The sequence below is a fragment of the Rhizobium sp. NZLR8 genome, from assembly GCF_019685025.1.
Taxonomy (GTDB): Bacteria; Pseudomonadota; Alphaproteobacteria; order Rhizobiales; family Rhizobiaceae; genus Rhizobium.
In genome coordinates this window covers 55,439-110,860 of sequence record NZ_JABDVY010000019.1, presented here as the reverse complement: position 1 = coordinate 110,860, position 55,422 = coordinate 55,439, and the positions used below count along the sequence as shown (strand labels likewise).

57 protein-coding genes and 1 pseudogene (2 of these 58 only partly in view) are annotated in these 55,422 nt (G+C 61.4%); 29 read left to right on the top strand and 29 right to left on the bottom strand.

Annotated elements, in window-relative coordinates; all coding sequences use genetic code 11:
• Nucleotides 1-820 carry the 3' portion of a class II fumarate hydratase gene (gene fumC, locus HJB89_RS29570; protein ID WP_221117127.1) on the top strand. It extends 572 nt beyond the left edge of the window, so the window shows 820 of its 1,392 coding nt (coding positions 573-1,392); its start codon lies beyond the left edge, outside the window; it ends in the stop codon at nucleotides 818-820.
• A 60-nt stretch (nucleotides 821-880) separates the two neighbouring features.
• Here the strand turns inward: fumC and HJB89_RS29565 are convergent, their stop codons facing one another.
• Nucleotides 881-1,708, bottom strand: coding sequence for an Ig-like domain-containing protein (locus HJB89_RS29565; protein ID WP_221150882.1), 828 nt, complete (start codon nucleotides 1,706-1,708; stop codon nucleotides 881-883).
• 183 nt (nucleotides 1,709-1,891) lie between these two features.
• Between HJB89_RS29565 and HJB89_RS29560 the strand changes: the two genes are divergently transcribed.
• The gene (locus HJB89_RS29560; protein ID WP_221117129.1) at nucleotides 1,892-3,499 is read left to right on the top strand and encodes a fumarate hydratase; all 1,608 of its coding nucleotides are present in this window, start codon (nucleotides 1,892-1,894) and stop codon (nucleotides 3,497-3,499) included.
• A 393-nt stretch (nucleotides 3,500-3,892) separates the two neighbouring features.
• A complete protein-coding gene (locus HJB89_RS29555; protein WP_007629446.1) occupies nucleotides 3,893-4,960 on the top strand; it encodes a GGDEF domain-containing protein in 1,068 nt (355 codons plus the stop codon).
• Between the two features lie 8 nt (nucleotides 4,961-4,968).
• Here the strand turns inward: HJB89_RS29555 and HJB89_RS29550 are convergent, their stop codons facing one another.
• Nucleotides 4,969-5,580, bottom strand: a complete 612-nt coding sequence (locus HJB89_RS29550) for a pyridoxamine 5'-phosphate oxidase family protein (RefSeq protein WP_221132908.1) — start codon at nucleotides 5,578-5,580, stop codon at nucleotides 4,969-4,971.
• 35 nt (nucleotides 5,581-5,615) lie between these two features.
• Entirely contained in the window at nucleotides 5,616-6,596 is a 981-nt protein-coding gene (locus tag HJB89_RS29545) for an alpha/beta hydrolase (protein WP_207580706.1), read from the bottom strand.
• Nucleotides 6,597-6,643: 47 nt separating this feature from the next.
• On the opposite strand from HJB89_RS29545, the gene HJB89_RS29540 reads away from it, so the two are divergent.
• Entirely contained in the window at nucleotides 6,644-7,111 is a 468-nt protein-coding gene (locus HJB89_RS29540) for a MarR family winged helix-turn-helix transcriptional regulator (protein WP_221117131.1), read from the top strand.
• Between the two features lie 3 nt (nucleotides 7,112-7,114).
• On the opposite strand, the gene HJB89_RS29535 is transcribed toward HJB89_RS29540, so the two are convergent.
• A complete protein-coding gene (locus tag HJB89_RS29535) occupies nucleotides 7,115-8,305 on the bottom strand; it encodes a low temperature requirement protein A (protein ID WP_221132906.1) in 1,191 nt (396 codons plus the stop codon).
• A gap of 22 nt (nucleotides 8,306-8,327) precedes the next feature.
• A complete protein-coding gene (locus HJB89_RS29530) occupies nucleotides 8,328-8,702 on the bottom strand; it encodes a gamma-butyrobetaine hydroxylase-like domain-containing protein (protein ID WP_221142333.1) in 375 nt (124 codons plus the stop codon).
• Between the two features lie 183 nt (nucleotides 8,703-8,885).
• Between HJB89_RS29530 and moaA the strand changes: the two genes are divergently transcribed.
• Nucleotides 8,886-9,932: a GTP 3',8-cyclase MoaA gene (gene moaA / locus HJB89_RS29525; RefSeq protein WP_221132905.1), complete on the top strand. Its 1,047-nt coding sequence runs from the start codon at nucleotides 8,886-8,888 to the stop codon at nucleotides 9,930-9,932.
• Between the two features lie 302 nt (nucleotides 9,933-10,234).
• On the opposite strand, the gene HJB89_RS29520 is transcribed toward moaA, so the two are convergent.
• Nucleotides 10,235-11,011: a class I SAM-dependent methyltransferase gene (locus tag HJB89_RS29520; protein ID WP_221150881.1), complete on the bottom strand. Its 777-nt coding sequence runs from the start codon at nucleotides 11,009-11,011 to the stop codon at nucleotides 10,235-10,237.
• Nucleotides 11,012-11,135: 124 nt separating this feature from the next.
• On the opposite strand from HJB89_RS29520, the gene HJB89_RS29515 reads away from it, so the two are divergent.
• The 3 genes from HJB89_RS29515 to HJB89_RS29505 are packed head-to-tail and all read left to right on the top strand — an operon-like array spanning nucleotide 11,136 to nucleotide 14,095.
• Nucleotides 11,136-12,272, top strand: a complete 1,137-nt coding sequence (locus HJB89_RS29515) for an ABC transporter substrate-binding protein (RefSeq protein WP_207580712.1) — start codon at nucleotides 11,136-11,138, stop codon at nucleotides 12,270-12,272.
• Nucleotides 12,273-12,278: 6 nt separating this feature from the next.
• On the top strand, nucleotides 12,279-13,349 hold the full coding sequence (locus HJB89_RS29510) for an iron ABC transporter permease (RefSeq protein ID WP_207580713.1): 1,071 nt from the start codon (nucleotides 12,279-12,281) through the stop codon (nucleotides 13,347-13,349).
• A complete protein-coding gene (locus HJB89_RS29505; protein ID WP_207580714.1) occupies nucleotides 13,343-14,095 on the top strand; it encodes an ABC transporter ATP-binding protein in 753 nt (250 codons plus the stop codon). The genes HJB89_RS29510 and HJB89_RS29505 overlap by 7 nt, the downstream gene beginning before the upstream one ends.
• A 22-nt stretch (nucleotides 14,096-14,117) precedes the next feature.
• On the opposite strand, the gene HJB89_RS29500 is transcribed toward HJB89_RS29505, so the two are convergent.
• The 4 genes from HJB89_RS29500 to HJB89_RS29485 form a co-directional block, all read right to left on the bottom strand.
• A complete protein-coding gene (locus HJB89_RS29500) occupies nucleotides 14,118-15,068 on the bottom strand; it encodes a sugar-binding transcriptional regulator (RefSeq protein ID WP_221150880.1) in 951 nt (316 codons plus the stop codon).
• Nucleotides 15,069-15,089: 21 nt separating this feature from the next.
• Nucleotides 15,090-16,556, bottom strand: coding sequence for an FGGY family carbohydrate kinase (locus tag HJB89_RS29495; protein ID WP_207580716.1), 1,467 nt, complete (start codon nucleotides 16,554-16,556; stop codon nucleotides 15,090-15,092).
• A gap of 67 nt (nucleotides 16,557-16,623) precedes the next feature.
• Nucleotides 16,624-17,580 (bottom strand): transketolase family protein, encoded by a 957-nt coding sequence (locus HJB89_RS29490; RefSeq protein WP_221150879.1) that lies wholly within the window; start codon nucleotides 17,578-17,580, stop codon nucleotides 16,624-16,626.
• Nucleotides 17,577-18,389, bottom strand: a complete 813-nt coding sequence (locus HJB89_RS29485) for a transketolase (protein ID WP_207580718.1) — start codon at nucleotides 18,387-18,389, stop codon at nucleotides 17,577-17,579. The genes HJB89_RS29490 and HJB89_RS29485 overlap by 4 nt, the downstream gene beginning before the upstream one ends.
• A 205-nt stretch (nucleotides 18,390-18,594) precedes the next feature.
• Between HJB89_RS29485 and HJB89_RS29480 the strand changes: the two genes are divergently transcribed.
• From HJB89_RS29480 to HJB89_RS29460, 5 genes are all read left to right on the top strand, one after another.
• Nucleotides 18,595-19,575 carry an ABC transporter permease gene (locus HJB89_RS29480; protein WP_207580719.1) on the top strand — a complete coding sequence of 327 codons (981 nt, stop codon included), beginning with the start codon at nucleotides 18,595-18,597 and terminating at the stop codon, nucleotides 19,573-19,575.
• A gap of 118 nt (nucleotides 19,576-19,693) precedes the next feature.
• Nucleotides 19,694-20,623 (top strand): sugar ABC transporter substrate-binding protein, encoded by a 930-nt coding sequence (locus HJB89_RS29475; protein ID WP_207580720.1) that lies wholly within the window; start codon nucleotides 19,694-19,696, stop codon nucleotides 20,621-20,623.
• A 28-nt stretch (nucleotides 20,624-20,651) separates the two neighbouring features.
• Nucleotides 20,652-22,130: a sugar ABC transporter ATP-binding protein gene (locus HJB89_RS29470; RefSeq protein ID WP_207580721.1), complete on the top strand. Its 1,479-nt coding sequence runs from the start codon at nucleotides 20,652-20,654 to the stop codon at nucleotides 22,128-22,130.
• Nucleotides 22,131-22,152: 22 nt separating this feature from the next.
• On the top strand, nucleotides 22,153-22,941 hold the full coding sequence (locus HJB89_RS29465) for an SDR family oxidoreductase (RefSeq protein WP_207580722.1): 789 nt from the start codon (nucleotides 22,153-22,155) through the stop codon (nucleotides 22,939-22,941).
• A gap of 293 nt (nucleotides 22,942-23,234) precedes the next feature.
• Complete coding sequence (locus HJB89_RS29460) at nucleotides 23,235-24,017, top strand: glucose 1-dehydrogenase (protein ID WP_207580723.1); 783 nt, start codon at nucleotides 23,235-23,237, stop codon at nucleotides 24,015-24,017.
• 379 nt (nucleotides 24,018-24,396) lie between these two features.
• On the opposite strand, the gene HJB89_RS29455 is transcribed toward HJB89_RS29460, so the two are convergent.
• Entirely contained in the window at nucleotides 24,397-25,164 is a 768-nt protein-coding gene (locus tag HJB89_RS29455; RefSeq protein ID WP_207580724.1) for an SDR family oxidoreductase, read from the bottom strand.
• 337 nt (nucleotides 25,165-25,501) lie between these two features.
• On the opposite strand from HJB89_RS29455, the gene HJB89_RS29450 reads away from it, so the two are divergent.
• The 3 genes from HJB89_RS29450 to mobB are packed head-to-tail and all read left to right on the top strand — an operon-like array spanning nucleotide 25,502 to nucleotide 27,576.
• Nucleotides 25,502-26,410 (top strand): DMT family transporter, encoded by a 909-nt coding sequence (locus tag HJB89_RS29450; RefSeq protein ID WP_221150878.1) that lies wholly within the window; start codon nucleotides 25,502-25,504, stop codon nucleotides 26,408-26,410.
• 21 nt (nucleotides 26,411-26,431) lie between these two features.
• Nucleotides 26,432-27,061, top strand: coding sequence for a molybdenum cofactor guanylyltransferase MobA (gene mobA / locus HJB89_RS29445; RefSeq protein WP_221117145.1), 630 nt, complete (start codon nucleotides 26,432-26,434; stop codon nucleotides 27,059-27,061).
• On the top strand, nucleotides 27,058-27,576 hold the full coding sequence (gene mobB, locus HJB89_RS29440) for a molybdopterin-guanine dinucleotide biosynthesis protein B (protein ID WP_207580727.1): 519 nt from the start codon (nucleotides 27,058-27,060) through the stop codon (nucleotides 27,574-27,576). The genes mobA and mobB overlap by 4 nt, the downstream gene beginning before the upstream one ends.
• Here mobB and HJB89_RS29435 read toward each other — a convergent pair.
• From HJB89_RS29435 to HJB89_RS29425, 3 genes are all read right to left on the bottom strand, one after another.
• Nucleotides 27,511-29,652 (bottom strand): ATP-binding protein, encoded by a 2,142-nt coding sequence (locus tag HJB89_RS29435; RefSeq protein ID WP_281438264.1) that lies wholly within the window; start codon nucleotides 29,650-29,652, stop codon nucleotides 27,511-27,513. The genes mobB and HJB89_RS29435 overlap by 66 nt on opposite strands.
• Nucleotides 29,645-31,156, bottom strand: coding sequence for an ATPase domain-containing protein (locus HJB89_RS29430; RefSeq protein WP_221150877.1), 1,512 nt, complete (start codon nucleotides 31,154-31,156; stop codon nucleotides 29,645-29,647). Before HJB89_RS29430 ends, HJB89_RS29435 begins: the two co-directional genes overlap by 8 nt.
• 161 nt (nucleotides 31,157-31,317) lie before the next feature.
• A complete protein-coding gene (locus HJB89_RS29425) occupies nucleotides 31,318-32,211 on the bottom strand; it encodes a LysR family transcriptional regulator (protein ID WP_221150876.1) in 894 nt (297 codons plus the stop codon).
• 139 nt (nucleotides 32,212-32,350) lie between these two features.
• On the opposite strand from HJB89_RS29425, the gene HJB89_RS29420 reads away from it, so the two are divergent.
• Nucleotides 32,351-32,746, top strand: coding sequence for a cupin domain-containing protein (locus HJB89_RS29420; protein WP_207580730.1), 396 nt, complete (start codon nucleotides 32,351-32,353; stop codon nucleotides 32,744-32,746).
• 14 nt (nucleotides 32,747-32,760) lie between these two features.
• Nucleotides 32,761-33,750 (top strand): aldo/keto reductase, encoded by a 990-nt coding sequence (locus tag HJB89_RS29415; RefSeq protein WP_221142318.1) that lies wholly within the window; start codon nucleotides 32,761-32,763, stop codon nucleotides 33,748-33,750.
• A gap of 207 nt (nucleotides 33,751-33,957) precedes the next feature.
• On the opposite strand, the gene maiA is transcribed toward HJB89_RS29415, so the two are convergent.
• The 6 genes from maiA to HJB89_RS29385 form a co-directional block, all read right to left on the bottom strand.
• Nucleotides 33,958-34,593, bottom strand: a complete 636-nt coding sequence (maiA, locus tag HJB89_RS29410) for a maleylacetoacetate isomerase (protein WP_207580732.1) — start codon at nucleotides 34,591-34,593, stop codon at nucleotides 33,958-33,960.
• A complete protein-coding gene (locus HJB89_RS29405; protein WP_207580733.1) occupies nucleotides 34,590-34,742 on the bottom strand; it encodes a hypothetical protein in 153 nt (50 codons plus the stop codon). Before HJB89_RS29405 ends, maiA begins: the two co-directional genes overlap by 4 nt.
• 99 nt (nucleotides 34,743-34,841) lie before the next feature.
• Complete coding sequence (locus HJB89_RS29400; protein ID WP_207580734.1) at nucleotides 34,842-35,258, bottom strand: organic hydroperoxide resistance protein; 417 nt, start codon at nucleotides 35,256-35,258, stop codon at nucleotides 34,842-34,844.
• 191 nt (nucleotides 35,259-35,449) lie between these two features.
• Nucleotides 35,450-36,772, bottom strand: a complete 1,323-nt coding sequence (locus HJB89_RS29395) for a HAMP domain-containing sensor histidine kinase (RefSeq protein ID WP_221117148.1) — start codon at nucleotides 36,770-36,772, stop codon at nucleotides 35,450-35,452.
• On the bottom strand, nucleotides 36,769-37,509 hold the full coding sequence (locus tag HJB89_RS29390; protein ID WP_207580735.1) for a response regulator: 741 nt from the start codon (nucleotides 37,507-37,509) through the stop codon (nucleotides 36,769-36,771). The genes HJB89_RS29395 and HJB89_RS29390 overlap by 4 nt, the downstream gene beginning before the upstream one ends.
• 115 nt (nucleotides 37,510-37,624) lie before the next feature.
• Nucleotides 37,625-38,668 carry an alpha/beta fold hydrolase gene (locus HJB89_RS29385; RefSeq protein WP_207580736.1) on the bottom strand — a complete coding sequence of 348 codons (1,044 nt, stop codon included), beginning with the start codon at nucleotides 38,666-38,668 and terminating at the stop codon, nucleotides 37,625-37,627.
• 342 nt (nucleotides 38,669-39,010) lie between these two features.
• On the opposite strand from HJB89_RS29385, the gene HJB89_RS29380 reads away from it, so the two are divergent.
• Entirely contained in the window at nucleotides 39,011-40,783 is a 1,773-nt protein-coding gene (locus HJB89_RS29380) for a cytochrome c biogenesis protein DipZ (protein WP_207580737.1), read from the top strand.
• Between the two features lie 35 nt (nucleotides 40,784-40,818).
• Nucleotides 40,819-41,577 (top strand): alpha/beta hydrolase, encoded by a 759-nt coding sequence (locus HJB89_RS29375; RefSeq protein WP_207580738.1) that lies wholly within the window; start codon nucleotides 40,819-40,821, stop codon nucleotides 41,575-41,577.
• A 101-nt stretch (nucleotides 41,578-41,678) separates the two neighbouring features.
• Here the strand turns inward: HJB89_RS29375 and HJB89_RS29370 are convergent, their stop codons facing one another.
• On the bottom strand, nucleotides 41,679-43,895 hold the full coding sequence (locus tag HJB89_RS29370) for an OmpA family protein (RefSeq protein ID WP_221117150.1): 2,217 nt from the start codon (nucleotides 43,893-43,895) through the stop codon (nucleotides 41,679-41,681).
• A 330-nt stretch (nucleotides 43,896-44,225) separates the two neighbouring features.
• Here HJB89_RS29370 and HJB89_RS29365 point away from each other — a divergent pair, with 330 nt between their 5' ends.
• The 4 genes from HJB89_RS29365 to HJB89_RS29350 all read left to right on the top strand — a co-directional run bounded on the left by HJB89_RS29365 (nucleotide 44,226) and on the right by HJB89_RS29350 (nucleotide 47,232).
• Nucleotides 44,226-44,999: a transporter substrate-binding domain-containing protein gene (locus tag HJB89_RS29365; protein WP_207580740.1), complete on the top strand. Its 774-nt coding sequence runs from the start codon at nucleotides 44,226-44,228 to the stop codon at nucleotides 44,997-44,999.
• Nucleotides 45,000-45,112: 113 nt separating this feature from the next.
• Entirely contained in the window at nucleotides 45,113-45,919 is an 807-nt protein-coding gene (locus tag HJB89_RS29360; protein WP_207580741.1) for an ABC transporter permease, read from the top strand.
• Complete coding sequence (locus tag HJB89_RS29355) at nucleotides 45,916-46,746, top strand: ABC transporter permease (protein ID WP_207580742.1); 831 nt, start codon at nucleotides 45,916-45,918, stop codon at nucleotides 46,744-46,746. Before HJB89_RS29360 ends, HJB89_RS29355 begins: the two co-directional genes overlap by 4 nt.
• Nucleotides 46,747-46,965: 219 nt before the next feature.
• Entirely contained in the window at nucleotides 46,966-47,232 is a 267-nt protein-coding gene (locus tag HJB89_RS29350; protein ID WP_164015171.1) for an usg protein, read from the top strand.
• An 18-nt stretch (nucleotides 47,233-47,250) separates the two neighbouring features.
• Here HJB89_RS29350 and HJB89_RS29345 read toward each other — a convergent pair whose 3' ends face one another.
• Complete coding sequence (locus tag HJB89_RS29345) at nucleotides 47,251-47,976, bottom strand: DUF2270 domain-containing protein (protein ID WP_207580743.1); 726 nt, start codon at nucleotides 47,974-47,976, stop codon at nucleotides 47,251-47,253.
• A 114-nt stretch (nucleotides 47,977-48,090) separates the two neighbouring features.
• On the opposite strand from HJB89_RS29345, the gene HJB89_RS29340 reads away from it, so the two are divergent.
• The 4 genes from HJB89_RS29340 to HJB89_RS29325 all read left to right on the top strand — a co-directional run bounded on the left by HJB89_RS29340 (nucleotide 48,091) and on the right by HJB89_RS29325 (nucleotide 50,508).
• Nucleotides 48,091-48,909: a class I SAM-dependent methyltransferase gene (locus tag HJB89_RS29340; protein ID WP_207580744.1), complete on the top strand. Its 819-nt coding sequence runs from the start codon at nucleotides 48,091-48,093 to the stop codon at nucleotides 48,907-48,909.
• A 101-nt stretch (nucleotides 48,910-49,010) separates the two neighbouring features.
• On the top strand, nucleotides 49,011-49,697 hold the full coding sequence (locus HJB89_RS29335; protein ID WP_207580745.1) for a glutathione S-transferase family protein: 687 nt from the start codon (nucleotides 49,011-49,013) through the stop codon (nucleotides 49,695-49,697).
• Nucleotides 49,694-50,035, top strand: a complete 342-nt coding sequence (locus HJB89_RS29330; protein ID WP_007629523.1) for a helix-turn-helix transcriptional regulator — start codon at nucleotides 49,694-49,696, stop codon at nucleotides 50,033-50,035. The genes HJB89_RS29335 and HJB89_RS29330 overlap by 4 nt, the downstream gene beginning before the upstream one ends.
• Entirely contained in the window at nucleotides 50,032-50,508 is a 477-nt protein-coding gene (locus tag HJB89_RS29325; RefSeq protein ID WP_207580746.1) for an SRPBCC family protein, read from the top strand. Before HJB89_RS29330 ends, HJB89_RS29325 begins: the two co-directional genes overlap by 4 nt.
• 110 nt (nucleotides 50,509-50,618) lie before the next feature.
• Here HJB89_RS29325 and HJB89_RS29320 read toward each other — a convergent pair whose 3' ends face one another.
• The 7 genes and pseudogenes from HJB89_RS29320 to HJB89_RS29290 form a co-directional block, all read right to left on the bottom strand.
• On the bottom strand, nucleotides 50,619-51,074 hold the full coding sequence (locus tag HJB89_RS29320; RefSeq protein ID WP_207580747.1) for a DUF1801 domain-containing protein: 456 nt from the start codon (nucleotides 51,072-51,074) through the stop codon (nucleotides 50,619-50,621).
• Nucleotides 51,075-51,108: 34 nt separating this feature from the next.
• Nucleotides 51,109-51,579 (bottom strand): DUF1801 domain-containing protein, encoded by a 471-nt coding sequence (locus tag HJB89_RS29315; RefSeq protein WP_221117153.1) that lies wholly within the window; start codon nucleotides 51,577-51,579, stop codon nucleotides 51,109-51,111.
• A 1-nt stretch (nucleotide 51,580) separates the two neighbouring features.
• A pseudogene (locus HJB89_RS29310) lies at nucleotides 51,581-51,797 on the bottom strand (hypothetical protein); the annotation flags it as partial.
• Nucleotides 51,798-51,840: 43 nt separating this feature from the next.
• Nucleotides 51,841-52,251: an SRPBCC domain-containing protein gene (locus HJB89_RS29305; RefSeq protein ID WP_207580750.1), complete on the bottom strand. Its 411-nt coding sequence runs from the start codon at nucleotides 52,249-52,251 to the stop codon at nucleotides 51,841-51,843.
• Nucleotides 52,248-52,571, bottom strand: coding sequence for a helix-turn-helix transcriptional regulator (locus tag HJB89_RS29300; RefSeq protein WP_207580751.1), 324 nt, complete (start codon nucleotides 52,569-52,571; stop codon nucleotides 52,248-52,250). Before HJB89_RS29300 ends, HJB89_RS29305 begins: the two co-directional genes overlap by 4 nt.
• Before the next feature lie 366 nt (nucleotides 52,572-52,937).
• Entirely contained in the window at nucleotides 52,938-54,113 is a 1,176-nt protein-coding gene (ssuD, locus tag HJB89_RS29295) for an FMNH2-dependent alkanesulfonate monooxygenase (RefSeq protein WP_207580752.1), read from the bottom strand.
• A gap of 351 nt (nucleotides 54,114-54,464) precedes the next feature.
• Nucleotides 54,465-54,836 (bottom strand): hypothetical protein, encoded by a 372-nt coding sequence (locus HJB89_RS29290; protein ID WP_207580753.1) that lies wholly within the window; start codon nucleotides 54,834-54,836, stop codon nucleotides 54,465-54,467.
• 163 nt (nucleotides 54,837-54,999) lie between these two features.
• Here HJB89_RS29290 and HJB89_RS29285 point away from each other — a divergent pair, with 163 nt between their 5' ends.
• Nucleotides 55,000-55,422: the beginning of an NAD(P)-dependent oxidoreductase gene (locus tag HJB89_RS29285; RefSeq protein ID WP_207580754.1), read on the top strand. Its footprint extends 477 nt past the window's final position; only the first 423 of its 900 coding nucleotides appear in the window; the start codon lies at nucleotides 55,000-55,002; its stop codon lies beyond the right edge, outside the window.

Here is a 55,422-nt window from a genome sequence, read left to right as displayed (position 1 = left end):
TGCGACGCCGCTGACGCTCGGCCAGGAATTTTCGGGTTATGCCGCCCAGGTCGGCTCCGCCATCAAGCGTATCGAAATGACACTGCCCGGCCTCTGCGAACTCGCCCAGGGTGGGACGGCCGTCGGTACCGGCCTCAATGCGCCGGTGGGCTTCGCCGAAAAGGTCGCCGAAGAGATCGCCGCCATAACAGCCATGCCCTTCGTCACCGCGCCGAACAAGTTCGAGGCGCTCGCCTCGCATGACGGCATGGTCTTTTCCCATGGCGCCATCAATGCGGCCGCTGCCGCCCTCTTCAAGATCGCCAACGATATCCGCCTGCTCGGCTCCGGCCCGCGCGCCGGTCTCGGCGAACTGGCGCTGCCGGAAAACGAGCCAGGCTCCTCGATCATGCCCGGCAAGGTCAACCCGACCCAGTGCGAGGCGCTGACGCAGGTCTGCATCCACATCTTCGGCAATCACGCCGCGCTGACCTTTGCCGACAGCCAGGGTCATTTCGAGCTCAATGTCTACAATCCGATGATGGCCTATAACTTCCTGCAATCGGCGCAGCTGCTGGCGGATGCCGCCATCTCGTTCACCGACAATTGTGTCGTCGGCATCGAGGCGCGCGAGGACAACATCAAGGCCGGCCTCGAACGCTCGCTGATGCTGGTGACCGCGCTTGCCCCGAAGATCGGTTACGACGCAGCCGCCAAGATCGCCAAGACCGCCCACAAAAATGGCACGACGCTGAAGGAAGAAGCCCTCGCCAGCGGCCTGGTCTCGGCAAAAGACTACGATACGATCGTCCGCCCTGAAACAATGATCGGCCCAAAGTAGTAACGCCATGAAGCTTCAGCCTTCTCCCCCGCTTGCGGCGGAGAAGGCGATCGGTTGCGATCAGACCAACAGCGAAAAATTGTCCATCACGACCGAATTGCCCATGAAATCGAAACTGATTTCATCGATGTCTTCAATCTCGACCAGAAGATCGGGATCGGCGACCTCAAGTTCCTGCTGATAGACGATCTGGCCGTCGTTCATCGCCGTCAGCGTCAGATGAAAGGGCGAGGCCGACAATTCGGCAATCGAAACGCCCTGAAAGGTGAAGTCGCCGCCATCGACCATTTTCAGGGTCACCGGCGCCGAACCCGGCGATAGAACCGTATCGCTGAAACCGTCCTCGGTGATGGCGTCGACGCCCGGGATCGTGTCATAGACAATACCGTTCAGAAACGTCAGGTCGTGACTGCCGTTCACGGAGAGCGCGAAGCCCCGGTAATTCGGCAGAGAAAAGTCATCCGCGCGCGATGTGACACCCAGGTCGTCGAAATCCAGGACTTCATGATACTTGTCCTCTTCATTGACGCCGTCGATCGCCAGCGTCAGAACCCCGACATCCGTTCCCCCCACGCCATCGGAGATCTTGTAGCGGATCTCTTCGATCAACTGGTCGTGCGCCCGCAAGTTCTTCACCACGTCGAGCGAGTAATCCAGCTCGTAGGTGAAGTGACCGTCGGGCCGCACGGTGAAGGTCCCATAATCGCCTTTGATGATCGTTTCCTGTGTCAGTCCCTGTTTCGCATCGACCCTGACACCGTCGAAAGAGCGAAGATAGGTGGTCGATCCCTCTGGATCGCTGTCATTGGACAGCAAATCCCCTCTGATCCAGTCGTGCTCGAAGAAAATGAGAAGATCGTCGTTAGCAGTCGGTTTTGCGTTCGTCATCGGAAGCCCCCGGAAGTTAACGTCGCGGGAAATATGAACCGGCCTCCGGCGAAAGGCAACCTGAAGTCGTCTTTCCCGACGAATGCGGATTTGACCGCTCGCCTATCCAGATTGCATTTGCAGCGCCGCGGATTTAGACCGGTTCCAATTTAGCGACCCACGCCCACCAGAAAGGTCACTTCGATGGCTGACGATCTCTTCCCGCTCGGCAAGGATACCACCCCCTACCGCAAGATCAGCGGCGACCATGTCTCGGTCGACAGCTTTAAGGGCCAGGAAATATTGACCGTCGAGCCGGAAGCCATCCGCCTGCTTGCCGAAACCGCCTTCGCCGATATCAACCATCTGTTGCGCCCCGGCCACCTGAAGCAGCTCGCCTCGATCCTCGATGACCCCGAGGCGACCGACAATGACCGCTTCGTCGCCTACGACCTTTTGAAGAACGCCAATATTGCCGCCGGCGGCGTGCTGCCGATGTGCCAGGATACCGGCACGGCAATCATCATGGGCAAGAAGGGCCGCAGGGTCTGGACCGAGGGCGGGGATATCGCGGCACTCGCCCGCGGCGTCATGGATGCCTATGAGAAGAAGAACCTGCGTTATTCGCAGCTCGCGCCGGTCAAGATGTTCGAGGAGAAGAACACCAAGAACAACCTGCCGGCACAGATCGACATCTACGAGGAAGGCACCGACGCCTACGAATTCCTCTTCGTCGCCAAGGGCGGCGGCTCGGCCAACAAGACCTTCCTCTACCAGGGCACACCCTCGCTCTTGACGCACGACCGGATGATCGACTTCCTCAAGGAGAAGATCCTGACGTTAGGGACGGCAGCCTGTCCGCCTTACCATCTGGCCATCGTCATCGGCGGCACTTCGGCCGAGATGAACCTGAAAACCGTCAAGCTCGCCTCGACCCGCTATCTCGACGAGCTGCCGACCGAAGGCTCCGAGAGCGGCCACGCCTTCCGCGATCTCGAGATGGAAAAGGAAATCCACCGACTGACGCAGCAGATGGGTGTCGGCGCCCAGTTCGGCGGCAAGTATTTCTGTCATGACGTGCGTGTCATCCGCCTGCCCCGCCACGGCGCCTCGCTGCCGATCGGCCTCGGCGTCTCCTGTTCCGCCGACCGTCAGGCCAAGGGCCGCATCACCCGCGACGGCATCTTCGTCGAGCAGCTCGAAACCGATCCGTCGAAATACATGCCCGAGATCGACGAAGCGAAACTGTCGGAATCGACCGTCCGTATCGATCTCAACCGGCCGATGGCGGAAGTGCTGGCCGAACTCTCCAGGCATCCCGTCAAGGCGCGCCTGTCGCTGTCGGGCACGATCATTGTCGCCCGCGACCTTGCCCATGCCAAGATCCGCGAGCGGCTGGAGAAAGGCGAAGGCATGCCCGAATACCTGAAAAACCACCCGGTCTATTATGCCGGCCCGGCCAAGACGCCTGTCGGTTACGCCTCCGGCTCCTTCGGCCCGACGACGGCCGGGCGCATGGACAGTTACGTCGACCAGTTCCAGTCCTTCGGCGGATCGATGGTGATGCTTGCCAAGGGCAACCGCTCGCGCGCCGTGCGCGAGGCCTGCAAGAAACATGGCGGCTTTTATCTCGGATCGATCGGCGGCCCCGCCGCCCGTCTTGCTCAGGACTGCATCCGCAAGGTCGAAGTCTACGAATATCCCGAACTCGGCATGGAAGCGGTCTGGAAGATCGAAGTCGAAGACTTTCCGGCCTTCATCGTCATCGACGACAAGGGCAATGACTTCTTCCAGGAATTGAACCTGGGGTGACGCTCTCGGATGCGGGACGGGCAGGCATCGGCGCCCGTCCCGTTCTTGAATGTGCGGGCTGCGGCAAAGTCCGCCGCCAGCAAACAGCCTTGGAAATATCTTTCCAACCCATTTCCAATGAAATACCGGGCTGCCGAACAACTATCGATATGATGAATACGTGCGAAATGCAGAGAAGAACTGCAAGTTTTTCAGATATCGCTCCCGTCCAGCGAGCATCCGCTTTCTCACCAAAGCTAGATATTTTCTTTGAGAATCATGGGGCTACTTGAAGTATTGGCCAGTCATGGACTTATCGTATGTAATCTTTGGTATATATCGCTTTAATCTTTTCCCAAGAAATTTAAGCTACCAAATAGATTATTGCCTTCGAATATATGAGGAGTTCGCCGGATGAACACGGCTGTCGCGCCCAAGGTGCAGGTTCCCGACGTAGCGGGCCAGATCACCTATGCCATGCGCTCGATGGGCGTTGCGCCAATACCGCGCAACTACGAACTCTTCTACGAAGCCTATATCGGCTCCAACCCCGCGCTCACCCGGGACCTTGCAGCCCTCGGCGGCCAGGCGACGCAGGCCGAGCTCGACGAGCTAGGCGCGCAGTATTTCACCAGCAGCCCGGCCCGCGTCTTCGACGACGCCCATACCCGCATTTCAGGCGAACTCGATGGACTGCTGCGGGTCCTGAGACAGGAGCAAAACTCGCTGGAAAGCTATACAAGGCTACTCGGCGAGACCCATAAGCGCATCACCTCCAAAAGCAATGCCAGCGTCGAACTGATCGAAAACGCCATCGAACTTTTGAGCCAGGCGACCGGCGACACCATGGCGCATGGCGAACGCACCGTCGGCGACGTCGTCCAGCGCTCGCAGGAGATGGATCAGGTCCGCAAGGAACTCGATGAATATAAACGCATCGCCAACACCGATTCGCTGACGCGCCTTTCCAACCGCCGCGCCTTCGACGAGCGCCTCGCCGCCGTCTTCAACAATCCCGGCATGCGGCCGGTGACGGCCTTGCTGCTGGCCGATATCGACAACTTCAAAAAGATCAACGACACCTACGGCCATCCCGTCGGCGACAAGATTCTCGCCACCGTCGCCTCCGTCATCCGCAGCAATGTCCGGCGTGATGTCTTTGTCGCCCGCGCCGGCGGCGAGGAATTCGCGCTGATCATCGACGGCAACACGCCCGAAGAGATCACGGCGATCGCCGAGCGCATCCGCCGCACGCTGGAAACCACCCCGTTCAAGAATTCCCGCACGCGGGTCAATTACGGTCCGATCACCGTCTCGATCGGCATCTGCATGGCCTCCAGCGCCGAAGATGCCGGCGAACTCTACAGCAAGACCGACATCGCCCTTTACGGCGCCAAGAATGCCGGCCGCAACTGCACAATCCTCTATCAGGACGGCATGCAGAAGGATTTCACCAAAAGCTGGCTGATCTACAAGACCTGACGGCGGTTTTACCACATCGTCTTCGCGGCGCGTCCCGGCCATTCCCGGTCGTAGGTTTCCTGGTCGAAATCACCGACCGCGGCCTTCAGCATCTGGCCGGGTGTCGGCAGGCCCGCCGGATCGGCGAAATGTTGGCCATTCCAGAGTTCGGCCCGCATCACGGCGCGGGCGCATTGGAAATAGACCTCGTCGATCGAAATCACCACGACGGTGCGGGGATGTTTGCCATCCATCTCGAAACTCGAAAGCACTGCTTCGTCGTCCGAGACGACGCCGCGGCCGTTGATGCGCATCGTCGTGTTCGAGCCGGGGATCAGGAACATCAGCGCCAGCCGGGGATCGCGCACGATATTGGAGAGCGAGTCGACGCGGTTGTTGCCGCGCCAGTCCGGCAGATGCAGCGTCTCGTCGTCGACGACGCGCACCACGCCGCCGAGATCGCCGCGCGGCGAACAGTCGAGCCCTTCCGGCCCGACGGTGGCAAGCGCTGCGAACGGCGAAAGCGCGATCATCTGCCGATAGAGCGGCGTCAACCGCTTCGTCACCTTGTCGACCGACGCCTGCGAAAGCCCGGCGCCGTAGATCGTGTTGAGCTCTTCGATGCTGCTGATGATTTTCATGAGGCGTCCCGCCGCGCTTGATATCGGGACGGACGCTACAGCGCCGCACGCTTTACCGGAAGCTCAAAAAACGGAATGATCTCAGCAGCGTTTTTGATGCCTTCGTCGGCCATGTCCTCCTCGCCTTGGACAGCTCCGAGAAACGCAGCGATTGCGGCAAGAACCGGAGCGGCGGCGAGGATGCGCCGGTGCCCGAAACCGTTCGCCCAGAACAGCCGGACGCCCTCGCCGGCTGCCTGATAGCGCTTGGCATGGGCTGGCGGCACTTCCTTGTCGTCCTCGGCATGGATGACGAGCACCGGCCGGCCGATCGCACTCGCCGCATCGCCAGCATCGAAATCCTCAAGTCTCCGTCCGGTGACGTGACGAACCTCATTCTCCAGCGCCGCTTGCGCGGCCGGGCGAAGGCCGATCATCCGGCCGAAATCGGTAAACAGCCAGGCCATTTCGCTTGGCGCACCGATCAGCACCAGCCGCTCAGCCGTGACAGGAGCGACATCGGGCAGCAGACCCGCCACCGATACCACCAGCGCCGCGCCGCCGAAGGAATGGCCGATGACCGCATCGAAGGCGCCGAAGCGTGCCTCGATCGCGGCAATCGCCTTGACCGCAAGCCCCATGTGCAGGAAGCGCCGGCTGGCACGTCCGTGGCCGGGAAAATCGAGGGCCACCACCTCCGCGCCCGTTGCCGAAAGCATCGAAACGAGCTCGGCCATGTATTCGGTGCTCGAGCCCCAGCCATGCGTCACCAGATAGCGCTTGCGTCTTCCTCTCGCCCCGCCGTTCAGCCGATAGGCATGCGTTTTCGCCCCGCCGGCAAGTCTGAGGGTGAAACGTTCGGCGCCGTCAAGCCGGGCCGCGCCCGCCGCATGCGCCGCCTTGGCTTTTGCTCCCTTCGGCCGCGGCGACGGCGTCCTGCAGAACAGCAGGAACGCCGCCCTGCCCGCCAGATCCGGCGAAACCGCCTGTAGCAGGGAGAACCCGAGGCGGGTGACCTTGCGCGCAAAATTTGCCATAGTGAGAATCCAAAAGACTGTTCAACACTGAACAATAAAGTACAACGATGAACAAAAATCAATCCCTTCCCTGGGATCATCCGCGTTTTCGCAGCTGGATCGCGGTGGCGCGCGCCTGCCAGCTGATGCAGCAATCGCTGACCCGCTCGCTGGCCAATCTCGACATCAAGCCGCCGCACCTCGACATCCTGGTCAATCTCTATCGTTTCGAAGCCATCTCGCAGCAGGAGCTGGCCCGCAAGCTGCTGGTCGGCCGCTCCAACATGAGCATGCTCCTGCCACAGATGGAAAAGCGCGGCTTGATCGAACGACGCGGCGATGCGCGCGACAAACGCGTGCTGCGCCTCTATCTCACACCGGAGGGCCGCACGTTGACCGAGGCGGCGATGGTGATCCAGACCGATCTGATCGAACGCTCGCTTTCGCAAGAGCCGATCGAGCAATGCATGGCGACCACCACCTCGATGGAGCGCATCATCACCGTGCTTCTCAGCGATCTCAGCGACGAGGATTGATGGTCAATGCAGCGTCGGCGCTGCCGCCGTGCCGGTCAGCGAGCGGTATTCCCAGGCGGCGACGATAATCAGCACCAGCGTCGCCAGAATGCCCATCAGATAGATCTCGATGAAGGGTGCAGCGAAGGCCAGCAGGATCAGCAACACCAGGCCGGCCAGATGCGACAGCGGCAGCTGCCCGCTGGTGGCCCCCTTGAACCAGAGATTGCCGATCAGGAACAGGCCGGAGCCGCCGAGCACCGCCGCAGTGATGCCGAGATCGCCGGTCTCGTGCGGATGCGAGAACATGAATTCGACTGCCACCGCATGGACGATGATGCCGGCCAGGATCGGGATATGCCCATAGGTGAAGGCGAGCCGCGCCAAGGCCCCCGGCGTCGCCTCATGCTCGATGCGGTGGGCGGCGCGCCCGTGGCCGAAGCGGAAATAAAGCCACCACATGGTGACGGTGCCGATGAAACCGGTGACGAAGACGATGCCGGTCAATCCCGAAAACGGCAGCTCGGAAAAGGTGCGGCCGGAAACCAGGATTGCTTCGCCGAGGCAGATTATGACGAAGAGCGCGCAGCGCTCGGCCATATGGGCGCCGGAAACGTCCCAGTCGCCCGCCGTCGAGCGGCCGAGGCCAGGCACGGCAAAGCCCGCGGCCGGACCGGCATATTCGATTGCCAGCGCGATCACCCAGGCGATCAGCCGCGCCTCGTGATCGAGCAGCCCGCCGGCAATCCAGAAGACGGCGGCGACCACGAGCCAGGTGGTGATGCGGATGAAATTCAGCGTATTGGCGCGGTCGACGCGTGTCATCGCATAGGTGGTAAACAGCGAGCGCCCGACCTGCATCGCCACATAGGCGCCGGCAAACAGCAGCCCCTTGTCGCCGAAGGCCTCGGGGATAGAAGCTGACAGCAGCAGCCCGAGCATCATCAGCGCCACCAGCATGCCGCGCACCGGCGTCTTGTCGGGGTCGAGCCAGTTGGTCACCCAGGCGGTGAATATCCACACCCACCAGACGGCAAAGGTCATCAGCGCCGCCTCGGCGGCACCGAGCGGCGTATAATGGGCGGCGAGCGCATGCGAAAGCTGCGAGATCGAAAAGACGAAGACCAGATCGAAGAACAGTTCGAGGAAGGTCACCTTGCTGCCGCTGGCGCTGCCCTTGGCGCGCAGCCAGTTCCTTCCGTTCGTCTTCGCCATGTATCCCCCGATACCCATTATTTCAGCGCGGCTTTTGCGCCGTATCGCGGTCCATGCCCTTTTCCCTGAGCTCGTCCTCATAGGCCGAAAACAGCTCAGCACCTCGTTGGCCGAGCTCGCGCAGATAGGTCCAGGTGTAGATGCCAGTGTCATGCATGTCGTCGAAACCGATCCGGACGGCGTAATTGCCGGTCGGCATCATCGAGATGATCGCGACATTGCGCTTGCCCGGCACCGTCACCTTTTGCCCCGGCCCGTGGCCCTGCACCTCGGCAGACGGCGACAGCACGCGCAACAGCTCTGCCGACAGGTCGAAACTCTGGCCGTCGTCGAAGGTTATCGCCAGCCTCTGACGATCTTTCGAAACGCGGAGTTCGCTCGGCCAGATATCGCTCATCTCTATCACCCTCTTTCCCCTGGAGAAGTAGGCGTTCGCCTTTTTCGAGGCAAGAGCAAATTAACGTGTGCGAAATCCGTTTCCCTTGACGGCGCAATCACATATGCACAAATAGAAAGATATCGCTTGAAAACAGGCAGGCATCCCGTCTGGCGTGCTTCAGATCCCGTTGCGGAGGAATTGGTGAATACGAGAGTAGGAACGATAGGCAACGCATCGCCGCTGGTGGCGGATGCACATCCGATGATCGACCCCTTCGGGCGGGCGGTCACCTATCTCCGCGTCTCCGTCACCGACCGCTGCGATTTCCGCTGCACCTATTGCATGTCGGAAAATATGACCTTCCTGCCGAAGAAGGACCTGTTGACGCTGGAGGAGCTCGACCGGCTCTGTTCCGCCTTCATCGACAAGGGCGTGACGAAGATCAGGCTGACCGGCGGCGAGCCGCTGGTGCGCAAGAACATCATGTATCTGGTCCGCCAGCTCGGTGAGAAGATCGGCTCCGGCCTCGACGAGCTGACGCTGACGACCAACGGATCGCAGCTGGCCCGCCATGCTGAAGAGCTTTATGATTGCGGCGTGCGCCGCATCAACGTCTCACTCGACACGCTCAACCCCGACAAATTCCGCAAGATCACCCGCTGGGGCGATTTCGACAAGGTCATGGAAGGCGTCGATGCGGCGGAGAAAGCCGGGTTGAAGATCAAGCTCAACGCCGTGGCGCTGAAGGATTTCAACGACGCCGAGATGCCCGATCTCCTGCGTTTCGCCCATGGCCGCGGCATGGACCTGACCGTCATCGAAACCATGCCGATGGGCGAAATCGAAGAAGACCGGACCGACCAATACCTGCCGCTCTCCAAACTGCGTGCCGATCTCGAAGACCAGTTCACCCTGACCGACATCGACTACCAGACCGGCGGCCCGGCGCGTTACGTCAGGGTCGCCGAAACCGGCGGCCGCCTCGGCTTCATCACCCCGATGACCCATAATTTCTGCGAGAGCTGCAACCGCGTCCGCCTCACCTGCACCGGCACGCTCTATATGTGCCTCGGCCAGAACGACGCCGCCGATCTTCGTTCGGCCCTGCGCGCCAGCAAAGACGACGCCCTCCTCCGCACCGCCATCGACGAGGCCATCACCCGCAAGCCCAAAGGCCACGACTTCATCATCGACCGCACGCACAATCGTCCGGCGGTAGCCAGGCATATGAGTGTTACGGGGGGGTGAGGCCCGGTTCCCGCGAAGCGGGGAGCGATCGATCCAGTGAATCGATCGCAGGGCCGAACGCCCTGAGCCATGCGAAGGGCCGGGATACGGTGCGGCATGTCCCTTCTCCCCAGCGGGGAGAAGATGCCGGCAGGCAGATGAGGGGGTGAGCGGCAAAGCCGCGAATGCACTGAGCGGAAGCGAAGAGCAAAAATGGCGTGCCGCGTGGCCCCCTCATCCGACCCTCCGGGCCACCGACCGGGGTCGAGCCACAGGTCTCGACCCGTCCTTCGGACCCCCGCTGGGGAGAAGGGAAAACCCCATCACCCAGGCTTACGCGCACAAATCGCAAACCGCTCCTGCACCATCCGCTCCAGCCCGCGCAGAAACGGCATCTTGCGCGCCTGCGCCCAATGAATGTCGCCGAGCTTGCGATCGACCACAATGTCCACAAAACCGGCCTTACGGAGAAGATCGACGATCGCTTCGGCCGGCATTTCATGGGAGAAATGCACGCGTGAGCGGATCTTCTGATGCCGCGCCATCATTTCCGGCGACATGTGGCTTGCCGCAGGCCTGCCGGAGATTTTCGTCCAGAGCTTCTGCAGGCCCTTGACCCAGGTTTCCCGACCCATGTTGCCGTCGACGATCAGCACCTTGCCGCCCGGCTTCAGCACCGCGAACCATTCTGCGAAGGCCGACGCCGGGTCCACCAGCGTCCAGATGAGATGCCGGTTGGTGATGACGTCGTAGCTACCCCGTGGCTCCATCGTGTTTTCGGCGTCGCCGGAAACGAAGCGGATATCGGTGCCGCGCTTCTTCGCCTTGGCGCGTGCCTGCGCCAGCATCGCATCCGACCAGTCGAGCCCGGTGACCGCAAAGCCGACATCATGCATCAGATGCGAAATGACAGCGGTGCCGCAGGCAAGATCGAGCGCTGCCCGCCCCTGCCCGTCGCCGAGATGTTTTCGGATCAGCCGCTGCCAGCCCTTCCGCTCGCCTTCCGAAAAGATTTCATGGCCGACGCTCTGGTCGAAGGTTTCAGCCCTTTCCGACCAGAAATCGCGGATTTCATCGCGGATCGAGTAGTTTGTATTCATCGAATTCACCTTGCGTGCCCCGGCAGTGCATCAGTTTGGAAATGCTCTAAAACATATAACTTGATTCACAAAGTCATATTTCTTATGGCTGCGGACATTATTCAGACGTCAGGGGAATTTCCAGATGAATTTCGTGAAAATGCTCGCAGTCTCCGCAGCTGCGATTGCCGGCCTGATGCCGCTATCGGCCTGGGCGCAGTCCTTCACCATCAAGGATGTCGCTGGCCGCGAAGTCAGCTTCGACAAGCCGGTCGAGCGGGTGATCCTCGGCGAAGGCCGCATGCTCTACGCCGTCGCGCCGATCGAGAAGGAAGATCCCTTTGCCAAGATCGTCGGCTGGCGCAACGACCTCTGGACCACCGACAAGGACGGCTTCAACGCCTATGTCGAAAAATTCCCCAAAGGCAAGGACCTGCCCTTCCTCGGCAATCTCACCGACGGCACGCTGCAGACCGAGACGGTGGTCAAGCTTCATCCGGATGTGCTGCTGCTCCCGATCGGCAACAAGACGGCAGCGGACGAGGTGAAACTCGAAGAGATGCTCGCCGGCATCGGCGTCAAGATCGTCTATATCGATTTTCGCGAGCACATCCTCGCCAACACCGAACCGAGCCTGAAGATCCTCGGCCAGCTCTTCGGCCATGAGGACCGCGCCGAAGCCGTCGCCAGCTTCTGGAAAGAGCAGATGGCACGCGTCACCGACAGGCTGAAAGCGGCCAATCCGCCGAAGCCGAACGTGTTCATGTATCGCGCCGCGGGCTTGGTCGAGTGCTGCGGCACCTTCGGTCCCGATAATTTCGGCCTGATGGTCGATTGGGCCGGCGGCCACAATCTCGGCTCCGATTTCCTGCCCGGTTATACCGGCTCGATCAATGCCGAGCAGGTCGTCGCCTCCAATCCCGATGTCGTCGTCGTCACCGGCTCCAACTGGAGCCAGACCAAGAATGCCAAGGACTTTGTCAATGTCGGCCCGAACGCCGCTTCCACCTTCGGCGACAGCCGCAAGGCGCTGAACACGCTGATGGAAAACCCGGCCTTCACCGGCTCCAAGGCGGTCGCCGGCGGCAATGTCCATGCGATCTGGCACCAATTTTATACCAGCCCCTACCAGTTCGTCGCCGTCCAGCAGCTGGCGAAGTGGTTCCACCCGAACCTCTTTGCCGATCTCGATCCGGATGCCACCTTCAAGGAATTCCACGAAAAATTCCTGCCGGTCGCCTATCAGCCGGGTTACTGGGTCGACGCCAAGGCGGCTGAGTAACCCGCGATGGCCGAGGTCGCCGCCATATCGATCGAAGCCGAAGCCGGGAGAGAGCGCTACCGCGCCCTTGCCCGGCGCAAGCTTTTGATCCTGGCCGCCATGACGGCGGCGCTCTGCCTGTCCTTTGCCGTCGATCTCGCCTGGGGCCCGGCCCGCTACAGCCTCGGTGAGGTCGTCGCCGCCCTCCTCGACCCGTCTTCCGTTTCCGATCAGGTGCGGGCCGTCGTCTGGAATATCCGCATGCCGGTCGCCGTCATGGCCATCGTCGTCGGCGCCTCGCTTTCGGTCGCCGGCGCGCAGATGCAGACGATCCTCGCCAATCCGCTCGCCAGCCCCTTCACACTCGGCATCTCGGCAGCGGCAAGCTTTGGCGCCGCGCTTGCAATCGTCACCAGCGTTCCGCTTCTGCCTGTGGCAGCCGGCCTGCTGGTGCCCGTCAATGCCTTCATCATGGCGCTGATCGCCACGCTCTTTATCCATTTCGTCTCGCAGGCCCGCGGCGTCTCGGTGCAGACGGTGGTGCTGCTCGGCATCGCCCTGGTCTTCACCTTCAACGCGGCTCTCGCCTTCCTGCAATATCTCGCCTCCGAACAGGCGCTGTCTGCAGTCGTCTTTTGGACGATGGGCAGCCTCACCAAGGCCACCTGGCCGAAAATCTGGGTGACACTTGCCGTGCTGCTGCTGGCCCTGCCGCTCTTTGCCCGCAACGCCTGGGCGCTGACGGCGATCCGCCTCGGCGAGGACAAGGCCGCAAGCTTCGGCGTCAATGTCCGCCGCATCCGGCTGGAAACCATGCTGGTTGTCTCGCTGCTTGCCGCCGTACCCGTCAGCTTTGTTGGCACCATCGGTTTCGTCGGCCTCGTCGGGCCGCATATCGCCCGTATGATTCTCGGCGAGGATCAGCGCTTCTTCCTGCCGGGCTCGATCCTCTCCGGCGCGCTGCTCCTGTCGCTGACCTCGATCGTCTCGAAGTCGATCATCCCCGGCGTCGTCTTCCCGATCGGCATCATCACCGCGCTGGTCGGCGTGCCCTTCTTCTTCTCGCTCATCCTCTCGAACAGGAGCCGGTCGTGGTAGCGCTTCAATTGCAGTCGGTCGGCGCCTATCACGGCCGCAACCTCTTCGTCGAAGACGTCACGACGCCGGTGATGAAATCGGGCGAGTTGATTGCGGTGATCGGCCCGAACGCCGCCGGCAAATCCACCCTCTTCAAGCGCATCACCGGCCTGCTCAAGGGGCCGGGTCACGTCGTCGTCGAAGGCTCGAAGACGAAAAATGCCATCAGCTACATGCCGCAGGATACCTCGGCCAATGCCGTGCTGACCGTCTACGAATCCATTCTGCTCGCCCGCAAGCAGGGCGAGTCCTGGGCCGTCGGCGACGGCGACCTGCGCTTCATCGACGAGATCATGGCAGCCCTCGATATCAGCGCCCTGGCCTTCCGCGATCTCGGCGCGCTCTCCGGCGGCCAGCGCCAGCTCGTCTCGATCGCCCAGGCGCTAGTGCGTGAGCCCGAAATCATGCTGATGGACGAGCCCACAAGCGCGCTCGATCTCCACCGCCAGGTCGAGGTCCTCGACTTCATGCGCCGCCGGGCCCGTGCTAAAGGCATGATCGTCCTGGTCGCCATCCACGACCTCAACCAGGCGCTCCGCTTCGCCGACAAAGTCCTCGTCATCGCCAATGGCCGCATGCGTGCCTGCGGCACCCCAAGCGACGTCGTCACCGCCGAGATGCTGCGGGAGATTTATAAGGTCGAGGCCCGGGTGGAAAAATGCTCGCTGGACCACGACCATGTGATCGTTGATGGGAAGGCTCATTGAGCTTAGCCAAAATCGGCCGGCCTCAGTCGATCAATCGCTGCGCGGTAAACTTGTCCGTGACAAGCATGTCGATCACCCCCACGCGGAGTGCGCCTGCGATAGCGTCCGTCTTTTTGGACCCGCCGGCGAGTGCAATCACCCGGTCCACGCGTTCAAGCTCCGCGAGCGGAAGTCCAATGACCCGGTCGTCCAGCGGCGTCTTGACCGGCTTGCCATTCTTGTCGAAGAAGCGAAGCGAGATGTCGCCGACGGCTCCCGCTTCCGCGAGATCAGACAGTTCGCGCGATGAAAAGATGTTGCCGGACCGCGCGAGAAGTTCGGACGGTTCGACGGCTCCGATTCCGACGATCGCCAGCGTGATGCTGCCGAACAGGTCCATCGTCTCCCGGACGTACGGATCGGCCTGCATAAGAAGTTTTGCCTCTCTGGACGTCGTAACGCCCTGCACGGCAAGCAGTTTCGGCTCAGCGCCGGTCAGCCGGGCAAGCCGCGTGGTAAGCTGCGTCGCATGCGTCTGTACGGAAGGATCGCCCATGCCGCCAAGGGTTTGGACGACGAACTTCGCCTGAGCGCTCTTCTGCGGATGAATGTTCTCCACCATCTTGAAGATGGTCTGGCTCCAACTCGAAACGCCGATGATCTCCCCCGGCGCAAGCGTCACCTCCAGGAGGTGGGCCGCCGCCTCTCCGATACGGGCCATGATGGCGCCGTCCCGGTCTTCCGTGCACTCCACGACGATCGCCTCCGGCAGATCATATTTCTCGCGAAGCGCGCGCTCAAGCTCGCTGTAGGTGCCGACGGGGGGAGTGACGCTGGTTCGCACGATATCTTCAGCCTCGGCACGCTTGAGCATGCGCGACACCGTCGCCTGCGACAGGCGAAGGTGCTGTGCGATCTCCGCCTGTCGCCGTCCCTCCAAGTGGTACATCTGGGCGACCCTTGATATGAGGCGGAGTTCGTTGAGGCGAGTCATCGCTAATCCCAGTGTGAATTTTTATTCATCATTAGCGGTTGTATCGCGTGACGTCGAGCGGGCAAGTGCATCATTCCATGTATCCAGAAGCACCGCGCGATCCACCGGTTCCGGGTCAATGATCTGCGAGCTCCGAGGCAGCTCTGCGATAACATTAAGATCGCTCCACAAACCAAGTGAGAGACCTGCGAGATAGGCGGCCCCCAAAGCCGACGCCTCGGGTGCTTCGCATTGGATCACGGGATGTTCGATGAGGTTGGAGACACACTGCATCAGGAAACGGTTCTGGCTCGGGCCGCCATCGACATAGAGCGCTCCGAGTTCGCCGCCGCTTTGTGCTCGCATGGCGGCGATCACGTCGTGCACCTGGAAGGCGATCGAATCGGTGACCGACCGCGCCATTTGCGCACGGGTCGTATTGAAATTGATCTGGGAAAACAGGGCACGGGCGTCGGAGTTCCAATAGGGTGCGCCCAGTCCCACGAATGCGGGCACGAAACCCGGTCCGCCGGGTTCGGCGCTCGCCGCAAGTTCGACAAGGGCTGCCACATCGGAAAGGCCGAGAATATCAGCCATCCAAGGCAGGCTGGCGGCGCAAACGAGAATATTGCCTTCGAAAGCGAAAGTCGGCTTTCCCCCGAGACGCCAGGCGACGGTCGTTGTGACGCCGTTGCGTGGCGGAATAAATCGCGCAAGCGTCGTCATGATGGAAGAGCCGGTTCCAAAGGTTACCTTGCCATCACCCGGCTTGAAGGCGCCATGACCGAACAGCGCCGCATGGCTGTCTCCGATCGCGGCCATGATCGGCGTTCCATCCGGCACGCCTGGCAAGCCTTGCGTCCTGCCGAAGTCGGCAGAGCTGTCGAGCACCTCGGGCAGCAGCGCGATATCGACGCCGAAAATCTCGCCGAGTTCCTCGCTCCATCTCTGCTCCTTCAGATCGAACAACTGGCTCCTGGCGGCATTGGAAGCATCGCAGACATGCCGGCGCCCGCCCGTCAGGCAGTGGACCAGCCAGCTGTCGACTGTTCCCAGCCGGACCGACCGCCCGGCCGGCATACGGTCGAGCAGCCATCGGAATTTCGAACCCGGAAACATCGGATCGAGTGGCAGGCCTGTCAGCGTCTGCACACGGTCAAGGCGGCCTTCGGCAATCAGACGTTCGCAATCCTGTGCCGTTCGACGGCACTGCCAGCTGACCACCGGTCCAAGCGCCTCTCCCGTTTCGGCGTCCCAGGCAGTGACAGACTCGCGCTGGTTGGAAATCGCCACGGCCGCGATAGCCACGTCGGGGGTGGCCTTCAGGCAGGCGTCGATCGCCTCGCAAACGGATGCGTAGAGCCGGCGTGGGTCCTGTTCGACCCAGCCTGGTTTCGGATAGGTGATGCCGACCGGCGCCGAACCCCTGCCGACAATGTCTCCCTTTTCGGAAACGAGAACGGCCTTTGAATTGGTCGTGCCCTGGTCGATTGCCAGAATTGCCCGCATTCTTTCCTCCCCGGATCAGACGGCAGCCGGGGTGAAAATGCGCCCCGGCCGGTCCACGCGATCCTAATTACTTGCGCCTGATCAGCGACTGTGCGGCGTCGGCGATTGCCGACGGCGCCATCCCGAATTCGTCGAGCAGGAACTCTGCCGAACCGGTTGGAGCGTAGACGCCGGGAACGCCAAGACGTTTCATCGGCACTGGAGCATTGTCGACCACCACTTCGGCGACCGCGGAGCCGAGCCCGCCGAAGATCGAATGCTCTTCGGCCGTGACGATCGCTCCGGTTTCCCTAGCCGCAGCGATGATGGCGTCCTCGTCGATCGGACGAACCGTTGCTAGGTTGAGCACTCTGGCATTTATGCCGCGTTCTGCGAGGATCTCAGCGGCCTTCAAAATTCGATGGGTCAAAGTGCCGTTGGCGATAAGGGTGACGTCGGAACCCTGGCGAAGCAGGTTTGCCTTGCCAAGTTCGAACTTGTGACCCTCCGGAAGTAGATCCGGCACACCGACGCGAGACAGACGCAGGAAACAGGGCCCGTTATAGGCCGCGGCCCACTCGACCGCAGCAGCTGTTTCGATGCGGTCACAAGGCGCAATGACCGGAAAATTGGGCAGAACCCGCGTCCAGGCGAAGTCTTCGATCGAGTGATGGGTCGGACCGAGTTCGCCATATGCCATCCCGGAAGAAATGCCGACCAGCTTGACGTTGGCATTCGAATACGAAATATCCGCCTTGATCTGCTCCAGCGACCGTCCCGTTAGAAACGGCGCGGCGGCGCACACGAACGGAAGGCGCCCGCCATTGGCGAGGCCTGCTGCAACACCCACCATGTTCTGCTCGGCGATACCGACATTGACGAGGCGCTCTCCAAACCTAGCCTTGAAGCCGCCGAGCTTGGAGGAACCGACGGAGTCGTTGCAGACAGCAACGATCGTTTCGTTTTCGGCTGCCAGCCGTTCAAGCGTGGAGGCGAATGCGTCGCGGCAATCGTAGAGCTTGGCTGCGTTTATGGGCGCGTTCATGCCAGTGCCTCCGACAATTCTGCCACTGCGATGTCGTATTGTTCCTTGCTCGGTACCTTGTGGTGCCAGTCGACTCGGTCTTGCATGAACGAGATTCCATGCCCCTTGTTGGTGTGAGCAACGATGCAATGCGGTCTCGATCCCCGGTGTTCGAGGGCCGAAACGACTTCGCACATCGTGTTCCCGTTGATCTCGGTGACCTCCCAATCGAAAGCTTCAAGCTTCGGACGAAGCGGGGCGAGATCGTTGGTTTCCGAAAGCGCGGCGCCCTGCTGGAACCTGTTGTGGTCGATGACCAGCGTCAAGTTATCGAGCTTGAACTGCGCGGCCGCCATGATCGCTTCCCAGTTGGAGCCCTCCTGCATCTCACCGTCGCCGGTGACGACATAGGTGTGATATCTAGCGCCCGAGAGCTTGGCGGCTTTCGCCATTCCGACTGCGACGGGAAGACCGTGGCCGAGCGGCCCGGTATTGGTTTCGACGCCAGGAACCTTGTTGCAGTTTGGATGCCCGTTCAGCCTCGAATGCGGCTTCAAAAAGGTCGAAATCTCCTCCTCCGGGATGAAGCCGCGTTTTGCGAGCGTCACATACAGAGCGCATGCCGTATGTCCCTTCGAAAGAACGAACCTGTCGCGGTCGGGGTGCTTCGGCTGATCGGGCCATACATTCAGCACACGAAAATAGAGGGCCGTCAAAATGTCGATGACCGACATTTCCCCACCGATATGGCCGGCGCCCGCTTCGAAGACCGCCTGGAGATCGCGCAATCGGATCTCGCGAGCGACCCGCTCGAGTTCTGTCGTATTCATGGGTTCCTCTCATGCATAAATATTCATTCATCAATATTTTTGCACAAGAAGCCGATTAGTCAAGCCCTTTAAGCGGCACACCGGCGAATGGAAGTCCAGAAATCCTGTTGACAGCCAGAAAGCAACTTGTTAATGAATTTTCCAGCATCAGTGAATATTTATTCTAAAGACGAACTAGCTGTCGGCCTGGGCATAGGGAGGAACAATGGTGGCGCTCGATATCAATGAAAACGGGCTTTCGTCCGGCGCCTGGTTGAGCAAGCTCAAGGGAGCCACCGGCCCGCTCGTCGGGCTGCTCGCGCTTTGCGTCTTTCTGAGCGTCAGCACCGACACGTTTCTTTCGGTTCGAAACGGCCTCAACATTCTCGATCAGATCACGGTCCTCGGCATCATGGCCGTCGGAATGACCTTTGTCATTCTGATCGGCGGCATCGACCTCTCCGTCGGCTCGGCCCTCGCTCTTGCGATGATGGTCATGGGCTGGACTGCAAATGTCGCCGGCCTGCCGCTGCCGGTTGCGATCGCTTTTGCTCTGGTCGCATCGGGGGTTTCGGGGCTGATCGTCGGACTTCTCGTGACGCAGTTCAGGGTTCCGGCCTTTATTGCCACTCTTGCGATGATGTCCGCGGCTCGCGGCGTCGCCAATATGATCACGGACGGCCAGCAGATCGTCGGATTCCCCGACTGGTTCATGATGCTGGCAATCGACCGCCATTTCGGCGTGCTGACCGCCACCGTGTTTCTCATGCTTGCGGTGGTTCTTGCGGCGTGGCTTTTCCTGCACTTCCGCTCCGAAGGTCGCATGCTCTACGCGGTAGGAGGAAATCCGGAAGTCGCGCGCCTTGCGGGCATCAACGTCCCGCTCGTCACGATTGGCGTCTACGTCGTAAGTTCAGTCCTTGCGGGCCTCGCAGGCATCGTACTCGCCGCCAGGCTGGATTCAGTCCAGCCGTCCAGTGGTCTGGGCTATGAGTTGGACACCATCGCTGCGGTCGTCATCGGCGGGACTTCGCTCTCCGGCGGCGCGGGCGGTATCGGGGGAACATTGATCGGTGTTCTTATCATCGGCGTCCTTCGCAACGGCCTCAATCTTCTCAACGTCTCGCCGTTCCTGCAGCAGGTGATCATCGGCATCGTCATCGTACTCGCGGTCGGCGCGGAGACTATTCGTCGGCGTCGCGCCTGACGAAACGGGGTCCGCCGCGTCGGCGGGCCGGACATTCCGCGCCAAGGGTTTGGGGCGGATCAATACCCCGAGGGGGAGGACATACCCGAGGGTTCCATCAAACAACGGAGGAAATACAATGAAAATTGCGCGCACCATGCTCGCGTCTGCTGCACTGCTCGGCCTCACGCTCAGCCCCGTACACGCAGCGGAACTGAAGAAGCTCGGCTTGGCCGTTGCCAACCTTCAGGCAAACTTCTTCAACCAGATCAAGCAATCGGTCGAAGCCGAAGCCAAGAAGCGCGGCATCGAAGTCATCACGGTCGACGCAAAGGGCGATGGGCCGACACAGGTCAATCAGATCCAGGACCTCCTGACCCAGAAAATCGACGCGCTGATCTACATTCCGGCAGGTGCGGCCGCTGCGACCGTTCCGGTCAAACTCGCAAAGAGCGCTGGTATTCCGGTCGTGAACGTTGACCGCAACGCCGAGGGAGCACCCGGCGATACCTTCCTTGCAACGGATTCCGTCGCGTCTGCCAAGGCGGTGTGCGACTACATCCTGAAGGAAGCCGGCGGCAAGGGGAAGATGGTCATCATCCACGGCCAGAAGGGCACGACGCCGGAAGTCGATCGTTCGAAGGGCTGCGCTGAATCTCTCAAGTCATATCCGGACGTCAAGGTTGTCGCCGAGCAGTTCTCGAACATCTGGAGCCAGGACGAAGGATTCCAGATCATGCAGAATATGCTGCAGGCAAATCCGGACGTTTCCATCGTGTTCGCCCAAGCCGACGGCCTCGCCCTTGGCGCCGCACAGGCGATCAAGGTCGCCAATCCTTCCCAGAAGATCGTGGTTGGCGGCTTCGATGGTGACACCGCAGCTCTCGAAGCGCTCAGCAAGGGCGTCTTCAACGTAACTGCGACCCAGCAGACGCAGAAGATGGGCCGCGACGCGGTTGAAAACGCCGCCAAGCTTGTTGCTGGAGAGAAGGTGCCGCCGGTCCAACTTTTGGATGCCACCCTGACAACCAAGGAAAACGTCGCAGGCTTCATCGCCAACCATCCGTAATGAAGTCGAGGTCTTGAGGAGGTGTGCCGTGACTGATCCAGTTCTTTCCCTGAGGGGCATATCCAAGTGGTATGGGCCGCTCCAGGTTCTGAAGAATGTCAGCTTGGACGTTTATCCGGGCGAAGTGGTAGCACTTCTCGGTGAAAACGGAGCCGGCAAGTCGACGCTATCCGGCATTATCGCCGGGTCACGCACGCCGTCCGAAGGATCAATGACCTGGCTGGGGCAGTCTTATGCCCCAGCCTCCCCGAGGGAGGCGATCGACAAGGGCCTTGTCCTCATCCATCAGGAGCTGCAGCTGCTGCCGCAGCTATCGATCGCGGAAAACGTCTTCATCGGGCGCTGGCCGATGAAGAACGGCGTCGTCGACCGTGCCCAAATGGTTCGCCGCGCTCAGGAACAGCTCGCTCGCCTGAACCTTCACATACCCGCCACCCGGAAGGTCGCCGGCCTTTCCACCGCAAATCAACAGCTCATCGAGATCGCCAAGGCGTTGGCTCTCAATGCAAAGCTCCTGATCCTGGACGAACCGACCGCGGCCCTTGGCGGCGCGGAGACGGAAGCTCTTTTCGAACAGGTTAGAAAGCTTCGGTCAGAGGGTGTCGGCATCGTCTACATTTCCCACCGCATGGAAGAGATCAAGCGAATAACCGACCGGGTCGTCGTTCTTCGCGATGGCGAGCGCGTGCAGGAATTCTCCGACAGCGCGACACCGGTGCGAACGATCGTCGAGAGCATGGTCGGACGCCCGCTTGACCGCTTGTTCCCAACGCTGCCGGTGCCGACAGACCATCCCGTACTCCAGGTGTCGGGGCTGAGCTCGCCGGACAACTCATTCCGCGACGTTACCTTCGATGTGCGCGCCGGGGAAATTCTCGGAATCGCCGGACTGGTCGGTGCGGGCCGCACGGAACTTGTCCGCGCGATTTCAGGCGCGGACCCGATCAGTGCAGGTTCGATCAAGCTGGAAGGCGAAGAACTCAGGCTGCGCGATCCGGCGGACGCGATCGCCAAGGGCATCGTGATGGTCCCGGAAGACCGCAAGGAGCAAGGCCTGGTTGTCGGGCACCGGATCGGTGAGAACATTATCTACGCCAATCTTGACAAGCTGGGCGGGCGTTGGATTACCCCGCGCGTCAAGCGCTCGTTTGCGGAGAAGGCGGTTGCCAAGTTCGGCGTAAAGGGCCGTGCGGAGCAATATGCCTCGGACCTGTCCGGCGGCAACCAGCAGAAGGTCGTCATCGCGAAATGGCTGATGCGCGATCCTAAGGTCGTCGTACTCGACGAACCGACGAGAGGCATCGACGTCGGGGCCCGAGCGGGCATCTACGACATCATCGTCAATCTTGCCAATCGGGGCGTGGCGGTCATCGTCGTAAGCTCGGACCTCGAGGAAGTTCTCGGAGTTTCCAATCGCATTCTCGTGCTTGCCCAAGGCAAACAGGCAGGCATTCTCAACCGTGACGAGGCGAATGACGTTTCGGTCATGGAGCTAGCCACCATCTGAACAGACAGAGAAAGGAAGAGCGGTGTCCGACATCACTCTGAACGCCCCGAAGCTTTTCGATCTCAGCGGCCAGGTTGCCATCGTTACCGGAGCTGGGAGCGGCATCGGGCAGCGCATTGCCATCGGCCTTGCACAGTGCGGCGCCGACGTGGCGCTGCTCGACCGTCGAACCGACGACGGGTTGGCCAGGACGGCCGAACATATTCACGCCGCCGGCCGCCGTTCGATCCAGATCGCAGCGGATGTCACGAGCAAGTCTTCCCTTGGAGAGGCGATAGCACGTACCGAAACAGATCTCGGCGCATTGACACTTGCAGTCAACGCTGCAGGCATCGCTAACGCCAACGCAGCGGAGGAGATGGAGGAGGACCAATATCAGACGTTGATGGATATCAACCTGAAAGGCGTCTTTCTTTCCTGCCAGGCCGAGGCGCGCGCCATGCTGAAGAATGGACGCGGCTCCATCGTCAACATCGCTTCCATGTCGGGTGTGATCGTAAACCGGGGGCTGAGCCAAGCGCACTATAACGCCTCCAAGGCGGGCGTGATCCATATGTCGAAGTCTATGGCGATGGAATGGGTCGACCGCGGCATTCGCGTCAACACCATCTCCCCCGGATACACGGCAACGCCGATGAACACCCGTCCGGAGATGGTTCATCAGACCAGGCTCTTCGAAGAGCAAACGCCAATGCAGCGAATGGCAGCAGTGGACGAGATGGTCGGCCCGGCGGTGTTCTTGCTGTCGAATGCAGCAAGCTTCGTGACCGGCGTCGATCTTCTCGTCGACGGCGGTTTCTGCTGCTGGTGATACGAAAAGCGCATTGCCAGCAACTGGGAAAACGATCTCGCTTCCTCCCTGGCAGAGATCGAGGCGCTGAAGGGAATAACGGGTAAGGCGGCGTGCGATATCGTCGTCTGCCCGCCCTTCACGCTGATCGAAACGGCCGTGGAACGGACGGAGGGTTCGGGTCTCCACGGGTCGCTGAAGGCTTCGGAATTCGCCGAGATTATCTCGACAGCCACTTGAACTCCAAAAATTGTCGCGGGCTGGGTCGTGCGCCCCAGATCGCTATGTATCCACGGTACCGGGAAGGAAAGAACATGAAACGCTTTGAGCAAAAGACTGTCGTCATTACCGGGGGCAGCCGCGGCATTGGCGCGGCCATCGCCAGGCGCTTTGCCCGCGAAGGCGCCAATCTCGTCGTCTCCGCCAATGAGGAACTGGTCCACGGCGTTGCCGAGCAAATCCGGGCCGAAGGCGGCAAGGCGATCTCCTTCATCGGCGACGTCACAGACAAGGCGAGCGTCATCGCCCTCTACGATGCTGCCGAGAAGGAATTCGGCTCTGTCGACGTTTCGATCCAGAATGCCGGTGTCATCACCATCGCCCGCGTCGAGGACCTCACCGAAAACGAGTGGGACAAGGTCATGGCCGTCAACACCAAGGGCGTTTTTCTCTGCGCCCAGGAGGCGCTTTCCAGAATGCGCAAGCACAAGCGCGGCGGCCGCATCATCAACACCGCCTCCGGCCAGGCCCGCGACGGCTTCATCTACACCCCGCATTATGCCGCCTCGAAAATGGGCGTCGTCGGCATCACCCAGAGCCTCGCCAAGGAAGTCGCCACCGAAAAGATCACCGTCAACGCCTTCTGCCCCGGCATCATCGAGACCGACATGTGGGCCTATAACGACCAGGCCTGGGGCAAACTGCTCGGCAACTACGCCCCCGGCGAGTTAATGAAGGAATGGGTCGAAGGCATCCCGATGAAACGCGCCGGCTCCGGCGAAGACGTCGCCGGCCTGGTCACCTTCCTCGCCAGCGACGACGCCGCTTACATCACCGGCCAGACGATCAATGTCGATGGCGGGTTGATCATGTCGTAGGTGAGATTCTGGCTTTACCTGCCATATGCCTTTCGCTTGCCGCTCAAGCGTTCGTCGCTGACGCTCCTCACCCCCCTCATCTGCCCTGGCGGGCATCTTCTCCCCGCTGGGGAGAAGGGGGAGCAAGCCGCTTCTCCCGTTTCCATAAACGATGCCTTCAGGAAGGGCGGGACGCCCCCACGAGTCCCTTCTCCCCAGCGGGGAGAAGATGCCGGCGGGCAGATGAGGGGGGTGAGCGGCAAAGCCGCGAAGGCGAAGGGCAGCGACTGAGCACCACGATCAGCCCTCATCCTGAGGCGCGTAGGCCCTCGGCCGAAGCCTCGAAGGACGAGGGCGGGTGGCTCGACCTCCGACATACACCGTACGCCCCTCACCTCACTTACGTCCGACTAATCGAAACCCCACCATCGGCCAGCATCGCCGTCCCCGTCACGAAGCTCGACATATCAGAAGCCAGGAACAGCGCCGCATTGGCGATCTCTTCCGGTTGCGCCATGCGTTTCAGCGCGTGCAGTCCCTCCACGAAGGCGAGCAGGTCGGGAGTGGCATCCGGCGCGTTGGTGATGCTGGCAGGCGTGTCGGTGCCGCCTGGAAGCAGGGCGTTGACGCGGATCTTTTGTCGCCCGAGTTCGGCGGCAAGCACCTGCACGAAGCCGATCAGCCCCGCTTTGCTCGCCGCATAGGCGGCCATCCCAGGCATGCCGACGGTATGGCCGACGAAAGTCGAAGTGAAGATCAGCGATCCACCACGCTCACCCATCGCCGCGGACTGGTATTTGGCGCCGAGGAAGGCGGCGGTGAGATTGGTCTCGATCGTCTCGCGCCAGCCCTCCGACGACAGCCCGGCGACCGGTCCCATCTCGCCGAGAATACCGGCATTGTTGAAGCCGATGTCGAGCCCGCCGAAGCGTGAGATTGCCGTCTCGACGAGCCTTTCCTGCAACGCCTCGTCCTTGACATCACCCGATATGGCGACAGCATGCCCGCCCTCCGCCTCGATCTCGGCGACCACGGCGCCGAGTGCGTCCTGTCGCCGTCCGGTGACCACGAGCTTGGCACCCTCCCGCGCAAAAAGTTTCGCCGCCGCGCGGCCGATGCCGGAACTGGCGCCGGTGATGATCGCGACCTTGTCGTTCAAAAGTGTCATGTCCGTTTCTCCTCAGTTGTCGAGACACCTGAGATCTCAAAGATCAGCCGATGCAGCCACCCGTTTCCCGCGCGGGAAAAGAAAACGGCTTGAGGCCGATGATTTCAGTCGGAGCGACGGCCCCTTTGGAGCATGTTTGAAGCGCTGATCGCCGCGCCGGAAGGATTGATTTTCCTCGATGAAACAGGATCTGCCACGTATCCCGCTCACACCCCGGCCTTGACGTCTACGCCATTGTGCACCGCATCATCGATTTATCCCGGGTGTGACATTCATCCGATTCCCATCATCTATCTTCCCGACTAAGAAGGGGCGCACAGGTAACGGGAATCTCTTCATGCCGCGGTCACGCAATACTGAGGGCGCCATCTATATGAGCATGGCGATGGCCGGCTTTTCCGCAAGCGACGCTCTCTCCAAATCGGTGATCGCCTATATGAACGCCGGTGAGATCATGTTCCTGCGCGGCCTTTTCACCAGCCTGCTGGTCTATCTGATCGCCTGGAAAATGGGCGCTCTGCGCTCCTGGCGCACCGTGCTTAAGCCGATCATCATCCTCAGGATCATCTGCGAGATGATCGCCGCCGTCACCTATATTACCGCGCTCGGCATGATGCCGATCGCCAATGCCTCGGCGATCCTGCAGTCACTGCCGCTGGTTGTCACCTTCGGCGCTGCGCTCTTCTTTGGCGAGCCTGTCGGCTGGCGGCGCTGGTCGGCAATCCTCGTCGGTCTTGTCGGCGTGATGATCATTATCCGCCCCGGCCCCGAAGGCTTCACCGCCGCCGCCCTCCTCTGCGTCGGCTCGGTGCTGTCGACGGCCAGCCGTGATCTCGCGACACGGTCGATCGACCCGGAGATTCCCTCGCTGATGATCACCGTCATCACCGCCATCTCTGTTTCCTTCTTCGGCGCACTGCTCATTCCCGTGCTCGGCGGCTGGCAGCCGGTCAGCGCCACCTCGCTCGGGCACCTCCTGCTCGCCTCGGTGCTGGTGCTCGTCGGCTACCAGTCGGTCATCCTCGCGATGCGCACCGGCGAAATTTCCTTCGTCGCGCCGTTCCGCTATACAAGCCTGATCTTCTCATCGCTGCTCGGCTTCTTCTTCTTCGCCGAAGTGCCAGACAGCTGGATGCTGGTGGGGGCTGCGATCGTCATCGCCTCCGGCCTCTATACGTTCTATCGTGAGGCCAAGCGCCGCGTATCGCCGATCGCGCAGGAATCTGCGCCGCGCGCATCGGTGTGACGAAGGTTCTGGGGCAGGATGATGGCTGAATTCTCGCTGGAAAAGTCCGATATAGCAGGCGTCGTGCTGGCCGGCGGCCGCTCGCAGCGCATGGGCCGTGACAAGGCGGGCGTGATGCTCGGGGACGAGAGCATGCTGCGCCATGTGCTGACCCGCCTCTCGCAGCAGGTCTCCCCGGTTGCCGTCAATGCCGATGCCGCCGCCGAGGACGTAATCGTCGTCCCTGACCGTTTTCCCGGCAAGGCCGGGCCGATGGCCGGCATCCATGCAGCGATGGTCTATGCCGCCGGCCTGCCCTCGATCAGCCATGTCGTCACCGTCTCGGTCGATTGCCCGTTCTTCCCAGCCGATCTCGTCGCCCGGCTGGCGGCAGCGGTCGAACGCCCGTCGCAGATTGCCATCGCCGCCTCCGAGGGCCGCAGCCATCCTGTCTTCGGGCTCTGGCCGGTGACGTTGGCCGCCGATCTCGAAGCCTGGATCGCCACCGACGACAAGCGCCGCGTGCGCGACTTCCTGTTGCGGCATGACGTTACGGAAGTGACGTTTCCGCTGCATCCGACCCGCGCCAGCCTGCTCGATCCCTTCTTCAACATCAACACGCCGGATGATCTCGTCGAGGCGGAACGCTGGCTGGAGGCCCTGCGCGCATGACCGCACCGAAGATCTTCGGCATTGCTGGCTGGAAGAATTCCGGCAAGACCGGGCTCGCCGTCCGGCTGGTCACCGAATTCACCCGCCGCGGCTATAGGATCTCGACGATCAAGCACGCTCATCATGATTTCGATATCGACAAGGTCGGGGCTGACAGCTACCGCCACCGCCAGGCCGGCGCCCATGAGGTCACCATCGTCTCCGGCACCCGCTACGCCATCATGCACGAGCTGCGCGGAGCACCCGAACCTGAGTTCGAGGAGATCCTCGCCCGGCTCGCCCCCTGCGATCTCGTTCTGATCGAAGGCTATAAGCGCGAACCGATCCCGAAGATCGAGGCCCGCCGCCTGGAGGCAGCCAATCGCCAACCGCTGGCACCGAGCGATGCCCATATCTGTGCCATCGCCGCCGATCATGCCGTCACGGATTCGGCGCTGCCGGTTTTCGATCTAGACGACACAGGCGCCATCGCCGATTTCATCGCAGCAATCGTCGGCCTTGAACAGCGCCCCTGAACCACGCGCGCTGATGGAGCCGATAACCGGAGCCGTCTCGCGGGCCAGCGCCTTGGCGATTTCCTTGGCAAGCTGGGCTTGATTATAGGGTTTACCCAATCTCGGAATATCGATGTCGGTGCCGGCGGGAAGATCGGCATACCCTGTCGCCAGCACGATCGGCAGCGTCGGGTGAATATCCCGCACAGCCTGGGTGAGCTGTGCGCCGGTCATACCCGGCATCGAATAGTCGGTGATCATCAGATCGAAATGCTGACCGCTCCTGATCAGCTCCAGCGCATCCGCGCCGGAATTTGTCTCGACGACCTCATGGCCGAGATCTTCGAGCATGTCGACCGAACTCATGGCGATCAAGGCATCGTCATCGACCAGAAGGATCTTCAGTCCGGAGGCAGATTGCGGGATGGGCAGCTCCATCTCGGCCGGCCGCTCCGGCCGCCGTTCGGTCGCCGGTAGCCACAACTCCGCAGTCGTTCCGACCCCAGGCTCGCTTGTCAGAAACAGTGCGCCATTGAGCTGAACGGCAAGCCCGTGGATCATCGACAAGCCGAGACCCGTGCCTTTCCCGAGTTCCTTGGTGGAGAAAAACGGATCGACGGCCTTCTTCAGCGTCTCCGCGTCCATGCCGGTGCCGCTGTCAGCCACCGCCAACACAAGATAGGCTCCGTCGCCCAGATCGCCGCCAGCGCCGACAACCTGTTCTTCGCGCAGCGATATGGACAGCGTCCCCCCATCCGGCATCGCATCGCGGGCATTGACCGCAAGGTTGAGCAGCGCCAATTCGAGCTGGTTCGCATCGATCAGCGCCGGCGGCAGTCTCGCCGGGAGATTGGTCTCGATGCTGATCGAGGATCCGACCGAGCGCCGCAGCAAGTCGTTCATGCCGGAGACAAGATCGGCCAGATCGACGGGCTTGACCTGCAGATCCTGCTGTCTGGCAAAAGCCAGCAAACGCTGGGTCAGCGCCGCTCCGCGTCGCGCGCCCTGAAGCGCCCCGTCGACCAGACGCGTTGCCTTGGCATCTCCGGCCACGTGTTTGCCGAGCAGTTCCAGATTTCCGAGAACGACCATCAGCAGATTGTTGAAGTCATGGGCAACACCGCCAGTGAGTTGGCCGATCGCTTCCATTTTCTGGGATTGGCGAAGCTGCTCCTCGGCTCTCTCACGCTGGGCGACCTCTTCGAGCAGTGTCTGGTGAGCGGCATTGACCTCCCGGGTCCGTTCCCGGACACGCACTTCGAGGGTTTCATTGAGCCGCCTCAGATTCTCCTCGATGGTCTTGCGGATGGTGGTATCGGAGCAGACCCCGACAAGCTTCCTGGCTGATCCATATCTGTCTGCATAAAGCTGGGCATGGACCTCGGTCCAATGCAGTGATCCATCCGGCCAGATCGTCCTGTGCTCGATCGAATAGTCGCGTCCGGTATCGACCGTCTCGCGCAGGCGTGCCAGCACAAGGTCGCGATCATCGGGGTGGATGCTGGCGATCAGATCATCGCGCGTCACCTCATCATCCGGCCCTCGACCGAAAACCGCTTTGCAGGTCGCCGAGGCCGACAAAGCCATTGTGGACAGTTCCAGCTCCCACGCGCCAAGGCGGCCGGCGGCGAGCGCCGTCTGCAACCGCCGCTCTCCCTCGCCCAGAGCCTCGAGCCGAGCGCGCGCTTCATACTGGCGCAGCCGTCCTTTCAGTGCGGTCCGCGCAACGCTGATGAAGGACGTGGCATGAAACGGCCTCTCCAGAAAAGTCACATTGCCGAGAACCTCGGAAAGCCTGGCGGCGGCGGGATTTCGTTCAGGCCCCCCGCCGCGTTGGGTCAGGACGATGAACGGCAGATCAGACCAGCTCGGCTGGGCGGCGACCCAGGCAGCAATTGGTTTCAGGTCACTTCCGCGGACGGCCTCTTCCGTCAGAACACCGACCGCTATTTCGTCATCGAGTGACGACGCGAAAAGATTGAGATCGGCAACCGTTATCGAGGATAATCCAGTCTCGGCGGTCAACGATGCTGCGACCTCGGCGTCGCGTCCGGCCGGTGCATAAATCAGGGCCTTCGGGTTGTGGAAATTAGGAATTGCCGCAGCCCTCGCTGTCGGTTGGCAAAAGCGGAGCGGACGTCGAGACGAATTCCGGAACGCCGCGAAGCACTCCCTGGAAACCGACGATGGGCTCTCCGAATGTCAGGCCGCCAGCATCGATCTGATACTCCCGGATGGTGTCCTCGTGGTGGCCGGTCCTCTTCTTGATGACGGAGACCGCCCGCCGCACACGTCCCACCGCCTCGAAGTAGCGCAGCAGGATGACGGTGTCGGCGAGATAGGTCACGTCGACGGGTGCCTTCATGTCGCCGAGCAGTCCGTGCTGGGCGACGGTGAGGAAGGTGTTTGCGCCTTGCCTGTTCAGATATTGCAGCAATTCGTGCATATGCAATATCAGCGAATTCTCATCCGGCATCGAGGCCTGATAGCCGTTGATGCTGTCGATGACCACGGTTTTCGCTCCCGATCTGTCAACGGAAGCACATACGCGGTGAGCGAATTCACCGGGCGACAACTCCGCGGCATCGAGCTGCTCGATATGCAGCAGACCCTCATCCCTCAGGGCCTCGAGATCCATGCCGAGCTGTTTCAGGCGCGCGAACAGCAAGCCCAACTCCTCGTCAAAAATGAAAACAGCCACCTTTTCGCGGCGTGCTATGGCCGCCATCACAAATTGAAAAGAGAAAGTGCTCTTGCCGGTGCCGGCAGGACCGAGAATCAGCGTGCTCGATCCTCGTTCGAGCCCACCGCCCAGAAGCAGGTCCAGCCCGGCAATACCGCTGGAAAGCTGATCGCGAACATAACTCGTCCTGTGTTCGGCGGCGACCAGGCGCGGAAACACGACGACACCGCCGGTCTGGATGGTGAAATCGTGATAGCCACCGCGGAAAGCCTGTCCGCGGTATTTCGTCACCCTTAAGCGTCGCCGTTCAGCGCCGTAATTCGGCGCCAGCTCATCGAGATGGATGACCCCGTGCACAACGCTATGCACCGTCTTGTCGAGCGTGTCGGAGGTCATGTCGTCAAGGAGAAGGACGGTCGCCCCCTGTCGGGCGAAATAATGTTTGAGCGCAAGGATCTGCCGGCGGTAGCGCAGCGAGCTTTGCGCAAGCAGCCTTATTTCGGACAGGCTGTCGAGAACCACCCGGCTCGGTCTGACCCGCTCGAAAGCTGCGAAGATTTCTCGTGTCGACTCGCCGAGTTCAAGATCGGATGAATAAAGCAGGCTTTGCTGCTGGTCGGCATCGAGCAGGCTTTCCGGAGGCACGAGCTCGACGACCTCGATTTTGCCGTCGATCACCATGCCGTGCGACGCAGCACCGGCCCGCAGTTCGCTGTCGGTTTCCGAAAGGGTGATGTAGAGCCCCTGCTCGCCGAGCCGAGCCCCTTCGATCAGAAACTGCAGCGCAATAGTCGTCTTGCCCGCTCCCGGATTTCCCTCAAGGAGAAACACGTGGCCGATGGAAAGACCGCCTGCCAGAATTGCGTCCAAACCGGACACACCGGTCCGGGCTTTCGTGGCAAGTGCCGCAGTATTCATTCATTGTTTCCTTCAGTTTCAAATGTGAATTAGTGGCGAGTGAAGGAATGTCAAATTGCCGGCGCAGCATGCTTTCGCTCCCGGCAGAGAGCTTGTCGCGCGTTGCAAGAGGGGCTGGCACGGATAGCTGCTCGCTGTCAGCGACCTGAAAATATCGGTCTCTACCCGCGATAGCGTAGTGCATCGACGACAAGGGCAAATGCCGGCGACGCATGCCGGCGGCTCGGATAATAGAGATGATAGCCGGGAAACGGCGGGCACCAGTCCTCCAGCACACGCACCAGCCGCCCATCGGCAAAATGCGCCTGCACGGCATCCTCCGGCAGATATGCCAGCCCCAACCCTGCCAGCACTGCGTTCAGCCGCAGCGCGATATTGTTGAAGACCAACTGTCCCTCGACCCGAACCCTGAGCGCGTGCCCGTCCTTCTCGAACTCCCAGGCATAGACGCCGCCATAGGTCGGCAGGCGCAGATTGATGCAATTGTGATCGGTCAGCTCCTGCGGCGTCAGCGGCGTCGCCCTGTTGTCGAAATAGGCGGGAGCGCCGACCACGGCCATGCTCATATCGGGGCCGATGCGCACCGCGATCATGTCTTTCGCGACTTGTTCTCCCAGCCGCACCCCCGCATCGTAACGTTCCGCCACGATGTCGGTCAGTCCGTAGTCGACAATGATCTCGACATGGATATCGGGATAATTAGGCAGAAGTTTTTCGAGGGCAGGCCAGAGAACCGCATTGGCCGCATGTTCGCCGGCATTGATGCGGATTGTGCCTGCCGGCTTCTCGCGGAACGCGCTCAAGGCAGCGAGCTCGCTCTCGATCTCATCGAGCCGTGGACCGATGGAGGCGAGCAGGCGTTCGCCCGCCTCCGTCGGCGAGACGCTGCGCGTCGTCCGTGTTAGCAATCGCAGCCCAAGCCGCTCCTCAAGCCCGCGAATGGTGTGGCTGAGCGCCGACTGCGAAACACCGAGCTTGCCCGCCGCCTTGGTAAAGCTCTGGGCGCGCGCAACGGCGAGGAAGGCGATCAGGTCGTTCACGGCAGGGCGCGGCATTTATGAAACTTTCTCATGGGTCCATGCCGTTTATAGCATCTAATCGCCATCCGGCCCACGCGTTAAATACTTTGCATCCCAGGCGGACGCCCGGCCGGCCCACCGGCCTGTCCACTCCAGATGTTGAAAGGAACGTGAGATGGACATCAAACGAAGCGGTTCGCAGCCTTCGGCCAAGGGACCGGCCGACTGGTTTACCGGCAGCGTGCGCGTCGACCCGCTGTTTGCAGTGACCAGCCCCGCCCGCACCGCCGGCGCCAGCGTCACTTTCGAACCCGGCGCCCGCACCGCCTGGCACACCCATCCGCTCGGCCAGACGCTGATCGTCACCTCCGGCTGCGGCCGCGTGCAGCGGGAAGGCGGCCTCATCGAAGAGATCCGTGCCGGCGACGTCGTCTGGTTCTCACCGGGTGAACGCCATTGGCACGGCGCATCGCCGACGACCGCGATGACCCATATCGCCATCCAGGAACAGCTCGACGGCAAGGTGGTCGACTGGATGGAGCAGGTCACCGACGCGCAATATCAAGATTAAGAAAGGAAACGGCTATGCAGAAGCGCGAACTCGGAAACAGCGGACTTCAAGTCTCGGCCATCGGTCTCGGCTGCATGGGATTGAGTTATGGTTATGGCCCAGCGACAGATATCCAGCAGGCGACCGCGCTGATCCGGCAGGCTGTCGAACGCGGCGTGACCTTCTTCGACACGGCCGAGGCCTATGGCCCCTATAAAAACGAAGAGCTTCTGGGAGAGGCGCTCGCCCCCTTCCGAAGCGAGGTCGTGATCGCCACGAAATTTGGTTTCAACTTCGATGCCAATGGCGGCCAGAGCGGCATGAACAGCCGTCCGGAGCAGATCCGCGCGGTGGCCGACCAGGCGCTGAAGCGCCTGAAGACCGACGTCATCGATCTGTTCTATCAGCATCGCGTCGATCCCGATGTCCCGATCGAGGATGTCGCGGGCACTGTCAAGATGCTGATTTCAGAAGGCAAGGTCCGGCATTTCGGTCTCTCTGAAGCCGGCGCCCAGACGATCCGCCGTGCCCATGCCGTCCAGCCGGTAACGGCGCTACAGAGCGAATATTCGCTGTGGTGGCGCGAACCCGAGCAGGAAATCCTGCCGACGCTCGAAGAACTCGGCATCGGTTTCGTTCCATTCAGCCCGCTGGGCAAGGGTTTCCTCACCGGCTCCATCAACGAGACGACCACCTTCGATAGCAAGGATTTCCGCAACGTCGTGCCGCGTTTTTCTCAAGAGGCGCGCAAAGCCAACCAAGCGCTCGTCGATCTTCTCGCCGAGATCGCCGCGCACAAAAAGGCCAGCCCCGCCCAGGTGGCTCTCGCCTGGCTCCTGGCGCAAAAACCCTGGATCGTGCCGATCCCCGGCACCACCAAGCTGCATCGCCTCCAGGAAAACATCCAGGCCGCCGGGGTCGAACTGACGGCGGACGATCTTGTCAGCATCGAACGCGCGCTCGCCACGATCAAGGTGGAAGGCGATCGTTATCCCGCCCATCTGCAGGCAAGGGTCAACCGCTGAGAAGCGATGTCATTCGCCGGATTTCAACACCGTAAGAGAAACAGCCAACCACCCTTTTCGTCATGCTCGGGATTGTCCCGAGCATCTGCAGCCGGTCAATAGGTAGCAGATCCTCGGCACAAGGCCGAGGATGACGAAGAGTAACGAGCGAAGATAACAAACTGAAAGCAACTGCTGTTATTTGTGACCGCTTCTTCACCAATCGCATCATCGTCTCGGCGCCGGCGCATTCTCCTGGAAAGCCGGTATCGCCTCAAGCCTTGCGACAATCTCTGCGATATGCGGCCATTGGGCGAGGTCGAAGCCCATCCGCCGGGCGCTGATTGCCTGCGGGAAGAGAAAAATATCGGCAACTCCGGGCCGATCTCCGACCGCGAAGGTCCCCTGTCTGCGGCCGGCGATCATCTTCTCCACGGCGGCCATTCCCTCGCCGACCCAATGACGGCTCCAGGCGGCAATCGCATCGGCGTCGGCCTGGAACGCCGATTTGAGATGGAGGCCGATCCGCGGCGGCAACAGCGCATGGATCTCGGCTGCGATCGCCAGCGCGATCGACCGCGCCAGCGCCCTGCCCTCCGCCGTGTCGGGCAGCAGCGGCGGTTGCGGCTGAAGCTCGTCGAGATATTCGATGATCGCCAGCGATTGGGTGATGAGGACACCGTTATCCGTCAGCAAGGCCGGCACCAGCCCCTGCGGGTTGACGCTGCGATATCCGGCCTGCCGGCTCTCTGCCTCTTCGCCAAGGATGGTCACCGGCAGCGCTTCCGCCGTCAGTCCCTTCAGGGCGAGCGCGATCCGGACTCTCGATGTCGCCGAGGAAATTTCATTCTGATAGAGTTTCACAGTCTTTCTCCCTGGTGGCCTGAAAGGGAAACCGCGGATGCCGCCGTCACCAGGCCCGTGAGCGGCGATGGCTCCTGCGAGCTTATGTCGTAGATGCAGGGCGCGGCGAAGACCACCGCTCCCAGAATGCAGATGATCATCAATCTCATCAAATCCTCCAATCGGCGAGGCCCGATCGGCCTCGTCCCGTTTGCTTTCGGCTCCTCTGCCCGCCGCCGCCAATAGCCTTTTGGCGGGCAATCGATCCGTCAGGCAATGGTCAATTCGACATGGATATTGCCGCGCGTCGCCTTCGAATAGGGGCAAGTCCGGTGCGCCTCATCCACCAATGCCTTCGCGACGTCCACTTCGATACCAGGCAGGCTGACCTTGAGGCGGGCCTGCAGGAAATAGTCGCCCTCGGTCGCCCCGAGATCGACCTCGGCATTCACGGCGGTCTCTGCCGGAAGCCTGACCTTCAGCTTGCCCGCAGCAATGCCGATCGCGCCGATGAAGCAGGCCGACCAACCGGCTGCGAAAAGCTGTTCGGGATTGGTGCCGGGCCGCGCGCTGCCGGGCGGCGAGAGCTTGATATCGAGCTGACCGTCGTCGCTCTGCGACGCGCCGTCGCGCCCACCGGTGGTGCGGGTCTTGCCGGTATAGAGAACCTTGTCGAACTTGGTCATGGGAACACTCCTGTTTGCGTCGCTTTACGCGAGTGGTCGCTACTCGCGACCGGGTTGACGGAGTGTGGTTTGACCGGCCGATATATCCGCCATGTTTCAGGAATCGGTCGAAATGTCACAAAACGTAGCATCCGCTGTCCACGACATCTTCCCGTACAAAACCGTCGAAAAACTTCCGCCGGCTGCAGTCATCACCGGAGGGTGACTTCCGCTGCCAACCCGCCGCCGGCGCGATTGTAGAGCGTCAGCGATCCGCCGATCTTCGCCGTTAGTTGCTGGGCGATCGCAAGACCGAGACCGGTGCCGCCGGTCTCCCGGTTGCGGGATTGCTCCAGCCGGAAGAAAGGCTGCATGGCGGCTTCGAGCATATCGTTGGGAATGCCGGGACCGCGATCCAGTACGGTGATGACGATTTCGTTCTCAGTGCTGCGCCCGACGCTGATCTCGGCGGCCCCGGCAAACTTCAACGCATTGTCGATGAAGTTCGACAGGATGCGGCGAAGGGCGTGCGGCTTGGTGAAGGCGGCGCCCTGAACCAGGCCGACGACCGTCACCGCCTTTCCGGTGTCCTGATAGTCGTAGGCGATGCTGTCGATGAACGAGGCGAGATCGATGCGGGCATTCTTCTCGCCGCTGCCGTGAGCGCTGCGCGCATAGGCAATACCGTCCTGGACAAGGCGCTGGATCTCGCCGAGATCGTGCACCAGCTTGTCCTTCTCAGGCGAATCCTCCGCCATGTCGGCGCGCAGCCGCATGCGGGTGATCGGCGTCTGCAGGTCATGCGCGATGGCCGCCAATATCTGCACCCGCTCTTCGAGGTAATGGGCGATCCTCTCCCGCATCGCGTTGAAGGCGCGTGCTGCGTACGCTACCTCGCTCGGCCCCGCTTCGCTCAAGGCCGGGCCATCCTTATTGGGATCGAGAGCATCGGCGGCAGCGGCCAGCTCGCCGAGCGGCCGGATCGCCTGGCGGACTGCAAACCACGTACAGAGGATGAGCAGCGCCATCTGGACGGCGAAGACATAGGGCAGCCATGCGGCGATCGGCATGACACCCTTGGGCGTGACGTCGATCGTCAGCGGGCTTCCGTCGCTCAGCGTCAGATGCGCCTGCAACCGGTTGACCTCGCCCGGAATCCGTTCGATCCGGATCGGAAAGCGATGCCCGATCGCCTCCTCTATCTTGCCTGCGATCTCCGCCCCCTTGCTTGATGTATCCGGCACGCCCGGAAGCCCGGGTCCGAGCACGAAGCGGTAGTTGCCGCGGCCGAGCCGATCCAGCAGATCGCCGCGTTCGCCGGGGGGAAGTCGGTCGAGAACAGCAATCGAGGTCGCAACATCGTTCTCCAGCGTGCCGAGCATCACGGCTTTGGCCGACATGGTGCGCTCCATATAGAGCACGCTGAACGACAGCCCGTAGGCAAGAGCGAGACCGATCAGCAGGATGAGGAAGATCCGTGATCGCAACGTGCTCGGCCACATCGAGCCCGAAATCAAAGGGATCGCCGCCCTCATTGACGCGGCTCCGAGATTTCCACCGGAACCGAAAACACATAACCTTCACTGCGCACCGTCTTGATGTAGATCGGTTCGCGTGCATCGTCGCCGAGCCGCTGCCGCAGGCGGCTGACAAGCAGATCGATCGAACGATCGAACAGATCGGCGTCGCGGCCCTGCGTCAGGCTGAGAAGCTGGTCGCGATTGAGGACCCGCTGCGGATGATCGATGAAGACGCGAAGCAGACGGTATTCGGCGCCGCTGAGCGCAATCGCCGTTCCTTCCTTGTCGAGAAGATGCCGGCCGACCGTATCGAGCCGCCAGTCGCCGAAGCTCAGCAGTTGCCCCGCCTCGCTGATCTGCAGGTTGGGCGGCAGCATCCGCGTCCGTCGCAGCACCGCCTTGATGCGGGCAAGCAGTTCGCGCGCGGCAAAGGGCTTGGCAAGATAGTCGTCGGCGCCCATTTCCAGCCCGAGAACCCTGTCCATCTCGTCGGTGCGCGCCGTCAGCATCAGGATCGGGATCGCCTTGTGCCGCCCGGCCCGCAGTTCGCGGCAGAGCACCAGCCCGTCGTCGCCGGGCATCATCACGTCGAGCACGATCAGGTCGACAGCATTGCCTTCGAGAAAGCTGCGCATCTGCCGCCCGTCTGCGGCCACACTTGTCCTCAGGCCATTCTTCTGCAGATAGCCGGATACCAGCTCGCGGATTTCACGATCGTCGTCGACGACCAGAATGTGATCGACATGATCCATTTTTCCCTATCCTTACCGATGCAAGCGGCCGCGCCCTCCGCCTCGATGATCGAGGCGGCTGACGCGACCTACGCATATTGCGCTGGCCGGAGCAACGAGTGAACGGCGGCGTCGATCAAAAGCGGTCGACGTCGATGACCGCCTGGGCGAAGGCCTGCGGGGCTTCCTGGGGCAGGTTGTGGCCGATGCCGCCGGCGATCGTGCGATGCTCGTATTTGCCGGAAAACTTTCCGGCATAGGCAGAAGGCTGCGGATGCGGCGCGCCGTTTGCATCCCCCTCCATGGTGATCGTCGGCACCGAAATCGTCGGCAGTGCGGCAAGCCTCGTCTCGTAGTCATCATACTTGGCCTCGCCTTCGACAAGCCCGAGGCGCCAGCGGTAATTGTGAATGACGATTTCGACATGGTCGGGATTGTCGAAGGCGGCGGCCGATCTGTCGAAGGTCGCATCGTCGAAATTCCACTTCGGCGACGCGGTCTGCCAGATGAGCTTTGCGAAATCATGGGTGTTGCTTTCGTAACCCTCACGACCACGCTCGGTTGCAAAATAAAACTGGTACCACCATGCAAGTTCGGCCTTCGGGGGCAGCGGCTTCTTGTTGGCCTCCTGGCTGCCGATCAGGTAGCCGCTCACCGACACCATCGCCTTGCAGCGCTCCGGCCACAATGCCGCCATAATGTTGGCGGTCCGCCCACCCCAGTCATAGCCGGCAACCACCGCCTTCTCGATATCGAGCGCATCGAGCAGCGCAATCATATCGGCAGCCAGCGCCGCCGGCTGGCCGTTGCGCGCTGTTGCCTGGTCCAGAAACCTTGTCGTGCCGTACCCGCGCAGATAAGGCACGATCACCCTGTAGCCTGCCGAGGCCAGCAGCGGCGCGACGTCGACAAAACTATAGATGTCGTAAGGCCAGCCGTGCAGCAGCAGCACGACCGGGCCATCCGCCTTGCCCGCCTCGGCATAACCGATATCAAGCACCCCGGCATTCACCTGCTTCAGGGCTTCGAAGGACGTGTTGGTTCCGGCCTTCACCGCAGGTAGGGATACGGCGGGCGACTGCGCGGCGGCCGTTCCGGCCACGCCGAATTCGACCGCCGCAAGGGCGACTGCCGTCATGCCGAAGAAACGGCGGCGGTGATGGTTGATTTGCTCTGACATCGGTCTCTCCTGTCGAATGTTCATGCTCTCAAAAGACATTCCGCTTGTATCACCGGTATGTCGCAAGCCGCCGGCTTTTGAAAGCTGATGTAGTTTCCGGCCGCCGCGATACAATCTGATACAATCGCAGCCTCCGGGTAAAGCATGCAGCGGCGACGACCGGTCGCCGCGACGTCAGTTTGTGTCGCTCTGTATCGCCATCACCTGTCGGCAACACTTCGGTACATTTCCCCGCAAAACCGGACACATCCGGGATACCTCCGCCCGGCCATATCGCAGCCGTTGCTGGTTCAGGCCCATCGCCGTCCAGAGCCCGATCAATCGGTTTCAAAGGAAACGATGATGACACTTCTGATCATTGCCTATCTCGGAGGCGCGCTGACGATCCTCAGCCCGTGCATCCTCCCCGTCCTCCCTTTCGTCTTCGCCCGTGCCGGACAGCCTTTCGTCAGGAGCACGCTGCCGATGCTGGCCGGCATGGCCACCACCTTCGCGCTGGTCGCCACGCTGGCGGCCGTCGGCGGCAGCTGGGCCATCCGCGCCAATGAATATGGCCGCCTGGCCGCGATCGTCCTACTGGCGCTCTTTGGCGCAAGTCTGCTGTCGCCGCGTTTTGCCAGCACCCTTGCCCGGCCGATCGTCGATCTCGGCAACAATCTGGTGAATGCCAGCCGCAGTGGCCGCACCGCGCCGACGGTGAAGAGCGCCCTCCTCCTCGGCGTCGCCACCGGTCTGCTTTGGGCGCCTTGCGCCGGCCCGATCCTCGGCCTTGTTCTGACCGGCGCCGCCTTGCAGGGCGCCAACCTGCAAACGACCTTCCTGCTGGCAGCCTATGCCGCCGGCGCCGCAAGCTCGCTTGCCGTCGCCCTGCTTGTCGGCGGCAAGATATTCGCTGCCATGAAGCGTTCGCTCGGCGTCGGCGACCGGATTCGCCAAGTGCTCGGCGCTGCGGTACTCGCTGGCGTCGCCGTCATCGCCTTTGGCCTCGACACCAGCCTGCTGGCGCGGCTGTCCTATGCCAGCACCGCATCGCTGGAACAGGCCGTGCTCGACAGGCTGCATGCAAAGCCGTTTGGTGCAGCCTCCGAAGTGGCGAGCAACGACGTGACGATCCCTGCTGCCGATGTGAAGAAGCCCTTCCGCAGCGATCTGCCGGTCGAAGGTCATGCACCGTCGTTCGGCGGCGCGGTCGAATGGCTGAATTCCGAGCCTCTGACCACCGAACAGCTGCGGGGCAAAGTCGTGCTCGTCGATTTTTGGACCTATTCCTGCATCAATTGCATTCGTACCATCCCCTATGTCAGGGCCTGGGCGGAAAAATATGTGGACCAGGGCCTCGTGGTGATCGGCGTCCATGCCCCGGAATTTGCCTTCGAGAAGAAGATCGACAACGTCAAGAAGGCGGTCGCCGACTTCAAGATCGGCTATCCCGTCGCCATCGACAATGACTACAAGATCTGGCGCGCCTTCGAAAACAGCTACTGGCCCGCCGCCTATCTGATCGATGCCAAGGGTCAGATCCGCTACCACCATTTCGGCGAAGGCAATTATGGCACGACCGAGAAGGCCATTCAGGACCTGTTGCGCGAGGCCGGCAGCCAGACGGCGGCAAGCGCTGCGGTCGCGCCGGATGCCACGGGCGCGGAAGCAGGTCCTGACCTTGGCAATATCCGCTCCGGCGAAACCTATATCGGCTACGCACAGGCAGCAAATTTCGCCTCTCCGGAAGGGCTGCAGGCCGACGCCGCACAAAATTATTCGATCGCCGAACCCGGCCTCAACGGCTGGGGCCTGTCCGGAACCTGGACTGTCGGCAAAGATCAGGCGACGCTTGATCAGCCGGGCGGCGGCATTGCCTATCGTTTCAGCGCCCGCGACCTGCATCTCGTACTAGGGCCCGGCGCCGACGCCAAACCGATCCGCTTCCAGGTGACGGTCGACGGCAAGGCGCCGGGAGCGGACCACGGCTCCGACATCGATGCCGAAGGCAACGGCGTGGTGAGCGCGACCAAGCTTTACCAACTTGTCCGCCAGTCCGGCCCCGTCGTCGCCCGCAACTTCGAGATCCGTTTCCTCGACCCCGGCGTCCAGGCCTACGCCTTCACCTTCGGCTGAATCCGGAACGTAACATCACCCAAGGAGTAACACCCATGAATAGACGCCTCATTTTCACGGCCGCCCTTGCTTTCGCCACCACCGGCATCGCCTTCGCGGCGGAAGCTGCCGCGGTCAAGAACATCGTGATCGTCCACGGCGCGCTCGCCGACGGTTCGGGATGGCGCAAGGCGACCGAGATTCTCGAAAAACGCGGCTTCAACGTCACCATCGTCCAGGAGCCGATCACCTCGCTCGAAGACGATGTGGCGGCGACGAAGCGGGTTCTCGACCTGCAGGAGGGACCGAGCCTGCTTGTCGGTCACAGCTATGGCGGCATGGTCATCACGCAAGCTGGCAACGATCCCAGTGTCGCAGGCCTCGTCTATGTCGCAGCGTTCCAGCCCGACAAGGGTGAAAGCCTGCTGAGCCTCGCCAGTTCGAAGCCCGCCGGCAGCATGGATATAAGGGAAACCAAGGACGGCAAATATCTCTATCTCGATCCGGGTGCCTTTGCTGCGGATTTCGCAGCCGACCTTCCGCAAGCCGAGGCTGATTTCATGGCCAGGGCGCAGGTCTTCGCCGCCAAGCAGGCCTTCTCCGCCAAGGTCTCAGACCCGGCATGGCGCACGAAACCGAGTTGGTCGATCGTCGCCACGCAGGATCGCTCTATCAATCCCGAGCTGGAGCGCGACATGGCAAAACGCGCCGGCAGCGATGTGACCGAGATCAAAGCAAGCCACGCCGTCTTCGCATCCCAGCCGGAGAAGGTCGCCGACACCATCGAAAAGGCTGCCAGGAAAGCCGGCGAGTAAAACCGGCAGGATGGCAGCAGCTTCCCTTGCCCGGTCCGCCGAGGAGAAAAAAGACAGACAACTGAATGCCCCTCTCCGGTTCTGGAGAGGGGCAACAGCATTTACTTGGCAGCGACAGGCCGAACCAGCGCCGTGACGCGGCGGATGGTCACGCGGCGGTTTTCCTGTTCAGGGTCTGTTGTGTTGACCTTCAGATATTGTTCGCCGTAACCCTGGGTCGCCAGGTTCTCCGGCGGGATGCCGTAAACGTCGGAGAGTACGTTGGCGACCGATTCCGCCCGTTGGTCGGAGAGGATGAGGTTGCTCTGGTCGGAGCCGACCGCATCGGTATGACCTTCGATCAGGAAGGTCTCGCTCGGATCCCTCTTGAGCACCTGGCTGATTGCGTCGGCGACCTTGCGCAACGTCCGCGCCTGGGTCATCGGGATATCGGCACTGCCGGTCGCGAAGGTGATCGTGTCGAGGTCGATGCGGCGCACCTTGTCACGGATACGCGCCGAATATTTCACCTCGTCGAGCGAATAGACACGCTCGACCGGCTCGACCGGCGGCTCGCTCAGGAACTCGTAATAGTCCCGATTCGGATCGCTGCGGGTGTCGATGATATAGTCGTCGAGCGGCACACGCAGCCGCATCGGCGGCAGGTCGGCGCCCGGATCCTCGAAATAATCGCGGTCCGGATCGTCATAGAGTTCCTGGGAGTAGTAGAGCACATTCTCGCGTCCCCGGGCATCGACACGCGACCGCTGGATGATGTCGCCATAGCGGTTGCGGATCGTCACGATGCGATAGCCTTCCGGCCGTGTGATCGTCTCGCGGTAGCGATCACCAGACAGCTCCTCGTAGTTCGGCCGTTCGCCGTCACGCAGGAACCGCCTGTCGTCGTCGCTACGCACGATGACCTGGTTATTGTATTGAATGATCACGCGGTTTTGGTCGCTGCGGTCGTCGATGCGCGCGCCATCAGGACGGATGAATTGCGGCCGCTCGTCGAGCCTCGTGCCCTTCTCGCGGGTCACCGCCTCGATCTTGACGGAGGGCTGCGCCACGCCGCCAGTGGCGGCTTGCGCTTCGGCATCCGAGGTCGGCACCTTGAAGTCCTTGCTGTCGGCGCGCTGCTTGTCGCGATCGCGGCGGCCTTCCCGGCCCTTGCTGCGGTCGGCATCCTTGTCGCTGTCGAGCACGGCCGCGCCGTTCTCGACCGGCAGCACGACGGTTTCGTTGCTTTTGGCTGGGTCCGCGGCGATCTTCTTGCGGCGCTCCAGCTCTTCGGGCGAAGCCTTTTCCGGCGCCGGAATGGCCTGCTTAACCTGCTGGCCGCCGCTGGCATCCGGCAGCGGCTGGGCAGTGCCGGTCGCGGGCGCGGCCGGCTGCTCGCCGGCGGGCTGTTCACCGGCAGGCTTGGCTGCGGTGCCGTCCTTCGGCTTTTCGGCGGGTGCGGCCTCCGGAGCCGCCGCCTTGTCTTCGGGCGCTTTCACTTCGCCAGGCTTGTCTCCAGGCGCTTTCTCTTGGCCCGCCTTGTCTGCATTCGACTTGTCTGCGGGCGCAGCCGTCTCGCCCTTTGTCGGCTTCTTCTCGGCCGGCGCCTCGGCGGCAGGTTTTGCCTCCGGCTTGACTTCGGGTTTGGCTTGTTCCTCGGTCGGCGTCACAGCTTCGGGCGCAGCCGTCTCGGCCTTGCCCTTGGCTTTATCTTTGCCTTGGCCCTTGTCCTGTCCTTTAGCCCGCTTGCCGCCGTCCGGCTTGGCTTCCGGCTGCGCCTGCTCCGTCTCCGGCTGCACTTCCTTTGCGGCCGGCTGCTGTTCGGGCTGCGGTTGAGCCTCCGGCTCGGCCTGCTTCTTCGGCTTCTTCGGCTTTTCCTGCGTTACCGGCTGCTCCTGCTGCGGCTCGGCCTCCGGTTTTGCCTCGGGCTGGGCTTCCTGCTTGGACTTTCGCTCTGGCTTGCTTTCGGCCTGCGGCGCGGGCTCTGCCTTCGGCGCGGCTTCGGCCTTCGGCGGTTCCGGCTGTGCCTTGGGTTCGGGCGCCGGCGCCTCCTTCCGCTCAGCCTTCGGCTTTTCGGCCGGCGCCTCCTTCGGTTGCTCGGCGGCCGGCGCCTGTTCGGCCGGAGCTTGCTCCTTCTGTTTGTGCTTCTTCTTCAGCAATTCCTCTTCGGAAGGCGCGTCCTGCGCCACCTCGAAGCTGCCTTGTTCGACTTGCCGCACGGCTGGCGCCTGCGGCGCGACGTCGCGCACGGCAGCCATTGCCGATGCCGGCTGGAACGCCAGCGAAAGGGTAAGCAACGGAAAAGCCGCGCTTGCGAACAATCTTGATTTCATGCCCATCGGGTTTCCTCGATCCTGGTTGAGCTTCTTAAAGGCCGATAGGCCCCGGTTCCGCCCCTAGCTTTGCATTGAGGCGAAACGGCGGAATGGCAATCGCCGAACCGCCGATTTGTTCCGGTTCTAGGAAGCCGCGGATTAACCTCGCGTGAATGTTGCAGTCTGCCGGCGTTCATCTCGCCTGCTATTTGCACCGCCCAATTGCGATGGGATTTGTGTTGCAATTCCATCAAAAAAAGTCTGATTATCGCCGCAAGGCGGTCTAGGTACCGTTGAATTGCGGCCGTCAGCCCACGAGAAAAACAGCGGCGGCTACCAACAGAGAGGATCCTCATGCATATCTCCACCCGTATTTTCGCGGCAGCCTCGATCGCGGCGATGTCCCTTTTCGCTGGCTCGGCCATGGCCGATGGCGAAAAGTATGTGATCGGCACCGATTCGACCTATCCGCCCTTCGAGTTCGTCGATGCCAGCGGCACGATCCAGGGCTTCGACATCGACATCACCAAGGCGCTCTGCGCTGAGATGAAGGCTGAATGCTCCTTCGTCAGCACCGACTGGGACGGCATCATCCCGGCGCTCAACGCCAAGAAGTTCGACATGATCGTTTCCTCCATGTCGATCACCCCGGAGCGTCTGAAGCTCGTCGATTTCTCCAACAAGTACTACAACACCCCGCCAGCCATCGCCGTGCCGAAGGATTCGACGATTACTGACGTTGCCGGGCTCAAGGGCAAGGTGATCGGCGCGCAGACCTCCACGACGCACGCCAACTATGCCGAGAAGCATCTGGCCGACACCGAACTGAAGCTCTACCCCACCGCTGACGAATACAAGCTCGACGTCTCCAGCGGCCGTGTCGACGCCGTCATCGACGACGTCGTGGTTCTCTCCGAATGGGTCAAATCCGACGCCGGCGCCTGCTGCAAGATCTTGACGACTCTGCCGGTCGACAAGGAAATCAACGGCAACGGCGCCGGCATTGCCATCCGCAAGGGCGATCCGCTCAAGGAAAAACTGAACACGGCGATCGCTGCGATCCGCGCCAGCGGTGAGTACAAGAAGATCCAGGACAAGTACTTCGACTTCGACGTTTACGGCGAATAAGAAATTCGCTATCTGGCCAATCAAGGTAATGGCGGAAGGCTTGCTCTTCCGCCATTTTTGTTTGACAAAGATAGCAAGATCAAAACGGCAAAAGCCGTGAGGGGAATTATCGCATGGGCGGATTATTTTCCGCGCTCGGCTCCTTCTGGAGCTCACTTGTGCACATTTTCGATCCGTTATGCGGACCCGTTGGCATCTTCACCTGGCTAGGTCAGTCGACGATTCTTGCCTGTGGCGATACCGGCTGGGGCGACGAGATCGCGCTTGGCCTGCAGGTGACCGTTTCGGTGGCAATCGTCACCCTACCGATCGGCCTCGTCATCGGCTTCCTAGTGGCGCTCGGCCAGCAGTCGGAAGAAAAATCGCTTCGGCTGGCGGCCGGCATCTACACGACGATCTTCCGAGGCCTGCCGGAGCTTCTGACGCTCTTCATCATCTATTACGGCATGCAGATGCTGATCCAGTCTCTGCTGACCTTCGTCGGTTATGACGGGCCGCCGGTCGAGATCAACGCCTTCCTCGCCGGCGTCATCGCGCTTTCGGTGGTCTTCTCCGCCTACTGTTCGGAAGTATTGCTCTCAGCCTTTCGCGCCATTCCCAAGGGGCAGTATGAGGCAGGCGATGCGCTTGGACTGCATAGCGGTCGCACGCTGCGCCTGATCATCCTGCCGCAGCTCGTGCGCATCGCGCTGCCGGGCCTGACGAACCTCTGGATGGTGCTCCTGAAGGACACCTCCTACGTCTCAATCATCAGTCTTGCCGATATCCTGCGCCAGACAAGTGTCGCCGTGCGCGTGACCAAAGAACCCTTCTTCTTCTATGGCCTGGCCTGCTGTCTCTATCTGGTGCTCGCCATTCTCTCCTCCTTTCTGCTCGTCTATGTCGAGCGGTGGGCCAGACGTTCGGAGATCCGCCGATGAGCTACGCCGAAACGCTGATCCCGCCGCAGCCCGCACCTCGCGAAGTGATGAAGCCGATGACGCCGGCGCGTATGGCCGGCTATATTTTTGTCGCCGTCTGGGCAGTATTCGGCGCGCTGCTGGTGATCTCCGTCGTCAACGGCTGGGATCCGGAAAAATTCACCCGCTACGGACCGCGCTATCTCCACGGTCTCGGGGTCACACTCAGCCTCGTTTTCATTTCCGTGATCTGCGGCGCAGTTCTGTCGCTGCCGCTTGCCGCAGCGCGCATGTCGAAGAACCGGTTGCTGAATGCGCTCGCCTACGGCTACATCTATTTCTTCCGCGGCACGCCGCTGCTTGCCCAGTTGTTCCTGGTTTATTACGGCCTCGGCGTTTTCCGGCCGCAGCTTGAAACCGTCGGTATCTGGTGGTTCTTCCGCGAAGCTTGGTATTGCGGCCTTTTTGCCATGACCATCAATACCGCGGCCTACCAGGCGGAAATCCTGCGCGGCGCCATCGAAAGCGTATCGCATGGCCAGCACGAGGCGGCCGCGGCCCTCGGCATCCACCGGTTCATCGCTTTCCGCAAGATCATTCTGCCGCAGGCTCTCATCGTCGCACTCCGCCCTTATGGCAACGAAATCATCCTGCTGATCAAGGGCTCGGCGGTCGTCGCCATCATCACCGTGCTCGACCTGATGGGCGAAACCCGCTACGCCTTCTCCCGCACCTTTGACTACCAGACCTATCTCTGGGCAGCGATCTTCTACCTCGTCATCGTCGAGGCGCTGCGCCATCTCTGGGCTTGGATCGAACGCCGCTTGACCCGGCATCTCAAGCGCTGATGCATGCCGCCCGAAGGTGTCTCACGGTTTTCAGACAACAGCGTGCATCAATGAGAACCGACGTGGCAGCACTCCCCACTATATGCTGCTAATCTATTGATATTAAAAATCAATTGTCCTTTTATGAAGTATCTGTAAAGCTTCCGTTAACCACTCGCATGTTTCCATATCACGTAGCGCTAATAAGCGCGCGAGTGGGAACGAGAAGAAGTGAACACGATGCACAAGGACATGGAAAAACAACTGAAGGGCTATGGTCTGACGACCGCCCAGATCCTCTACCACCTGCCGGATCATCCGGCGATCCTACAGACTTATGTCTGGCAGGATTATGATCTCGCCCCCGATTTTCCTGAAATGCGCGGCTTTCTGAAATTTTGGGAAGAAAAGCTCGACGGACCGCTGCATTCGGTGCGCTATGTCCACCGCAAGCTGATCTCGCCAACCGAGTGGCGGGCGCTGAAAGGAGAGTTCATCCTGCACTGATCCGGCCCCTACCCACCATCAGACATGTGCCTCGCCATGGCCGAATTCACCTTGGTCACGGACCGGGCGGAGCGCAAAGCAGAGGATGCTGAGGTAGAAGACGATGACGATGATGATGACCGCAAGGCCGGGAATAGGCCCCAGCACCGCATTATCGATGACATAGGTCCAGGACTGCGCCTGTAGCGCCGGCATGCCCTCCGTTTGCAATTTCGGCGTCGAGATCTTCAGGCACCAGGCGAGAAACAGGATAGAATACATCCAACCATAGTTCCGTTTGAGCCGGCGGTGCATCGCGTCCCAGTAGCTGAGCAGGAAACGCGGCTTGCGCAGGCTGCTGGCGATCACCGAGGCCCATTCTCTGCCGACCCCCGCCTCCGGCGCCAAAATCTGCGCGAAATAGCAGCGCTCGATCTGGCGAATGCGGGCTCGGTAGATGTCGAAGAAGCGGTAGCGCCGCGCTTCGATGATCAGAAGCAGCGTCACCAGCATCATCCCGAACAGCAGCACGCCGTGATGCGAGGTCGGCGTCGACAGCGACACCGAAAGCAGCGCCGCGACCACGGTGATCGCCCAGTTGGACGTTCGGTCGATACGGTCGCGCCAACTCGTCATCCGCCCGAGTTCACCGCGGTAATAATGGCTAAGCGTGTTGGTGATCTCGCCTGGCGTGCCAGGCAGCAGCAATGCCCGTGCAGCCTCCCCTTCAGGTAGCAATGACGGCCGTTCTTGCTCCGATTTCATCGGTATTCCTCCCTTCGTCTTCTTTGCGCCCATTCTGCGCTCGCAGCAGCGCCATTGCAAAACTTCGAAAGCCGCCTTAGACGCATGCCTGAAACAAAAGGACGATGGACCGCGATGGCAAAGAAGATCGACGAAGAAGCCCTTGGCGAGGCCTATAACCGCGCTCTGGCGCTGGAAAAGGCCGGCGATGTCGACGCGGCGGTGGCAGCCTATGAGGAAGTCCTGGCAATCGATCCCGACGATCACGGCGGTGCCGCCGTGCGCATCGCCGCCATGGGCCGCGGCGAAACTCCTGCCAGGGCGCCTGACGCCTATGTCGAAACCCTGTTCGACCAGCATGCCGAGGTTTTCGAGGACGTACTTGTCGAGCAGCTCGGCTATCACGTGCCGATGCTGGTGCGCCAGCGCCTGCAGGCGCTGAAGCTCGGACCGTTCAAGCGGCTGCTCGATCTCGGCTGCGGCACGGGCCTGACCGGCGGCGCACTGCGCGACCTCTGCGCCGACATGACCGGCATCGACCTATCGGAGAAGATGGTCGAGATTGCCCATGAGAAGGATCTCTACGAAACCCTCTTCGTCGCCGAGGTCGAAGATTTCCTCGACGACAACGACGAGGACGCCTTCGACATCATCACAGCCACCGACGTACTGCCCTATCTCGGCGCACTCGAACCGCTGTTCTTCGGCGCCGCCGAGAACCTGACGTCGGGCGGCCTGTTCATCTTCTCCTCGGAAACCGTGCCGGACGCCACTCTCGCTGGCCGCGCCTACATGGTCGGTCCGCATCAGCGCTTCGCCCATGCCGACGCCTATGTGAAAGAACGCCTGGCGGCCACCGGTTTCGAACTCGTCGAGATATCGGATATCAACGTGCGCATGGAAGACGGCCAGCCGACACCCGGCCATTTGGTGGTCGCAAGATATATTGGCTGATGGCGATACTTGCGCGATTGGCAAACTATCTGTTGTGCTATGCCGGCCGACCTGATACTTAGTCGAACGGTAAAGTTTATCACAACAGGAAAGGTCGCCGCATGTCGCTCGTGTTCTATGGGCATCCGCTCGCCTCCTTCTGCCACAAGGTGCTGATCGCGCTTTACGAAAACGGCACACCCTTCGAAAATCGTCTCGTCGATCTGTCCGACGAGAGCTCGCGTTCCGATCTCTTCCGCTTCTGGCCGATCGGCAAGATGCCGCTGCTGCGGGACGAGGCGCGCGACAGCACCATTCCCGAGACGTCGATCATCATCGAATATCTCGAGCACTACTATCCTGGCCCCGTTCGCCTGCTGCCGCTTGAGATCGACCGGGCGCTGCAGGTCCGCCTCTGGGATCGATTCTTCGACCATTATGTCCAGGCGCCGATGCAGGCGCTCGTCAGCAATCGCCGGCGCCCCGAGGGCACGGCTGATGAAATCGAGGTGACCGCCGCCAAGGCGACACTCGCCACTGCCTATGCGATGATCGAAAAGCAGCTCGCCGACAAACAATGGATAGCGGGCGACGGCTTCACCATGGCCGATTGCGCCGCAGCCCCGTCGCTCTTCTATGCCGAGACGCTGGTTCCGTTTTCAGCGGAGCAGCCGAACCTTCGCGCCTATTACGATCGGCTGCTGACGCGCCCCTCCTTTGCACGGGCACTGGACGAGGCCCGCCCCTACTTCAAGTTCTACCCCTATAAAGAGCGGTTGCCCGCCCGCTTCCGGGATGCCGCTGGATGATCGAAAGCCAGGCCGATCTCGACCGCATGTTCCACGCGCTATCCGACCGCAGCCGGCGCGGCATGATCGATCGCCTCGGCCGTGGCCCGGCTTCGGTCACCGAGCTGGCCGCGCCGCTCGCGGTGGCCTTGCCGACGGTAATGAAACATCTGCAGGTGCTGGAGCATAGTGGCCTCGTGCTCTCGGAGAAATCCGGCCGGGTTCGAACCTACCGCCTGCAGCAGGATGCGCTTGCCACCGTCGAGCGCTGGGTGGAACAGCGAAAGAGCCGCTGGACGACTACCTTCGATAGGCTGGATCAATTTCTCGCCGAAGAACCGGAGAGCTTTTCCGAATGACGACACGATCTGCCGAACATGCCACCCTCGTCATCGAGCGCCGCCTGAAAGCACCGGTCGGCCGTGTCTTCCGCGCCTGGTCGACGCTGGAGGCAAAGCGTCAATGGTTCGCCTGCCACGGCGAATGGGTTCCGCTGGATTACAGGCTCGATTTCCGTCCCGGCGGTACCGAGCGAAACCATGTCGCCGATACGGACGGGCTCCTGCACGCTTTTGACGCCCATTACATCGATATCGTGCCTGACACCCGTATCATCTATGCCTATGAGATGAAGCTCGGCGAAAGGCGCATCTCCGCCTCGCTCGCCACAATCACCTTCGAAGCTGAACCCCACGGCACGAAAATGGTCTTCACCGAGCAGGTAGTCTTCCTCGACGGCTACGCCGACAACGGCGCCCGCCTCCAGGGCACGGAGATCGGCCTCGACAATCTCGAACTCTTTCTCGAGCGCGAGGCGAACCCGATCCATTAAAGCGCGTCGCGATCTTTCAGATTCGCTCTTCGCGTTTTAGGTCTTTGTTTTTACGCTGTCGCTATCGCTAAACTGCTGCACACTTTTGCGCGAAATGCTTTAGCGAAACCTCATGTTCCGCTTGATTTCTTCCGCGACACGGCAGTCTTTGATAACGTGTTCAGCGCTGCGGCGGCACGAACGAGCGCCTTCAGCGCCTCCTCGTCGATCGTGTCGCCTTGATGGAAATCGATGGCGCGCCGGGTGTTGCCTTCGAGGCTGGAGTTGAACAGTCCCGTGGGATCCTCCAGCGAGGCGCCCTTGGCGAAGGTCAGTTTCACCACGCTCTTGTAAGTTTCGCCGGTGCAGATGATCCCGGCGCGCTCCCATACCGGAACTCCTCGCCACTTCCATTCCTCAAGCACCTCGGGCACGGCCTGCTTGATCAGCATTCGGACCTGGGCAAGCTTCTCGCCCCGCCAGTCTCCCAGTTCCTCGATCCTCGCATCGATCAACTGAGAGGGGGACGTTTCCTCGCTTGCTTCCCCGGAATCGCTTTTCTTCATGGTTGCTGACGCTTTCTTCATGGTTCCTCCCACCCGTCGTTCGAGTGCTATTTGTTTACATCCGTTCGCCGGGCAAGCGGCTGGCCTGCTCCACCCAGGCGGCAAGCTGGGCTTCGTCGATTTCGTCCTCCTCGCGGATATCGAGGTAGCGCACTTCCTTCTGCTTGGAATGGCCGGGCGGCAGAGGATGCAGCGACGTACCCCGGAAAAAGGCCACCTTGACGTATTTGGCGAAGCAGTGAACGCTGAGAAACCAGCCCCGCTCTTCGATGCCATAGAGAGGCGAGTTCCATTTGACCGCCTTGTTCACACCCGGCACAGTGTGCGTGATCAGCGCGTCGAGACGGCGTCCGACGGCGCTTTTCCAGTCCGGAATGGCAGCGATATAGGCCTGCACAGGAGCATCGCCATAACCCTTGGCGATCTGCGGGTTGCCTCCCGAGAGGAGCTTCGGCTCCGCCGCAGCCGGCTGAGTGGCTGTCTTCTTTCTGATCTTCGCTGCGGTATTGGAAGTCTTGCCGGCCATTGCCTTCACTCCTACCTGCCGCGCCATCTGGCAGCATAAGGCAGCATGAACAGGTAAAGACCGGTCAGCAATGGCAGGCCAAGCGGCAGCAGCGCCAAGAGGCCTACCCAGACGATCGATTTCTCCTGGACCATCGCGACGATATTGAGAATGACCGCCATGGTAAAGGCAACGGACAGCCAGCGGTGGGTCTGCCGCAACCAGTTGTTCCATTTCAATGGCACCTCCCGCGTTTAAGATCAGCCCCGGCGATGAGCGGCCTTACTCCGTCCGCGCCAGCACCTGCTCCAGATTTGCGAAGAACTGTGTCCACCCGCTCCTGGCGCCCTGAAAAGCCTGCCGCTGATCCGGCCGGAACCCCGACTGCTCCATGCGCAGGTGCGTGCCCGTGCCGGTCGGAGTGAGAGTCCAGGTAACGGTGCTTTCGAGACCATAGGCATCCCAGCTGTAGGACAGGGTCTTGTTCGGCTCGACTTCCAGGACCTTACAGTCGACGGAACCCCAATCTGCGCTGAACTTGAAGCGGTGGTCGGCGACCGGCTTGAAGTCGCTCTTCATCAGCCATTCCTGGATCAGGTGCGGCTGGGTCAGCGCCCGCCAGATCTTCTCCGAGGGAAATGGGATTTCCCTTTCGATGACGACTGCGCGTGTTTCGGTCGATGTGTCGGTCATTGATCCATCCTTTTCAGCAAATCTTCGAGATCATTGAAGCGGCTTTGCCAGAACCCGGCCATCTCACTCGTCCAGTCGACCAGTGGTGCCAGCGCGCCCAGCTGCGCGCTGTAATGCGTCTGGCGCCCTTCGTGGCGGTCGCGCACCAATCCAGCCTGCTTTAGTATGCCGAGATGTTTTGAGACGACCGGCTGAGAAACCCCGGCCCGAGCCGTCAGAGCCCCGACCGTCTTCTCTCCTTCGCGGCACAGCCGCTCGAAAAGAGCCCGCCGTGTCGGATCAGCGAGCGTTTTGAAGAGCGCGTCTTGAGCATCGGACATTCGAATTCATACCTATTCAGCTATGGATTAATTCATAGCCAATGAGGCATGCGTGAGTCAAGAGGCAAACGAAGAGCGAAAAGAATTAGCAGGCCTAGCCGATGTGGATAAGCCGGCGGACACGACGTTCGGGAAGACTGTGAGGAAATGAAACATATCTCACTGGCTATAAATCAACGCGTTTCGCTGGATTATGCGCCCCAGGACGATTTCGGCAGGATGGCGCCAAGGTCTCAAACAATGACAATCATCAATACCGAGGATTACGCGATCTGCCGCTCCGAACCGGGCATGGCCGCACTCAACAAAACGCCGAAAGCCACGGGGCGGCTTCCGGCGATATCCTGTTCGGCGTCGCGTCGGAACTCAGGAACCGGAGACGACCTTCAGGTTGCCGCCGTGGCTGCCGCCTGTAAAGACCTGCTTGCCGCCGAATTCGTTGTTGAACGCCAGGCGCTGCTGCGCGCGGGTGATGCCGAGCTCGGGGAAGAGCAGCTCGGCGACACGATAGGCTTCCTCCAGATGCGGGTAACCGGAGCCGATCACCGTATCGATGCCGATCTCCTGATATTCGGCAAGGCGCGCGGCAACCGTCTTCGGCGACCCCACAAGCGCGGTGCCGGCACCAGCCCGCACCAGGCCGACACCGGCCCAGAGGTTCGGCGAGACCTCGAGCTTGTCGCGCCGGCCGCTGTGAAGGGCGGCCATACGCTTCTGACCGACCGAGTCGGACTCGTGAACGAAGCGCTCCTGCGCCTCGCGGATCGTATCGTCGTCGAGATGGCGGATCAGCCGCTCCGCCGCCTCCCATGCCTCCTCGTCGGTCTCGCGCACGATGAAGTGCAGGCGGATGCCGAAGGTCACCTCGCGGCCGCGCTCGGCGGCGGCCTTGCGCACCTTGGCGATCTTTTCGGCCACCTGTGCCGGCGGCTCGCCCCAGGTCAGATATTTGTCGACGCGGCCGACCGAGAAATCGATGCCGGCATCCGATGAACCGCCAAAATAAAGCGGCGGACGCGGGTTCTGCACTGAGGGAAAGCCGAGGCGCGCATTTGTCGCCTTAATGTATTTGCCGTCAAAGCTCGCCGTGCCCTTATCCAGCAGTTCCTCGAAGACCGTGAAGAACTCCTCCGCATGGGCATAACGCTCGTCATGTTCGAGATGGATACCGTCACCGGCAAGCTCGGCCGGACTGCCGCCCACGACGATGTTGAGCAGCAGGCGGCCGTTGGAGATGCGATCGAGCGTCGTCGCAAGTCGCGCGTAATAAGCGGGCGATGCCGTGCCGGGGCGGACCGCCACCAGGAACTGCAGCTTCTCGGTCTTGGCCGCGAGAGCCGCCGCCGTCACGAAGGATTCTTCGCAGGCAACGCCTGTCGGCAGCAGCACGCCGGAATAGCCGAGCCGGTCGACAGCCTGGGCGATCTGCGTGAGATAGCCGATCTCGGGCGCGCGGTTGAGATCGGAGGAACCGAGATAGGTGCCGTCGCCCGATGTCGGGATGAACCAAAGGAAATTGATGGGATCGGATGTGGCGGTCATGGAAACAATCCTTTGCTGCTAAATTCGAAAATCAGCTCGCGCGGTCAAGCTGGGCCCTGGCAGGCGACGACATACGGACGTGCCTGCGCATCGCAGCCGCACGGATGCTTGGGAGGATCATGGCGGCGGGAAGAATTCCGGGGCTTCGTCTGCGCGTGAACATCTGAATATCCTGTCGATCGATGGCGGCCGGCCGGATGCCGTCAATGGTCGCCGTCGATCGCCAGGATACTGGCATAGACTACAAATTATATCGACAATATCAATTTCGCATTGTCATCCGCTTCGGGGAATAATTTTTCCCGTTCAGGCGCTCGTCGACACGGGCCTGCTGATACCGGCCTTCTTCCGCTACCCCTCCCGACGTTCGGCGGCCAGCCGCTCGCGGAGAAAACCGGCCCCACCTGCAAGGCGCGTCGCCAGCAGGCTAGCCGGATCGACCATGCGCCAATAGGGCGTGACCGTCGAAACCGCCTCGCCCTTTTGCAGCGCGTGGAAAGACAGATCGGCGATCGCGCGCAGATGCCGCTGAACGGTGACCGGACAACAGGCGTCCGCCCCGTATTGGGTAGCGAGACGGCGGCGAAGGACGCCAAGCTCGGTGAAAACACCTTCCTGTGCCAACCGAATTTGCGCTGCGACCATCTGCTGCGATGGAATCAGCGTCGCCTGCATTCCACTGCGGCCTTTGCGCCGCGGCTTGATCGTCGGAATTTCGCTCATGTCACCCCCCCGGAACATTTTGCCTGATCCCCATCTAGGGCCTAGGCGAGCGGCGACCAGCCTCCTATGCGTCTATCGGAAGGAACTCCGTCTTCACGGCTTTTCTGCTCCCCCCGTTTCGGTTAATCCTCGGGGCCTCGCACACCCGATAAGGACAGGACATATGGCTAAAGTCGCATTCATCGGTCTCGGCGTCATGGGCTTTCCCATGGCAGGGCATCTGAAGACGAAGGGCGGCCACGATGTCACCGTCTACAATCGAACAGTCGAAAAGGCCGTCGCCTGGGCCGAGAAATTCTCCGGCAAATCCGCTCCCACCCCGGCTGAGGCTGCAGCAGGCGCCGATTTCGTCTTCGTCTGCGTCGGCAATGACGAAGATCTCCGATCGGTGACATCTGGCGAAAACGGCGCCCTGCACGGCATGAAGCCGGGTTCGGTGCTGATCGACAACACCACCGCCAGCGCCGAAGTCGCTCGCGAACTTTATGCCGTGGCAAAGGAAAAAGGCGTCGATTTCATCGACGCTCCCGTCTCCGGCGGCCAGGCCGGCGCTGAAAACGGCGCCCTCACCGTCATGTGCGGTGGC

Bases quoted from the DNA above. Each gene is read 5' to 3' on its own strand.
- HJB89_RS29565 (WP_221150882.1), bottom strand. From the start codon at position 1,708: ATGACGAACGCAAAACCGACTGCTAACGACGATCTTCTCATTTTCTTC.
- HJB89_RS29560 (WP_221117129.1), top strand. From the start codon at position 1,892: ATGGCTGACGATCTCTTCCCGCTCGGCAAGGATACCACCCCCTACCGC.
- HJB89_RS29555 (WP_007629446.1), top strand. From the start codon at position 3,893: ATGAACACGGCTGTCGCGCCCAAGGTGCAGGTTCCCGACGTAGCGGGC.
- HJB89_RS29550 (WP_221132908.1), bottom strand. From the start codon at position 5,580: ATGAAAATCATCAGCAGCATCGAAGAGCTCAACACGATCTACGGCGCC.
- HJB89_RS29545 (WP_207580706.1), bottom strand. From the start codon at position 6,596: ATGGCAAATTTTGCGCGCAAGGTCACCCGCCTCGGGTTCTCCCTGCTA.
- HJB89_RS29540 (WP_221117131.1), top strand. From the start codon at position 6,644: ATGAACAAAAATCAATCCCTTCCCTGGGATCATCCGCGTTTTCGCAGC.
- HJB89_RS29535 (WP_221132906.1), bottom strand. From the start codon at position 8,305: ATGGCGAAGACGAACGGAAGGAACTGGCTGCGCGCCAAGGGCAGCGCC.
- HJB89_RS29530 (WP_221142333.1), bottom strand. From the start codon at position 8,702: ATGAGCGATATCTGGCCGAGCGAACTCCGCGTTTCGAAAGATCGTCAG.
- HJB89_RS29520 (WP_221150881.1), bottom strand. From the start codon at position 11,011: ATGAATACAAACTACTCGATCCGCGATGAAATCCGCGATTTCTGGTCG.
- HJB89_RS29515 (WP_207580712.1), top strand. From the start codon at position 11,136: ATGAATTTCGTGAAAATGCTCGCAGTCTCCGCAGCTGCGATTGCCGGC.
- HJB89_RS29510 (WP_207580713.1), top strand. From the start codon at position 12,279: ATGGCCGAGGTCGCCGCCATATCGATCGAAGCCGAAGCCGGGAGAGAG.
- HJB89_RS29500 (WP_221150880.1), bottom strand. From the start codon at position 15,068: ATGACTCGCCTCAACGAACTCCGCCTCATATCAAGGGTCGCCCAGATG.
- HJB89_RS29495 (WP_207580716.1), bottom strand. From the start codon at position 16,556: ATGCGGGCAATTCTGGCAATCGACCAGGGCACGACCAATTCAAAGGCC.
- HJB89_RS29490 (WP_221150879.1), bottom strand. From the start codon at position 17,580: ATGAACGCGCCCATAAACGCAGCCAAGCTCTACGATTGCCGCGACGCA.
- HJB89_RS29485 (WP_207580718.1), bottom strand. From the start codon at position 18,389: ATGAATACGACAGAACTCGAGCGGGTCGCTCGCGAGATCCGATTGCGC.
- HJB89_RS29480 (WP_207580719.1), top strand. From the start codon at position 18,595: ATGGTGGCGCTCGATATCAATGAAAACGGGCTTTCGTCCGGCGCCTGG.
- HJB89_RS29475 (WP_207580720.1), top strand. From the start codon at position 19,694: ATGAAAATTGCGCGCACCATGCTCGCGTCTGCTGCACTGCTCGGCCTC.
- HJB89_RS29460 (WP_207580723.1), top strand. From the start codon at position 23,235: ATGAAACGCTTTGAGCAAAAGACTGTCGTCATTACCGGGGGCAGCCGC.
- HJB89_RS29455 (WP_207580724.1), bottom strand. From the start codon at position 25,164: ATGACACTTTTGAACGACAAGGTCGCGATCATCACCGGCGCCAGTTCC.
- HJB89_RS29450 (WP_221150878.1), top strand. From the start codon at position 25,502: ATGCCGCGGTCACGCAATACTGAGGGCGCCATCTATATGAGCATGGCG.
- mobA (WP_221117145.1), top strand. From the start codon at position 26,432: ATGGCTGAATTCTCGCTGGAAAAGTCCGATATAGCAGGCGTCGTGCTG.
- mobB (WP_207580727.1), top strand. From the start codon at position 27,058: ATGACCGCACCGAAGATCTTCGGCATTGCTGGCTGGAAGAATTCCGGC.
- HJB89_RS29430 (WP_221150877.1), bottom strand. From the start codon at position 31,156: ATGAATACTGCGGCACTTGCCACGAAAGCCCGGACCGGTGTGTCCGGT.
- HJB89_RS29425 (WP_221150876.1), bottom strand. From the start codon at position 32,211: ATGCCGCGCCCTGCCGTGAACGACCTGATCGCCTTCCTCGCCGTTGCG.
- HJB89_RS29420 (WP_207580730.1), top strand. From the start codon at position 32,351: ATGGACATCAAACGAAGCGGTTCGCAGCCTTCGGCCAAGGGACCGGCC.
- HJB89_RS29415 (WP_221142318.1), top strand. From the start codon at position 32,761: ATGCAGAAGCGCGAACTCGGAAACAGCGGACTTCAAGTCTCGGCCATC.
- HJB89_RS29405 (WP_207580733.1), bottom strand. From the start codon at position 34,742: ATGAGATTGATGATCATCTGCATTCTGGGAGCGGTGGTCTTCGCCGCG.
- HJB89_RS29400 (WP_207580734.1), bottom strand. From the start codon at position 35,258: ATGACCAAGTTCGACAAGGTTCTCTATACCGGCAAGACCCGCACCACC.
- HJB89_RS29395 (WP_221117148.1), bottom strand. From the start codon at position 36,772: ATGAGGGCGGCGATCCCTTTGATTTCGGGCTCGATGTGGCCGAGCACG.
- HJB89_RS29390 (WP_207580735.1), bottom strand. From the start codon at position 37,509: ATGGATCATGTCGATCACATTCTGGTCGTCGACGACGATCGTGAAATC.
- HJB89_RS29385 (WP_207580736.1), bottom strand. From the start codon at position 38,668: ATGTCAGAGCAAATCAACCATCACCGCCGCCGTTTCTTCGGCATGACG.
- HJB89_RS29380 (WP_207580737.1), top strand. From the start codon at position 39,011: ATGACACTTCTGATCATTGCCTATCTCGGAGGCGCGCTGACGATCCTC.
- HJB89_RS29375 (WP_207580738.1), top strand. From the start codon at position 40,819: ATGAATAGACGCCTCATTTTCACGGCCGCCCTTGCTTTCGCCACCACC.
- HJB89_RS29370 (WP_221117150.1), bottom strand. From the start codon at position 43,895: ATGGGCATGAAATCAAGATTGTTCGCAAGCGCGGCTTTTCCGTTGCTT.
- HJB89_RS29365 (WP_207580740.1), top strand. From the start codon at position 44,226: ATGCATATCTCCACCCGTATTTTCGCGGCAGCCTCGATCGCGGCGATG.
- HJB89_RS29360 (WP_207580741.1), top strand. From the start codon at position 45,113: ATGGGCGGATTATTTTCCGCGCTCGGCTCCTTCTGGAGCTCACTTGTG.
- HJB89_RS29355 (WP_207580742.1), top strand. From the start codon at position 45,916: ATGAGCTACGCCGAAACGCTGATCCCGCCGCAGCCCGCACCTCGCGAA.
- HJB89_RS29350 (WP_164015171.1), top strand. From the start codon at position 46,966: ATGCACAAGGACATGGAAAAACAACTGAAGGGCTATGGTCTGACGACC.
- HJB89_RS29345 (WP_207580743.1), bottom strand. From the start codon at position 47,976: ATGAAATCGGAGCAAGAACGGCCGTCATTGCTACCTGAAGGGGAGGCT.
- HJB89_RS29340 (WP_207580744.1), top strand. From the start codon at position 48,091: ATGGCAAAGAAGATCGACGAAGAAGCCCTTGGCGAGGCCTATAACCGC.
- HJB89_RS29335 (WP_207580745.1), top strand. From the start codon at position 49,011: ATGTCGCTCGTGTTCTATGGGCATCCGCTCGCCTCCTTCTGCCACAAG.
- HJB89_RS29330 (WP_007629523.1), top strand. From the start codon at position 49,694: ATGATCGAAAGCCAGGCCGATCTCGACCGCATGTTCCACGCGCTATCC.
- HJB89_RS29325 (WP_207580746.1), top strand. From the start codon at position 50,032: ATGACGACACGATCTGCCGAACATGCCACCCTCGTCATCGAGCGCCGC.
- HJB89_RS29320 (WP_207580747.1), bottom strand. From the start codon at position 51,074: ATGAAGAAAGCGTCAGCAACCATGAAGAAAAGCGATTCCGGGGAAGCA.
- HJB89_RS29315 (WP_221117153.1), bottom strand. From the start codon at position 51,579: ATGGCCGGCAAGACTTCCAATACCGCAGCGAAGATCAGAAAGAAGACA.
- HJB89_RS29305 (WP_207580750.1), bottom strand. From the start codon at position 52,251: ATGACCGACACATCGACCGAAACACGCGCAGTCGTCATCGAAAGGGAA.
- HJB89_RS29300 (WP_207580751.1), bottom strand. From the start codon at position 52,571: ATGTCCGATGCTCAAGACGCGCTCTTCAAAACGCTCGCTGATCCGACA.
- ssuD (WP_207580752.1), bottom strand. From the start codon at position 54,113: ATGACCGCCACATCCGATCCCATCAATTTCCTTTGGTTCATCCCGACA.
- HJB89_RS29290 (WP_207580753.1), bottom strand. From the start codon at position 54,836: ATGAGCGAAATTCCGACGATCAAGCCGCGGCGCAAAGGCCGCAGTGGA.